The sequence below is a fragment of the Nostoc sp. T09 genome (genome assembly GCF_002154695.1).
In the GTDB taxonomy this organism is placed as follows: domain Bacteria; phylum Cyanobacteriota; class Cyanobacteriia; order Cyanobacteriales; family Nostocaceae; genus Aulosira.
Genome location: NZ_MTAV01000070.1, coordinates 1 through 57671, shown reverse-complemented (window position 1 = coordinate 57671; position 57671 = coordinate 1). Strand labels below are relative to the sequence as shown.

The following is a 57671-nucleotide window of genomic DNA, read 5'->3' as shown; positions in this document are numbered from 1 at the left end:
GCTCGTGCCAATTTAGACTACGATACCCTAAAAACCTTGCGCGACAACGGTCTGCGCTTGCTGCTTGTCGGTTTTGAATCTGGTAACCAAGATATTCTCAACCGAATTAAGAAAGGCATCAAGCTAGAAGTGGCGCGGGAATTTATGAAAAACTGCCACAAACTCGGCATTACCGTTCACGGAACTTTCATTATTGGTCTACCAGTTGAAACTAAAGAAACTGTAGAAGAGACAATTCGCTTCGCCTGCGAACTCAGTCCCCATACAATTCAAGTCTCAATTGCTGCGCCTTATCCCGGTACAGAATTGTACGAACAAGCCAAGGAAAACGGCTGGTTTACCAACCAGTCTTTAGTAGCTAACTCCGGTATTCAAACCTCAACACTGCAATATCCCACACTTTCTAGTGAAGAAATAGAGGATGCAGTTGAGCGCATGTACCGTAAATTCTACTTCCGTCCTAAGGCGATCATACCGATTGTGCGGGAAATGCTCACAGACAGGCAGATGATGGTACGCCGTCTGCGCGAAGGCGGGGAGTTTTTCTCCTACCTGAAAGAACGCCGCACTCAGCAGACTGCTGCACACGCACAATCTAGCCAAACGGCTGTTATTTCATAGAACTGGAAAGGACGAAAAAGCAGGGGAGCAGAGCAGCAGAGGAGAGTGTGGGGAGAGAGGGGAGTGTGGGGAGAAACGAACCACACTTTCTTTCGAGCGCTCCCCCCCATCTTCGCCATCCTCCCACACTTCCCACACTCCTTGTTTGCTCCATGCCCAATGACCAATGACAAATGACCAATGACAAATAACAAATCCCGTCGCTTCGCCATCATTAATGGTGATGACTTTGGCTTTTCTGTTGGCGTCAATCAAGCAATTATCCAAGCTTACGAACAGGGTGTGCTAACTAGTACCAGTTTGATGGTAACGGGAGATGCTGCCGAAGAAGCGATCGCCTGGGCACGTACTCACCCAAATTTGGCAGTTGGTCTGCATTTAGTACTGGTGTGCGGTCGATCTGTTTTGCCTCCTTCTCAAATTCCCCATTTGGTTGACTCCAAGGGTAACTTTTCAGATAGCCCTCTGGTGGCTGGATTACGCTATCAATTCCATCCTGCTGCTCGTGAGGAACTGCGGCAAGAAATCCGCGCCCAGTTAGAAAAATTCCGCGCCTCTGGGCTGTCCCTTTCTCATGTAGATGGACATTTACATTTACATGCCCATCCCGTAGTATTACGGTTACTAGTGGAATTGGCGCAGGAATTTGACATCCGAGTCATCCGTTTACCATCTGAAGAATTGGAAAAAACCCTAAAGCTTGACCGTCGGAATCTAATAACTAAATTAGTCTGGTCAGGAGTATTTGGGGGACTGCGCCGTTATGGTGAAGGTTTGCTGGCCTCTCAAGATATTAAGTTCGCAGAGCGGGTATATGGATTGCTACAAACTGGCTCCATGACTGAGCAATACTTACTTGGTCTCATACCCCAAATTCAGGCAGATCTGGTAGAAATATATTCCCATCCAGCAGTTATTACCCTTGGGGAACCTTTAAATGGACCATCAGGCTCAGGTGCAGCAGAACTCTCTGCGCTTTTGAGTAACAAAGTTAGAGATACGATTATTCAAAGTGGTTTTGAGCTAACGAATTACAATAAAGTCAGGTGGTTAAAAGAACATATACAAGCTGATTACCACCCTTAAAAAATGAAAATCGGTTCTGAATTTCACAAAGAGTTATTCTGCCGTAGCTTTATTGATAGCTATATTCAATATCAGCCAGAGCAACTACCTTGGCCAAAGCTAGAAGCAGTTGCTCTCGACCGTCTACGAAAAATTCCTTTTTGGGAAGAAGCCCTCAATACAGAATTGGCGGCTGGAGCTAAGATTAATGCCTACCTACCAATGATTAGCGATCCACTTCTGTATGAAGCTGTTGCTTTACAGGGAGAGGAAGAAGCCCGTCATGGTCGGCTGTTTCAATTCCTGATTCAACACTACGGTATAGAAACCTCTGGACAGGCTCCAGCTCAACTATCTGGTAATCCTGAGCAAGCTTTCATTGATTTTGGCTATGGTGAGTGTCTAGACTCATTTCTCGGCTTTGGGCTGTTTAAGATTGCCCGTCAATCAGACTTTTTACCAGAGCCACTGTTTAAAATATTTGATCTACTACTACAGGAAGAAGCCCGTCACATTGTCTTTTTTGTGAATTGGATTGCTTATGTACAGGTGAGTCGGGGACGAGGCGCTAAAGTTCTGCGGGGGTTATCTTCAGTTTGGAATTATGGTAGAGCAGCGCAAAGAATGATGGGTGTAGTTGGTAACAGTGCCCAGAGTAATAGCCAAGATTTTGCAGCAACTGAAGCAAGTGTATTTCTGGATAACTTTAGCTTGGAACTGCTGATCTCAGAGTGTTTAATGGAAAACGCACGACGCATGAGTGAATTTGACTCTAGATTACTCCAGCCTCAACTACTACCTGTGCTAGCTAAGAGCGCTCTGCGGCTTGTTACAGCCTTTTCTCAACACAATTCACGCTCAAATGAGAAAATAGCTTCTTAAACTCTTCCATGTGCAGAATCGTTTAGGAGCGAGAGAAAGCATGTTTTTGCAAATCCTCTAAATTACAGGCTTCCAAAGCTCTAGCATGGGTAGCTGAAAGGACGACTGGGGGAGCCACGCCAGCTTCTAGAGCTTCTTGCCAACGAGCCGCACATAAACACCAGCGATCGCCTGGTTTCAATCCCGGAAAATTAAATTCAGGAACAGGTGTGCTCAGGTCGTTTCCTTGCAATTTGGTAAATTCTAGAAATTCGGCTGTTACTTGGGCACAAACAACGTGCATCCCAAAATCCTGTCCACCTGTATTGCACAACCCATCGCGGTAATAACCAGTCATGGGAGAAGTGCAGCAAATCTCCAGATTTGTGCCTAGTACGTTTTTAGCTTCCGCCATAAATACCTCACCTTAAGTTCGCCAGTCTTGTTCTAGAGCTAAGCAATGAAATTAGTTTAGCCAATGAGTCAGAAGTTTATCATCTTTCCCTGACTGGAGGGGGCAGTATACACCACCTGATACGGTGTTGAAAATTGGACAAAAGAGGTAAATTTCTCCCTATAAAAAGCCAAAGTTTTCCATAGTCAGGATTTCATCTGCCAATAAATCGCTAATTCTGTACTTATCAATTCCGTATTTTCACAGTAGCAATAGGCTGTAACATCCGTTTAATCTGTAGCGAATATCTTTTGATGCCCTAAGACGTTGTGAAATCGATTCTTCAGACCTACTTAGAACAAGAAATCTGGATACTAATCAGAGATAAGTGGTATTTCGCCACAGTGATCGGAGTTTGGGATGATTTGTTGTGGTTTAAACATAGAACTTACAACAAAGACACAGAGGAAGATACTCTGTGGGAAATGATTGTCAAAATCAGTGAAGTAATTGCTATTGATAAAGTTAAGTCTGTTATGAGTAGAAAGCCAGACGTATTTATTTCACGACTACTCGAAACTGAGACAGGCACAGGAAATCATCCAGAGCATGAAAATTAACTAGCTGAATCAAAATACTTGCTGCTCTTTTGAGTAAATGACAAAACCTCAGGCAAGATAACGTATAACCATGTGATAATTAGCCTTGATCGAGTGGTTAATTATTACGGTTCCCTTCAGCAGGGAACGGGGAACAGGCTATAGGCAACGGTTTCCTGTTCCCTTGAATATAGAAATTATCTTTAATCCCAATCTACGTATGACAGCACACCCAGAAATTGTTTAGAATTTCTGGGTGTGCTTTGTGATGTGGATAGGTCAAGCGATACATCACATTTGAGCATTTATTGAGCATTATGGTTAACTCACCAAAATCACCTACAGGCAAGGCTAGAAAAGGTCAGTCATAAGAAAAGGCTTATATTACTAATTGGCAATGAAATAATAAATAGAGGATTATGTGGTTTTATCTCGCTTCTCTGAGATAGCTCATAGTCACTAATCAAAATCCCCACTAAATTGAAGTTAATCAAAGTATTAAGTGGGGCAAGAAAGTATGATTAGCCAACAAACAATAAATATTATTAAATCTACCGCACCTATCTTAAAGAAGAACGGTCAACAAATTACAACTCGGATGTATGAAATTATGTTCCATAACCATCCAGATATCAAAAAACAATTTGATATGTCTGCTCAAGCGAATGGTTCACAGCCGATGAAATTAGCTACAGCAATTTACGGTTATGCCAGCCAAATTGATAATCTTTCAGCTTTAGCATCAATGGTAGAAAATATTGCCCAACGTCATGTACAAACAGATGTTCTACCAGAACAATATCCGATTGTAGGAGAGAGTTTACTGCAAGCCATGAGTGAGGTATTAGGAGCAGCAGCTACAGAAGAGGTGATGGCAGCTTGGACAGAAGCTTATCAAGTTTTATCTGAAGTCTTTATTAATAGAGAACATGACATATATGTGGAGAAATTAGCCAACCAAATACCCCATTTAGCTTAGAAATTGCTTTTATATCTGGCAACCAAAAAGTTATAAGATTAGCAATAATCTGTGATAACTTGACCAACCGCACTGGCGATATAGGTAAATAACTTGCTCAAAGAACAACACGCGGTTACTCGGATAGTAGATGTGCATATTTACAGGTTGCGCTCGAAGTTAGAAAACGACCCCGACAATCCAGAATTTATTTTGACAGCCACAGGTAATGGATAACTTTTTCACAAGCTTTCTCAATCAGAGATTGAATGATGAAATTGTAGAAATCTTACAAATCGAAATTGATGAAATGCTTTGCATGTCTCGGCAGCGCACCCAATTGTTAGGGAGCAGCACGAAAGATGCATTAAGTAAATCGATAGGGGGATTGAGCTAAGTTTCGTTAGTTTGATGGATGTCTGATAGTGCTTAATTAAGTAAGATTGTTTATCTGAAAGTTGCCAATTAAAAACTTGTAGAGCAGACATAACACAAATGCCAATCATTCGCCAGATCTTATCAGAGCCGGATACCGGATTGCTGCCCTATCTTAATGGGCAACTGCAAACACCGAGCTTTTCAAATTTTAAAGCCCAGTTTGGCTTTCATGTAGACGAGTATTCTACTCAAGTTACGTCTAGTGATGATTCTTTAGAAATACAAACAAGACTTTTATTGACTCTCAATTTATCAATTGTTGTAGATAGCCAAACTCCTTTAGAGGAGGCGACGCTACACGCTCTTGAATTTCAAGAATTGCTAGATGCACAAATTATCCTTTGGAGCCAAAAAAACTCGCAATTGCTCGAACCCATTTCTGCCATTAAAGGCACACTTAGCCAGTTGTCAGAAATACCGTACCACGGTGGCTATCTTCCTGGTTTTGAAATTAGGAGCCAGTTGACGCTAACCTACAGTGCTGGTTCTGTACAACCAAAGCACGCAAATGATCGTAAACAACATCCATCCTCTTTGTATAGTCCAGGCGATCGCACTCCCGTTAGCGGGCAGTACGAACTAATCAATCCTGATGGGGAAGGTACAGGGCTAGAGGTAACATCAACCGCAGGACATCCGTTTCCACCAACACGTGAAGTTGATCAATCATATAAATTAGTTAACCCCACAAAGCATAAAGCGTAATAACTCGACTTCGCTTTTGAGTCAAGTACGGGCGAAGTTTCGGTTTTTGGGAAGTCACGCCATAACCGCGCTATTACTGCTTATATTAATATCTTGTTTTTATTGTGCTTGCATGATCTAGAAAAAGCACCAGTGGCTTGTATCGAATGGACACGTTAAACAATAAGCAAAGTTGATAGTCTCAAGATGACTAGTTATATTTCACTTATCATTCACCAATAGGGTAGAGAAACACAAAATCTCTGCTCTATTTTTTGAGCATCTTTAAACTATGACTACTGTGTGTTAAAGAATATTCAAAATACATCATTCACCACTGAGTAAAGTCACTTTGAGAATTATTTGAGCATCTAAGGTATAGTAAAAACCGAAACAGTTGATTTTGCGTTACCTTGAAGAATTGTTTAGAATTTCTGGGTGTGCTTGGTAAGCTTTCAGACTTCCTGCGCTATTTTGTAATTTCCTGTTCGTTGGCAAAACTGATTGAATTGAAAATTAAGCATTTTAACAATAAGGAGGAGTGAAATGGGACTGAGTGAAGAACTCTTGAACTCAAATAAAAAGGAGCTGATTGTAGATGACTGTTGCACAGTGATAGAAGCACAACTCGCTTCCAAATCTGGCATCAGTGGCATAGCTTTAAAAACTGCCTTCGCTGCATTGAAGGGGGTTAAGCCTGGATATATTCCTTACGTTGTCGAGCAGCTTCTGCCACAGTGCTTCGTAGCACTCGATCCTATCTGGGATGAAGGCGTGCAGAAGGGCGATCCCGTAGAGCACTTGGTTGCGAGTCGCGATCGCACTGCTGACGCATTACTCAGCGTCACCGATGAGAGGGTAAAACAAGCCAAACGCCCAATTGTGCGTGGAACATACGAAAAATTTCGTGGTTCAGCCAAGCAACATGTCGAGGAAGCAGTGCCAGACTTAGCAAAGGTAATAGGTAAGTATACCCAAGAATGATTAAACGCGTAGAAGCTCTGCTTCTTGTCGGCAGACATCGCCTGGTCGTGCTGCCAAAGTAGTTGGAAAAAGTAAGTCTATCTTAACCATCGAAAAGCCCCAACGCTTCATTTCCAAGAGCTTGGAGTTATAAAGATAGGTAAAAAATAAAACACCCCTATGCCAGAAATCTCGCACTAGCGGGGTCAAGGCAAAGGGGTTAACAGAATTTCCTACAATATCGATTAGGTAAAAAGTTATCTAAGTCCAATATAAAATCTCAGCATTTGGAAAGCGCCGTTGAATCTCATCCTCAAAAAACCGCTTCATTGTCTTCATTGTGTTAGCGTCGTAGACATATTTTATGCCGCCAAACTTATTGCGTTTAACATTGCGTTTTGCTTCATCCATGTCTAATTTTGATTGCGGATACCATGTCTGCAACACCTCTTTTGACCCTGGTGTAAAGCGGTGCGAAATTAACTCAAAAGTCAGGTCACAGTTCATATCTAGCGCTTCGCTAATCAAGTCAAACAATCGACCATAGTGCATCTGCCAATCATCTACAGGCATAATTGGCGCGATTACCAGTCCTACTGGATACCCACCCCCGCCGCGCTCTTGGGGTAAAGCCAATCGCCGCAAAGCTTGTAACCTTGATGCTACCGACGCCGTACCACCTTCAAACCTAGCGGAAATGGGTATAGCATTAACGCTCATCCGGCAGCGAGTATGACCGTTGTGAGGTAAGTTGAGTAAGCTATCTACCGCGTCAAATTTTGACACCCAACGTAAATGTGCATCACTACGGCTGCCAAAGTAACGGATACACTCAGCAAGGCTACCTGTAAGATGCTCAATACCTAAAGGGTCAGTATAGCAGCTAACTTCATAAGTTGTGGCTTGTCCTGGGCGCTCGTAAGCTGCCAAGTTTTCTAATATCTGTGGCAAGTTAGCAAAGGCGCGGATAACTGGCGGACCAGATAAACTACCAGCCAAATAACAGTATTGGCAATGTGCGGGACAACCCTCAGCCAGATGAAATTGCCAATCAGCAGACGGTGGGATAGGACTCAGCTTGAAGTGGCTAGGCGGTGCATTCACAACTGCAAGAGTACGCTTGGCAATATTATAAGTCTCACGCTCGTCTTCACCTCGCAAACCTGTCAGGCGATTGCGTGATAACTCTTCTATTGGCAGGTTAAGTGACTGCACACGCGCCAGAATTTGCTTTCCCCAAGGCTCATCTAGAGCGGCTGGTGTAAACATTACTCGTTCAGGCATCCACAACTTTGATGGTCGTGTTTTTGTCTCTGATACCGAAACCTGCTCTGTAACTGTATTCAGCAATGTTGTTCTCCGTTATTGATGAGAGTTTGCCGTTGAGGGAATAGGTAATAGTCTCCTATTCCCCATGAAAACTGCTGAGCTTGCTGATATCTGCAATTAATTTTCTATAACTTGCCGAATTCGTCGTTCCAGCAAATCCAAATCTAAACTACCTTCATCACGACTAATTCGCCGTACAGTTGAGTTAACGTTGCCTAAGTCTGCTAATAAATCCTGAAGAATTTCTTGCTGCTGACGTGCCTGGGTAACTTCTCGCGGCTCTTGGACTAAATCCCGCACTATAGTATCTTCAGCTCTTGAGGCAATAATTGGGTTACTTTGTCCTTCAAGGTGAACCAAGGTGCGCCGCCCTGGTCCTCGCTCTTCTTCAATAGGTACAAGTGCTGTTACCTGATCCGAGCGAACATACTTACCAAATCCTAAATGGACTAGCACTGATGACTGTATTTTCATTATAAAAATATCTTTGTGACTTATCTCTATTTTAAAATTTTTTCTAAAAACTTTTTAGCTCTAACTAGAGCGGATTATGCCCATTTATAAGTAGTATTCCCCTATTGTAATATTCATATTTTTTGTCTAGGTTTGGCAGTGCCAGCCTGGGGCTAAATAAAATGCAAAAATATTATGATAAATATAAAAAATTGAGCTACTTCTATGTGCGTACTTAAAGTATTTTTACAAATGATAGCAGATTGATTATTCAATATCTTGTATCAAGTCCGGTTGAATACAAGTCAATTGCGACCGTAGGGAAGCAATCCCAACAACCTTGCGATTGCGTCGTTTCACTCCGTTCCACTCGCAATGACATATTAAGGGTGATTGACAGGACATCATATTAGCTGGAGAAAACGACTAATTCCAGCACTCAAATTGACGAGTTCGGATTTTGATCTAGATTGAGAATGCAGATAGATCAAGATTAGAAGCATTGCTGTTTTGATTGACAAGCATATATACTTGTTGTTAACAAACACTACAGTAAATATCCCTCACAATCAAGTCAAAAATGCTTTTATCAAAGATAGATGGGTGATTAATGATGACTAAGCTACCCTGGAATCTAAAAGCTTGCGTTTATATGTAAATGTGTTAGACAAATATCGCATCTATTCCATTATCTCTCTATCAATTATCTAAGCCCTAATCTCTACTTTCTAACTCCTCCTTTTGCTCTTCAATCACCTCAGATCTATCTGTTAATGGCTTGACTACCCGCGCGATCGCTTCCTGCACAAAAGCCTTAATAAATTCATCCCGGCGATTAATTTGAAACTGTCGCTGTACAACTTCTGTCATCCCACCATCGCCCCAATCTTGATCATGGCGAAAATATTCAATAAAACTTTTACCCGCAATCCGCGTTAAATAAGCCGCTGTCACGCCTTGAATTGCCCGACCAACAATAAAAGTGGCAGGATTAGTTTGCAAAGCTGTAGAAAGTAATTGAATTGCTCCTTTGACAATTCCCAAACTAGCAAGGGTTTTCGCTAAAGATAGGGCTAACTCTCGCCCCCGTTCCATGTTCAGTTCACAGCCGTAGATTCTGCCAATTTCTACTACCATTTGGGCATTTACAGCAGCTGTTGCCAGTAAATCTACGACTGGTAAAGGCATGACTGATACCACACCAGCGCCAATCCACTGAAATCGCTCGACTATCTTATCTGCTTGGCGGCGACGTTGAGCGTCGATGAGTTTGCGAGCTTCTTCTCCCAAGCGCAGAGATTGTAACAGAATATTATCTGCCACTAAATCTTCACCCTCAGCTCTTAAAATTGCCGCCATCCGCCGCAGTAAGGGCACAATATCCGGTTCTGGCTGAAAAATTTCGCCAGTTTCCAGTTGGGCAGTTTGGGGGTTAGCGGCGATCGCCACAACATCATTAGGCGCAATAAATCCCCGCACCCGTTGACGCAACCTTGCCAGGATCGATTCCTTATTTTCGTCTGTGTATAAATCAGTCTTATTGAGAATCAACAGCGATCGCTTACCAATTTCTGCCAAACCCCGCAGTGGCTCATATTCCGATCGCCGTAAATCATTATCTACCACAAACAACAGTAAATCTGCTTCCGTTGCTAGCGCCCGCGCCAGTTGTTCCCGTTCTGTTCCCGCCACCCCTGCTTCTAAAATCCCTGGTGTATCGGTAATTAAAATTTTGCGTTCTAATCCCTTCAACCGCAGACAATAAGTTTCTCCTACTTGAGTTGTGCCCATCGGTGCGTCAACTTGTCCCACCATGCGCCCCATCACAGCATTTACTAGGGATGTTTTACCAGCACTCCCCGTGCCAAACACGACGACTTGAATTTCACCCCGTGCTAAATTGACTTCAATCTCCCGCGATCGGCTGAGTAAAGCTTGCTTAGCTACTTCATCTTGAATTTGTGCAACCTGCTGCCGCACAGCTTGTAACGTTGAAGAAGCCGCATCAGATTTGACAGCCGGAATTTGTGCTGGCGTTACACGCGGACGCTTGCGTCGGGAACGTTGCTCGCCTGCTTGCAGCACCATCACATAATAAACAAAGGCTGCAACCAAGCCGCCGATCAGCACAACCAACAGCAGCAACAGCAAATTGCCCAGCAGCGGGGAATAGGACAACTGCCAGTAGAGGCGTGAAAGGGAGTCAATCAGCCACAGGCTTAGCCCCAAAATAACTATCAGACCAACAATCAGCGTGACTATGCGTGACAGAGGCATGGCGGGTATTTAGTAGGCGGATGCTTCTAATCTTAATAGTTTCAGTGTTTTTCACCAGGGTAGACAAAAGCAACCTTTGATAAACTGAAAACGCATTTGGTATCAAATTTACAGAAAAAGGCACAGAAGTTACTGCCATAGCAGCAAGTAAAAACTTACCAAATAGCTATCAGGGTTGGGTTTCAGGTTTATCAACAGCAAAAGAATTGTGTCTGACTTTTGGAAAAGGCGACCATGACAGAAATATCTGTACAAAAATCCTCTAACTGGCTTAAACAATTATTCTATCGATTAAGTATTCGGCAAAAAATCGTCTTTGGGTATGGTCTGGCTTTGGGAATTGGGGTTGTAGGAATAACCATAGGATTGGTCATAGGCGATCGCTACTTCCAAAAAGCTAGATATCAGATGATGTTGGCGGATGAGGAGGGAGGTTTGTTAAGTACTTTACAAGGAAAAATGTTAGGAATACAGACCCACCAGCCAGAAATACTAACTCTGTTGCAGCAGTCGCAAGCAGTGCAACAGCAAACATCTGATCTTCTAATGGATATAACGGAAGCTGAAACTGTAATTTCTCAGTTGCAGGAATTGAGCCAAACCAGTTCGGAAGCGAATTTGCAAGCTTTACTGAAGAAGTATGATACTACTACAGTAGTATATTTATCCCAACTCAAGGCGCTGTGCCAACAAATTTCGTCACTCAATTCAAAGCCAGAGCAATTGGCGAAAGCGCAGCAATTAATTTTAGAATTTAGCACCAGTCAGACTGCAAAGAAATTTTATCAATTTGCCCATGAGTTAACCGAATTTGCCAAAACAGTACGAGAACGCCAAGAAGCAGCCGATACCGCCCAAAATCAGGCTGCGGTGATCCAAGCTCAGATTATTGTCGGTAGTATCCTGCTGTCAGTGGCGATCGCTGCTATCCTCGCTTTGTCTATCAGCCGCATTATCGCTCGTCCGATTAATGCAGTCACAAATGTAGCGCAGAAAGTTACTCAAGAAGCCAATTTTGACCTGCAAGCACCTGTAACGACAACAGACGAAATAGGTGCATTAGCTAGTTCTCTTAACCAACTCATCCAACAGGTAAAGCACCTTTTAGAAGCACAACAAGCTGAAGCCCAAGCACGACTAATTCAAAGTGAAAAAATGTCCAGTTTGGGACGGATGTTAACTGGCGTTGCCCATGAAATTAATAATCCAGTAAACTTTATTTCTGGCAATCTTGTACACGCAAAAACTTATATTGATGATTTGTTAGCCCTACTACAAACATACCAAGCTGAAGTTCCCAATCCTCCCGATGCAGTACAATATTTAGCAAAAGAGATTGATTTAGAATTTCTGGAAGCTGATTTGCCAAAACTCTTCAATTCTATGGAAGTTGGGGTTGATCGCACCCGCGAAATTGTCCGAAGTTTGAAAGATTTCTCTCGTTTAGATGAGGGTGACGCGCAGTTGGTAGAAATACATCCTTGTATCGATAGTACATTGTTGATTTTGAACAATCGCTTGAAAAAAGGTATCAGCGTTATTCGCAACTATGGGGAGATTCCCGCAATTCCAGGTTATACAGGTTTACTTTATCAGGTATTTATGAATATCCTGAGTAATGCGATCGATGCTGTAGAGGAAAAATGGGCTGAAAATTCCTTATTTAAACCTGAAATTACCATCATCACTGAACGCTGGGAAGATAATTTTGTAGTTGTGCGAATTGCAGATAATGGGCCTGGGATTGCACCAGACACGCAACAAAAAATATTTGAAACATTTTTCACAACTAAACCACGAGGTATTGGTACAGGCTTGGGTTTAGCAATTAGCTATCAGATTGTAGTAGAAAAACATCAAGGTAAAATTACCTGCCAATCTGAATTAAATCAAGGTACAGAGTTTGCGATCGCTTTGCCCACCGGAGGTATCGCTCTCCCCATCTCTCATGCTTAATAGAATACACATAGCAGCAAAGAAGCAGCTTTTCCCTTAATTAAGCATTCATATTTATTTACAATAATTGATAAAACCTCTAAGCTTCACCGCGCAAACTTCTGCGCCCGTTTAAAAACATTTAGGACTCTATTTCATACATCGTAAATTAGAATCAAAGACCGATAACACGTGAATCTTATCGAACAGGAAAAGACTGCTAGCAAAAATCCGAATTAAGATAAATAAGTAACCACAGATAAATATCTGTGTGCATTTGTGGATAGCGATATCAGCTGAACACCTGAGTAAATTTAATAAAAATTTAACAAAATTTAAATCAAACATGAGTATTACCATTGCTGGTTATAATCTCATCGAAGTTCTGTATGACGGCACTACTACCTGTGTTTATCGTGCCTTACGAGAGCCAGAGCAAACATCGGTAATTATTAAAACTCTGAAAACTGAGTATCCCACCATACAACAGCTGACTCAATTAAGACATGAATATCAAATACTCCAACCTTTAGAAATAGAAGGAATTGTTAAACCCCTGGCTTTGGAAAATTATCAAAATGGTTTAGCACTAATTCTGACAGATTTTGCAGGAGAACCTCTAAAAAATTTTATTACTACCCAAAATTTTGACTTAAGCATTTTTTTGAACATTGCTATTCAATTAGCTAATATTCTTTCACAATTACATCAAAATAATATTATTCATAAAGATATTAAGCCGCAAAATATTTTAATTAATTCGCAAACAGACCAAGTTAAAATTATTGACTTTAGTATTTCATCATGTTTATCCAAAGAAAGTCAGAATCCCAGCGATCCTAATTTGTTAGAAGGCACCCTCGCCTATATGTCCCCAGAACAAACAGGCAGGATGAATCGTTCAATTGATTATCGTACTGATTTTTACTCTTTAGGTGCCACTTTCTATGAAATGTTAACGGGGCAGCTACCTTTTCAAGCCCATGACTCTTTAGAATTAGTTCATTGCCACATTGCTAAAACACCAGTACCTCCTAAAGAAATTAACTCAAAAATTCCTGCGGTAGTTTCTGATATTGTGATGAAATTATTAGCCAAAACTGCTGAAGATAGATATCAAAATGCTTTGGGACTCAAAGCAGACTTAGAAGAATGCTTACAACAACTACAAGCTACTGAAAAAATTGCGGATTTCTGCATCGGACAGCTTGATTTATATAGCCAATTTCTCATTCCCCAAAAACTTTATGGCCGCGAGAAAGAAGTTGCCATTCTCATGAATGCCTTTGAGCGAGTTAGTCTTGGGGCAACTGAGATGATGTTAGTAAGTGGGTACTCTGGTATAGGAAAATCCTGCTTAGTCAATGAAGTTCATAAACCCATAGTCCGGCAAAGAGGCTATTTTATTTCAGGTAAGTTTGACCAATTTAAACGTAATATCCCTTATGCTTCTTTAATTCAAGCTTTTCAAGAATTAATCAGGCAGTTATTAACAGAAAGTAGCAAGCAAATAGCAATTTGGCAAGCAAAGATTTTGGCTGCTCTGGGTAACAATGCTCAAGTTATTATTGATGTTATTCCTGAACTAGAAAGAATTATTGGGACTCAACCAGAAGTTCCGCAATTAGGCCCTGCTGAATCGCAAAACCGATTTAATCGACTGTTTCAACAATTTATTCATGTATTTTGTAAACCCGAACATCCGTTGGTAGTGTTCTTGGATGACTTACAATGGGCAGATTCAGCTTCATTAAAGTTGATTCAGTTGCTTGCCACTGACCCAGATAGTCAATATGTATTAATGATTGGTGCGTATCGAGATAACGAAGTCAATGTAACTCATCCTTTGATATTGACTTTAGAAGAAATTCAAAAATCTGGTGCAGTTGTCAACAATATTGTACTTCAGACTTTGCGGATTTCTCATGTCAACCAATTAGTCAGTGATACTCTCCACACTCACTCAGAAAATTCAGAATCATTAGCTGATTTAGTTTACAACAAAACTCAAGGTAATCCTTTTTTCTTAACTCAGCTACTTAAATCTCTCTATCAAGAGAACTTATTATCATTTAATTTCAGTGAAGGTTGTTGGCAGTGGAACATCCATCGTCTACAAAATATTGATATCACTGATAATGTGATTGAATTAATGGTCAGCCAGATTCAAAAGCTGTTGCCGACTACACAAAATGTTTTAAAGTTAGCTGCTTGTATTGGTGACAAGTTTACTTTAGATATTCTGAGTATTGTTAATGAAAAAACTTTATCAGAAACCGCTAAAGATTTATGGGAGTCTTTACAGGCAGGATTAGTTCTTCCCTTAAACCAGTCTTACAAAATTCCTCTGGTATTTGAGTCAGACAACATAACGACTGTGCCGGAAACTGCCCAGTCAACAATTACCTACAAATTCCTGCATGACCGAGTGCAGCAAGCCGCTTATTCTCTGATTCTCCCAGAGGATAAAAAACAAACTCACCTGAAAATTGGTGAACTGTTACTTAAGCATACTTCGGAAGCAGAAATCGAAGAAAATATCTTTGAAATTGTCAACCAGTTAAATATTGGTGCTGAATTAATTACCGAGAAATCTGAAAAAGATAAACTCGCACAACTTAATTTAATTGCCGGCAAGAAAGCCAAAGCCGCAACAGCTTATGAAACTGCCGTTCGGTATTTATCGAAGGGACTGGAACTTCTGCCTGATGATAGCTGGCATCATCAATATAATTTGACATTAGATTTGTATGTAGAGGCAACAGGAGCCGAGTATCTAAATCTCAATGCCGAACGAGCCACAAGTCTGGCAGAAGTAGTTCTCAAACAGGCGAAAAGTCTGCTTGATAAAGTCAAAATTTATGAACTACAAATGCTGTTTTATATCCAGAGAAATCAAATGAAAGCCGCGTTAGAAACTGGGCTAAAAGTTCTGGATATGATGGGTGTAACTCTAGCAACTGTTCCGCCTGAAAAGATGGATGTGGAAGAGTTGGCGAACCGACCAGAAATGACTGATGCAGAGCATTTAGCAATCATGCGAATTTTAGTCAGCTGTGCGGCTCCTGCTTATGCGACGACTCCAGAGGTATTTCCCAGCATTGCTTTTACACTTGTCAACCAAAGTGTTGAACATGGTAATACATCACTATCTGCATTTGGATATGCTCTTTATGGCTTAATTCTCTGCGCTATTTTAGGAGATATTGAAACAGGATATCGCTATGGCAAACTCGGTTTAAAGCTGTTAGAGCAATTTAATGCTAAACAATTAAAAGCCGCTGTTCATAATATAGTTCACGGTCATATTATCCATTGGAAAGAACACGCCAGAGAATGTATTGCTCCTTTGTTGGACGGAGTGCAAACGGGGTTAGAATTTGGAGATTTGGAATGGTCTGGCTATGATTTTTTCTATGCTTGTGACCAGATGTTTTTTATTGGTCAACCGCTGGAAGTAGTTGCACAAAAGCAAACGCAGCATCTTGATTCTTTAATCAAACTCAAACTCGATTTTCATAGTTCTTACCTCAAGAGTTGGCGAATTGCAGTATTAAAATTACTGGATGCGCCAGAGGAAGAATACCATTGTCATGGGGAAATTCTCGATGCTAATGCCCTGTTACCAAAGTTAATCAAAGCCGATAACAATATGTTGTTGTTTGCGGCTTACTTTTCCAGGGCGATCCTCTATTATTTTGCTAAAGATTACCCGCGATCGCTTCACTACACAACTTTAGCAGAAAAACATCTAGGGGGCGTAAACGGTCTGAGTTTGAATGGTACTTATAGGTTATATTATTCTCTCGCTCTGTTGGCTCAATATCCTCATGTTTTAAAGGAAGAACAACCACAAATTCTCGAAAAAGTTACCCAAAATCAACAGAAAATGCAAGAATGGGCTGTTCATGCTCCGATGAACTTTCAGCACAAATACGATTTGGTGGAAGCAGAGAAAGCGCGAGTTTTGGGACAACATTTAGTAGCAATGGATCTGTACGATCGCGCCATCTCTAACGCCAAAGAACAGGGATTTCTCCATGAAGAAGCAGTAGCCTCAGAATTAGCAGCTGAGTTTTATTTTGAGCGTGGTAGGGAAAACTTGGCTAGAGATTATTTAACTCAATCTTACTATGCTTATGCTCAATGGGGAGCCACAGTTAAAATTAAAGACTTTGAAGCAAAATATCCGCATATTTTCTCCCAAGGTCTGAAGCGAAAAACCAAAAGTCTAGAGGTAAATCAGACAATTAGCTCTACAACTATAGGTAGTTCTGGGGGTTTAGATTTAGCCGCAGTTATGAAAGCTTCGCAAGCACTTTCTGGGGAAATTTTTCTAGATAAGTTGCTAACTAATTTGATGCAAATTTTAATTGAAAATGCGGGTGCCGAAAAGGGATTTTTAATTTTAGAAACAGCAGGAAAGTTACAGATAGCAGCTTCAGGAGGTATAGATAAAGATGAAATAAATGTCCAGCAATCAATACCTGTAGAAAGTAGTCAGCAACTACCAATATCCATCATCAACTACGTGCAGAGAACACAGAAAAACGTGGTTTTGAATGATGCTACCAGTGAAGCTGTATTTAACCTGGATAACTATATCATCACCCAAAAACCAAAATCTATTTTATGTACGCCAATTGTGAATCAAGGAAAACTAATTGGCATTCTTTACTTAGAAAATAATTTAACCACTGGGGCATTTACACCACAGCGCTTGGAAATATTACAAATTTTATCATCCCAAGCAGCAATTTCAATTGAAAATGCGCGTCTTTATCAGGATTTAGAAGAATATAATCGCACGCTAGAATTTAGGGTAAAAGAGCGAACTCTGGAATTACAAGCTAAAAATTTACAACTGCAACAGGAAATCCGCGTTAGCGAAGCTGCCCGAAGGGATCGCCAACGTGCTGAAGAAGCAGCGGAAACCGCCAACCGCGCCAAAAGCCAATTCCTCGCTAGCATGAGCCATGAACTGCGCACACCCCTCAATGGGATTTTGGGGTATGCTCAAATTTTGAATAAAAATAACACTTTCACTGCTGAACAAAAGAATGGTATAAACATCATTCATCAATGTGGCGAACATTTACTAACACTGATTAACGATATTTTAGATCTTTCTAAAATTGAAGCAGGAAAATTAGAACTTTATCCTACAGAATTTTCTTTTCCAGAATTTCTTGAAAGTATTGTGCAAATCTGCCAGATTCGGAGCGAACAAAAAGGAATTGCTTTAGTTTATAATCAGATATCACCTGTACCTAAAGTTGTGCGAGCAGATGTAAAACGGTTACGGCAAGTTTTAATTAATTTACTGAGTAATGCTGTCAAATTTACCGAAAAAGGTAGTGTAAAATTTCAGGTAGGCTATCAGGAAGGAAAAATACGGTTTCAAGTAGAAGATACAGGTATAGGTATAGCCGAGGAGCAATTAGAAGAAATATTTTTGCCCTTTAAGCAGGTAGGAGAAGATAGCCGCAAGACAGAAGGTACAGGTTTAGGATTGGCAATTAGCCGTCAATTAGTTGAGATGATGGGCGGTGAACTCAAGGTCAAAAGTACTTTAGGTAAAGGCAGCGTTTTCTGGCTAGATTTGGATTTAGCTGAGGTTGCTTATCCAATGAATCTTAAGAAAGTTGTTGAACGTAACATTATTGGTTTTGCTGGTGATCAAAAGAAGATTTTAGTAGTAGATGATAAATGGTCAAATCGTTCTGTTTTAGTCAATATACTACAGCCATTAGGTTTTGAAGTTTTAGAAGCAACAGATGGCTTAGACTGTCTTGACAAAGCAGCAGTATTTAAGCCAGATTTAATTTTTATGGACTTGGTAATGACTGTGATGGATGGTTTTGAAGCCACCCATCGCTTGAGGATGTTACCAAACTTCAAAGAAGTAGTAGTAATTGCTATATCAGCTAGCGTTTTTGATTTTGAGCAAAAGCAGAGTCTAGAATTAGGCTGTAATGACTTTCTGCCTAAACCATTCCGGTTAACAGAACTTTTAGAAAAATTAAGAATTCACTTAGGCTTGGAATGGATTTATGAAGAGACAGACAACGATCCAAAAGAACAAAAAGATGTTAATCTAAAATCAAAAATTCAAAATTTACAGTTGATTCCTCCACCAGCAGAGGAAATTGCAATTTTGCTAGATTTAGCAATGAAAGGAGACCTCAGGAGTATTGCCCAAAAAGCAACACAATTAGAGGAGATGGATGAACAATTGTTACCGTTTACTACTCATTTGCGCAAACTTGCTAAAGAGTTTAAAGGAAGACAAATCGTAGATTTTATTAAACAATATTCACAGTTTGCAGAAAATAAGTAAGTAGTTCGGCGTAGTTAAATCTCATTGGTGGGGCTTGTCATTTGTAATTGCCATTTGACTTTTGAGTTTTAACTTCCGCACAACGGTAATAGGGATGTAGATTAACATAGTTGCTGACCTCTGCCTGATTTAAAAATGAGGTTTTATGAATATTAATTTAAGTCATAAAGGTGTCATCTTAATTGTTGATGACACCCCGACAAATTTAGAAATGTTGTTTGATTTTTTAGCCGATACAGGATTTACTGTTTTAGTTGCGGAAGATGGCGAAAGTGCGATCGCCAGAGCTGAGTATGCCCCACCTGATATGATGCTGTTGGACGTACTCATGCCAGAAATAGACGGTTTTGAAACCTGTCGCCGTTTAAAAGCGAATGCACGCACAAAAGATATTCCCATCATTTTCATGACCGCACTCACAGAAACAGTGGATAAGGTCAAAGGCTTGAGTTTGGGAGCAGTGGATTACGTTACTAAACCGCTACAGCACGAAGAAGTTTTAGCCCGGATTGAACTTCATCTCCAGCTGCGTAACTTAACTAAGACACTCCAAGAGCAAAATCAACGTTTGGAGAGGGAAATTTCTGAGCGCCAGCAAGCAGAACAAAAAATTCATGAACAAGCTGCTTTGCTAGATATCGCTACAGATGCAATTATTGTTAACGATTGGGATAATCAAATCAGTTTTTGGAACCAAGGGGCTGAAAATTTATACGGATGGCAAGCAACAGAAGTAATTGGCAAAAATATCAATCAGCTTCTCTATTCAGCAGATATCTTACCTCAACTACAAACTATCCGCACAAGTTTATTGGAATATGGCTGCTGGCAAGGTGAATTACAGCAAGTTACTAAACAAAATCAAACAATTATTGTTGCCAGTCGTTGGACTTTAATGCGGGATCAAGATGGACAACCTAAATCGATTTTGACAGTTAACACCGACATTACAGAAAAAAAACAACTGGAAAGCCAATTTCTTCGCACGCAACGCTTAGAGAGTTTGGGTACACTTGCTGGCGGCATTGCTCATGACCTCAACAATATACTCACACCCATTTTGTCAGCATCACAACTGCTACAGCTAAAACGCTCTCATTCTGAGGAATGGAGTCAGCAAATGTATCGAACAATTGAAACTAACTCTAAACGCGGAGCTGCTTTAGTTAAGCAAGTGTTACAGTTTGCACGCGGGGTTGAAGGTAAACGTTCAATTGTGCTAATTGACCGCCTATTCTCAGAAATTGAGCAGATTGTTCATGGCACATTTCCCAAATCAATTGAATTTTCGATAAATATTAACTCCGAACTTTGGGCTGTGATTGGAGATGCCACACACTTACATCAAGTACTGATGAACCTCACAGTCAATGCTCGTGATGCCATGCCCAACGGTGGTAAGCTGACTATTTCTGCCAAAAATTTGTTAGTTGATGAACAATATGCCCGGATGAATCTGGATGCTCATGTTGGCCCCTATATTGTCATTACTGTTGCGGATACAGGAATGGGGATGCCACCAGAAATCTTAGATAGAATATTTGAGCCATTTTTTACTACTAAAGAGGTTGGTAAAGGTACAGGTTTAGGTCTTTCAACCGTGAGAGGAATCATCAAAAGTCACGGTGGTTTTATTAATGTGCATAGCCAAATCGGTAAAGGAACTGAATTTAAATTATTCTTACCAGCAGTAGAGACTATGGCAACATCTCAAGCCGAAAATCTCGAACTGCCACATGGCAATGGAGAATTAATTTTAGTAATAGATGACGAAGCTCAAATTCTCGAAACTACTAAAATTTCCTTAGAAAGTTATAACTACAAGGTTATGACTGCTAGCAATGGTATTGAAGCGATCGCACTTTATGCCCGCTACCATAATGAAATTAGTCTGGTTTTGGTAGATATGATGATGCCATTGATGGATGGTGCAACTACCATTCGCACATTGCAAACAATGAATCCGCTGGTGAAGATTGTTGCTGTTAGCGGTCTGGTAGCCTGCAATAAAATTGCCAAAAATACGACTGTCAACAAATTTATCTCTAAACCTTACACAACTCAGGAATTATTGCAAACTGTATCCGAGGTTCTTTACCAAGGAGCAACCAACCCAGAAAATGGAAATAAAACCAGTCAATTGAACAGAGCAATTTCCTTTTAAATTCAGCGGTTAGCAATTACTCGATCAAAGGCAAAAGGTCAAACTCTTGGCGAATATCTAAGAGTGATCGCTCTAGCAGTGGTTCAAAATTCAAGAAGGGAACATAAGACTTTCTCTGGCGACTTTTGAACCACATCTGCGTTAATTCTGGTACTAATTGTGGCAAAGTTAAGAAAATCGAACTATATAACCACAAAACTCCATGCTGTTTGATCAAGTCGTCATACATGATACGAATTGCCGGACTGATAGTTGGATCTTTCAGCGTTTGTAAGTGGTCACGAAATTTGTAATCGCTTGTCCACCAAATCAGCGGCAACAACTTTAGTTCATCATACATCCCCGTATCACAGCCGTAGATAACATGACTGGCATCATGCGCCAGCAAAATTCTGGCAAATTCTGGTAGCAGTTCTTGAGGATTGGTGACATTCGGATTCACCGCGTAATATTCATTGAGTCCTTGCTGAAGAGTCTGGGTGCTGTGTTTATCTTTATAAAGTGGGCGATGATACTTGCTCATAAGACGATCTCATTTCTTTACGAAACCGTTTCGTAAATTATAATATCACTCATGACGGATAGCAATAAAAAATCGTTAGGAAGACCCCGAAGTACCCAAGCTCATCAAGCAATGTTGCAAGCAGCCTTAGAATTGTTGGCAGAAGTTGGTTTTGATGCCATGAGTATTGATGCGATCGCAGCCCGTGCTGGAGTTGGCAAACCGACTATTTACCGACGCTACGCTTCTAAAGAAGAACTAGTTGCTGATGCGATTGAGAGTGTGAGGCAAGATGTTGTAATTCCCAACACAGGTAAATTCTGGGACGATATTGATGAATTGATTAAGAATGCTGCACAAATCACCCTCAGTCCTTTAGGGCGAAAAACTGTTGCCATGATTATCAACAGTGCATCAAATAATTCTCAGTTTGCTCAAATTTACTGGACAAAATATTTACAACCTAGAAGACAAGCCTTTGCTGTTGTGCTTGAACGAGCAAAAGCCAGAAATGAGATTCAGGCAGATTTAGATCCAGGACTAGTCTTCGATACTATGAGTGCAATTATGCTTTATGCACTAATCTTTCAACCTATACCCGAATCATGGGAAGCATACGTTCGTCGTGCCTTGCATCTTTTCCTTAAAGTTCAGGCTAATTGAGATGAGCGACAGCTAGTAATCTTTTCTAGGATACTGTACAACTTGATTCTACTGATTGCGACGTTGAGCATGGCGTTCGTAATCTTCAAAACGCAGCTTGGCGATCGCACTCCTAGAATTAGTTCTAGCAACAATACCTTCGCCTCGACCATTTGCACCTTCATCCAACGCTACATTGGTTTTCGGTAAAATTGACTTAAGAAACTCGTGGGCTTCTTGGATACTAGTTGGTAAAGCTGCAACTGTTGCAAGTCGCGGTGTTAGCTCAAATCCATAATCTTCGGCAGTTTTGCTTAGTTGCGCTTCATCCAAAAACATTTGACCACCATTATCCCGCCAAGCTGATAGTTGCTTGGTAGACTTGTCGAACAGCGTTTCGATATCTGTAAGAACTGCAACATCAAACAATCGCCAACCGACTCTCTGCTCAGAGGTATATTGTTTACTAGCAGAAGTAATCTTGCCACCGTACAACTCAAGATACGCAACAGTGATGCAGCCTTGAGACTGAGGTAAGCAACTTGCAACACCTTTAAGAGAATCCACAATCCCCAGCGCGGGATTACCAATCAAGTCACCTTTTGCAAATAAAAGCTCTTCTCTACTACCCAGAACAAAGTTGCCATCAGGCAGTAGAATGATGCGAGAATTTGTGCCATCTACTTTTTCGGTAAGAATTACTTCGCCATCAAAAATGACTGTTTCTTCCAGTAATGCGCCTCTATCTCCTAAGGCGTGATAAGTAGGAATACTGGGATATTTGGTCATGGAGTTGAGTTTATTCAGGTCACAACTCCGCAATACAAAATCGTAGCTCATGCATTTGCTAATAATGTAGTTTAAATACTACAATTGTAATGACAAAGCTTTGAATGTCAATCTTTAACTCGCAAATTAAAATATTTAACATTTAGAGTTAGTAGGCGATCGCAATGTTACGTTGCTTACGCTGAAGCGATTTCATCAGTATCAAAAATTTCACTCTTAGCTCCTGTACTACCTCCTTTCTTTCCCATTCCCTGTTTCCTACCTCTACGAGTAAGTTAAGAAATCAAATCGGATTAGTATGTAATCACATTAACTATGATTTTTAAAGTTTAAACATGTTTTCAAAACTTCTTCATTCATAAAATAGTGATCGTGAGATTTCCCAGTAAGTTGATTTAATAGCGAAAATGGAATTTTAATTTTTTTGTATATAAATTTCATAGAATTGCAACCTTCAGGAATAGGTGTTTTTGTACATAGCCAATCTTGATTGGAATAAAAGTCAATCCATGTTTCTATTTGTTGATTGTTGAAACATTTTTTAATTTCTTCCTCAATCTGTTTAGATTTAGAAGAAAAAACTTTCAAAGAGCTTCCCATAGAAATATAGCGAACTTGAAATTTTTGCTGATAGTCTGCAAGCACATCAGTAGCTATAACATTTCCAAAACTATGACCTAATACAGTTATCCTGTCATAAAGTCCAGACTCTATGACAGCATTTAATGTTTCTGCAACTTTTTTACGAATTTTTGCTTTTAAAATCTTTCCTTCAGGATTTTCTTCTAAATATCGTGTAGAAAAGTCTGCAATGTCAGCGATCATATTAATCGGTACAAAACTGAATAAACCACTCACAATCAACCAAGCAGACCAATTTGTCATCTGTTTTCCAAAAGCGCTGATTTGTTTTGACCAATCCTCAGAAATCGAAAAACCTAACAAATTTGGTTCCTGTCCTAAAGCTACAAGCGCAAGTGCAATAACTCCATAAAACCAAAAAATCCATAGCAGTAAAGATATACCTAAACCGATAAGTAAAGGAGGAGAGTTTTTTAAAGCAAATAAATCCCTTGTAATCAGCCAATAAAATAACATGTATATGCCACGAAACACTTGATTCTTTAAGTTACTACTACTTAACGGTTGACTTATGAGATCGTTCCAATAGGCATCATAAACATCAACTTCTTTGATATTTTCTAAGTCTAGGTATACTTTAAATTTTTTGCCAGCATATCCAGCAATTTTTGCTTCACCTACTTCTTCAACTCTTGGAGTTTCTAATACTTCTGTAAAACCAGTAGATAAACTATCAATAAAATAATTTCTATCTCTACCTAGATAAAATCCGTGAATGAAAATAATCGCTTCTCGTTGGGATGCCATTAGATATGCTAACTATAGCTAACTAAAACTTGATGAGTATAGCACCTTGTATACCACAATTTCCTGTAGGCAATGTCACTAGCGATCGCTCAAAGGTTATGTCAAAAATATGACAAACGCCAAGGGCTTACCGTTTGTCCTGTCCATCGATGATATATAGGCGATCGCCAAGGATTTGAACCTATGAATCAAATTTTGGCAACCAAGGCAGAACACATAGATCGCACCATGACTAATCTATTGAATGCACAAGTCTAACTTGAATCTTCAAATAGAAATGATGAAAGATTTGAGGATGCATTAATTTTAATCAATAGATAAATATTAATTAATCACCAATCTTTGTATAATTTGGCACAAGTAATAAATAAAAATAAGTAATCGAAACTTAAAAGTCTAAACCTTTTTGGGAATACTGAGGTTACAGATAATTATCACAAATCTAGTTACCTCTACCATTATGTTAGCTTTTTTTAATTATCCTTCTTACTCAAACAGTTTTATCCCGCACGGACATTGTTATCTCTGGAAAACGGGGCTGGTGTGGCTCCACATTATTTCTGATGCCACGATTGCCCTGGCCTATTATTCTATTCCTTTTCTACTGATCTACTTTATTTCCAAGCGTAAAGACGTTCCTTTCAATGGGGTATTTCTGTTATTTGGTGCTTTTATCATTGCTTGTGGTACTGGGCACTTGATGGAAATTTGGACGCTTTGGCATCCCAATTACTGGATAGCAGGCGGTTTGAAAGCTTTCACTGCCATTATTTCGATATATACGGCATTTGCATTAATTTATCTCATGCCTCAAGCTTTGACACTACCCAGCCCTGCCCAATTAGAAGCTATCAACCGAGTACTCACAAGTGAAATTGTCGAGCGTAAACGCATTGAGAAAGAGCTACGCCTTGCTGAGGAAGTGGCGAAGAACTCTAGCCAAGCCAAGAGTGAATTTCTCGCCAATATGAGTCATGAGCTACGCACACCTCTCAACGGCATCCTTGGCTATACACAAATCCTTCAACGCACAGAAGCTTTAAGTGAAAAAGGTAGCAAAGGAATTGGCATTATTTACCAATGTGGTTCTCATTTATTAACTTTGATTAATGATGTCTTGGATCTCTCCAAAATTGAAGCCCGAAAGTTGGAATTAAATCCGATTGATTTTTACTTGCCTGCATTTCTAGACAGTGTAAGTGAAATTTGTCGCATCCGTGCCGAACAAAAGGTAATCGAATTTCATCTGCAACTTGACCCCGATTTACCAACAGGGATTCGTGCTGATGAAAAACGCTTGCGGCAAGTACTGATCAACTTGCTTGGGAATGCAATCAAATTTACTAATCAAGGCAGCGTTACCTTCAAGGTTAAAGTCATTAATCAAGCATCAAATGGCAATAAACAAATTACATATAAAATTCGCTTTGAAGTAATAGATACTGGCACGGGTATCACCCCTGAGCAAGCTGAGAAAATCTTTTTACCTTTTGAGCAAGTAGGAAATCAGAAACGACAAACTGAAGGTACAGGTTTAGGATTAGCAATCAGCCAAAAAATTATTTCGTTGATGGGTAGTCAAATTCAAGTAGAAAGTGAGTTTGGCACAGGTAGCACTTTTTGGTTTGAAGTGGACTTGCCAGAATCTAAAGACTGGGCAAGGGTTTCCAGAGTAGTTGAGAAGGGAAGCATTATTGGTTATCAAGGGCAAAGGCGCACCATTTTGATTGTGGATGACAAATGGGAAAATCGCTCGGTAATCGTTAATTTACTGGAGCCAGTGGGGTTTACTGTTGTAGAAGCTAGTCAGGGTCAAGAAGGATGGGAACAGGTAAAAGCCCATAAACCAGACTTGATTATTACTGACTTGGTTATGCCTGTGATGGATGGATTTGAGTTCATTAAAAGTTTGCGTCAGTCTGGTCAATTTAAAGAGATGGCTGTCATCGCTTCGTCAGCCAGTGTGTTTGCAATTGACCAATATAAGAGTATTGATGTTGGTGCAGATGCGTTTCTCCCCAAGCCGATAGAAGCTGAAACGCTGCTGGAACTACTGCGACAATTTTTGCGACTGGAATGGTTATATGAGAACAAGACAAACACAATCAACAAAACCAATACAAATAATTTAAATCCTCCAGTTGATATGGTTCCTCCTCCCAAGGAGGTTCTACAAAAATTACTGGAACTAGTACAAGACGGCGATATTCAAAAAATTTCAGAAATGGCTCAACAACTTTCTGCATCCGATGAGCAATTTAGCCTTTTTAGCAGACAACTCTTTCAGTTAGCTAGCAACTTCCAACTCAAACGTTTAGAAACTTTTATTCAACAACACATTAATTAATTCGGGGTAAATTTAATTTTTATATGCATTATGACCAAGATTTCAAATAACGGATTTATTTTGATTGTTGATGATAATCCCACCAATTTGTCTGTCCTGTCCGAAGCGCTGGCTAGTGAGGGGTTGCGTTTCCGTGTTGCAGTCGACGGCGAAAGTGCGATCGCCCAAGCCGAACGCAATCAACCAGATTTAATTTTGCTGGATGTACAAATGCCAGGTCTTAACGGCTTTGAAACCTGTCGTCGCCTCAAAGCCAATCCTGTTACCCAGAAGATTCCGATTATTTTTACCACTGCTTTAGCGGATATGGATAGTAAAACTAAGGGATTTTCTCTGGGTGCGGTAGACTACATACCCAAACCATTTGCTCAGGAGGAAGTTATTGCCAGAGTCCGCGTGCATTTACGGCTTAAACAACTTAATGAATTTTTAGAACAACAAGTGCGCGATCGCACTGCTGCTTTGCAACAAGCCCAAGTCAAACTGGTGCAACAAGAGAAATTATCAACACTGGGAGAGTTAATCGCTGGTATTGGCCATGAAATGAACAACCCCATCAACTTTATCACCAGCAATATCCCACCTTTGGAGGAATATATTGGCGGAGTAACCGAAATTCTCCAACTGTATCAACAAGAATATCCAAACCCGACAGCTAAAATTACCACTGCTCTGGAAGACTGGGATCTAGAATTCATTCTTCAAGATATGGTCAAAATTTTGGACTCATTCAAACTGGGAACTGAACGAATTCGTCAAGTTTCTACTTCACTTCGTACCTTTTGCCGTTCGGATAGTGATACCAAAGTACCTGCGGATTTGCACCAAGGGCTAGATAGTACATTAATGATTTTACAACACCGCCTCAAGGGTAATGGCGATCTTCCTGGTATTGAAGTAATTAAGAAATATGGAACATTGCCAGAGGTAAACTGCTATTTAGGCCAGATGAATCAAGTATTTATCAACATTATTGCTAACGCAATTGATGCCCTTGATGAAGCCATAAACAAAGGCAAAATGAGCAATAAAATTCCTCAAATTCAAATTACAACAGAAATAAATTCTCAACATTGGGTTGTAATTCGGATTGCTGACAATGGGATTGGTATTCCTGAGCGACTCAAACAACGGCTGTTTGAGCCTTTGTTTACCACGAAACCCGTTGGCAAGGGTACTGGGCTTGGCTTGTCGATAGCTCATCAAATTGTTGTGGAAAAACACAAAGGCACAATGGAAGTAAATTCTCAGCCGGGTATAGGAACCGAGTTTAAGATTGCAATTCCAAGTGTGAGTACTACAGTCTAGATTAGCTTGCTGATAACTATATGCCAGTATCACCAAGTTTTTATAAGGAGTTCAAGCTCATGTTAATGCTGTCAGAATTTGAGCAACACAAAATGCGGAATATATATCTTCATCAACCTTGATTAAACGGTGCATTAGTAACATCAAAAGAGCAAAATATAACCAATAGTATTACATACAAAAAAAAATTAAGTGCTGAAATACTAATTAGACATTCAGGGTATACCATGAGCCAAAATTCTCTTATAAATAATGATTTCCAACGAGATGATCTCTACTGTGCGTTTTTGGAAAACCTACCAATTGCGGCTGCAATTGTAGACCGCGAAATGAAGTATTTGCTGACCAGCCAACGATGGTTGAGTGAGTTAGGGCTGGAGGGACAAGAGATTATTGGGCGATCGCACAAAGAGTTATTTCGGCAGTTTTATGAACCATTGGCAGAAGCATACCAGTACTGTTTGGTGGCAGCGGTTGAATTGTGTGTAGAGGAGCGATTTCAGCAGGCTGACGGTAAAAAAGGCTGGCGTCAGTGGACGCTTCGCCCGTGGTGCAGCAGTGCGGGGGTTGTGAACGGAGTGATGCTTGTGGCTGAAGATGTCACAGATCGCAAACAGGCAGAACTCGCATTACGCCATAGTGAAGAACGCTACCGCTTCCTGATGACAGCCACATCTGAAATTATTTGGGATACCAAAGCTGAAGGTGAGTTTGTCAGCAAGCAGCCTGGTTGGAGTGCCTATACCGGACAAACATTCGAGGAACTAAAGGGCTGGGGCTGGCTGAATGCGGTTCACCCAGACGATCAATCGCACACAGCAGAAGTTTGGGCACAAGCAGTTGCAAGCCAAACCTTGTACAAGGTGGAACATCGTTTGCGCCGCTATGACGGTGAGTATCGTTACATGATTGTTAAGTCTATGCCGATATTGAATGCTGATGGCAGTATTCGCGAATGGATTGGAGTTCATAGAGACATTACAGAACACAAACAAGCCCAAGAAGCTATGTTTCGCCTAGCGGCAATTGTCGAATCTTCAGAAGATGCCATTATGAGCAAAACCTTGGATAGCGTAATTGCCAGCTGGAATTTTGGGGCAGAAAGGCTGTTTGGCTACACAGCACAAGAAGCGATTGGTCAACCTGTAACAATCCTCATTCCTGGCGATCGCATCAATGAGGAAGCCCAAATTATTGAGAAACTCAAGCGTGGAGAACGAGTTGATCACTTTGAGACATTACGTCAGCACAAGGATGGAAAGCTGATTGAGATTTCGTTGACCATTTCTCCAGTTAAAGATGCCAGTGGCAAAATCATCGGTGCTTCCACAATTGCTCGCGAAATTGGTGCGCGTAAACAAGCCGAAGAAGCTTTTTTTCGCTTAGCAGCAATTGTCGAGTCTTCAGAGGATGCCATTATCAGCAAAACCTTGAATGGAGTAATTGTCAGCTGGAATTTTGGGGCAGAAAGACTATTTGGCTACACCGCACAAGAAGCGATCGGTCAACCTATGACAATGCTTGTTCCTGCGGACCACATCAATGAGGAACCCCAAATTCTGGAGAAACTCAGGCGCGGAGAACGAGTCGATCACTTTGAGACGGTGCGTCAACGCAAGGATGGGACGTTGATTGATATTTCGCTGACTATTTCTCCAGTGAAAGATTCCACAGGCAAAATCATCGGTGCTTCTAAAATTGCTCGCGATATCAGTGCGCGTAAACAAGCCGAAGCCGCTTTGCAAGAATCAGAAGCCCAGTTGCGGCAGAAAGCAACTGATCTGGAAACTACCTTACTTGAACTGAAGCGAACGCAGACTCAGCTAGTGCAGAATGAGAAAATGTCTAGTTTAGGGCAATTAGTGGCTGGGGTAGCTCATGAAATCAATAACCCAGTGAACTTTATTTATGCCAACTTAAATCCTGCAAATCAGTATATTCACGATCTCCTTGAACTACTGCAATTATATCAACAGCATTATCCCAGCCCAGCGTCAGAAATCCAGGTCAAAAGCGAGGAGATCGACCTAGAATTCCTAGTAGAAGATTTGCCCAAGTTGCTCTGTTCAATGGAAGTTGGTGCCGACCGAATTAAAAAGATTGTGCTCTCTTTACGCAACTTCTCCCGTATGGACGAAGCCGAGATGAAATCGGTGAATATCCATGAGGGCATTGATAGTACGCTGATGATCTTACAGAATCGGCTGAAAGCCAAGCAAGATCATCCGGCAATTGAAGTGGTTAAGAACTATGGCAACCTGCCGTTAGTTGAGTGCTACGCCGGACAACTCAACCAGGTGTTTATGAACATCATTAGCAACGCCATCGATGCCCTCGAAGAACCACACCAATTATGCAGGTTTCAGGAGATTGGGCAAAAGACCAGTGAAATTCAGATTTATACACAGATGGTAGGTTCAGACCACGTACAGATTCGGTTTGTGGATAACGGCCCTGGTATCCCAGAAGCTGTTCAAAAGCGATTGTGTGACCCATTCTTTACCACTAAGCCAGTTGGCAAAGGGACAGGATTGGGAATGTCGATCAGCTACCAGATTGTGACCGAGAAGCATGGTGGCTCATTGCAGTGCCATTCTATACCTGGTCAGGGAGCCGAGTTTGTAATTCAGATTCCGATTCGACAGTCTCAACAGACAGCCAGTAAACACAGTTACCTTCATATTTTTGATCGGCATTACTTTGAACCAGAAGACTGAGCCTGAAAAGTTTTTCAGCTTTTTGGGGTAGTGTGAAGGTAGCTGCAACCTGGGAATCTAGCTAAATAGTCGCTGCCATGTGAGTTTTTTTGTCGTTTCATCCAAATGCCAGCGCAATAAATTGGCCGATTGATTAGGAGAAATTCCTGGTAAATTAATTGCCTGTCTGGGTGCATCTGTGGCTAGGGCGATCGCTCTTTCCACATCACAAATCCCCGACTGCACCAAATTCTGTACACCTACTAATAAAGGTAAAGTCGTCCCTGATAAAGTACCATCGGGTAGTCGTGCCGTGCCGTTGTTTACTTCTATGTGCCGACTGTCCCAAGGATACACCCCTTCAGGTAAGCCTAGAGGTGCCAGAGCATCGCTGACAAGAAATAGCCCTTCGGTAGCACGGATGAGAATTTGCAGCATCGTTGATACAACATGCTGTCCATCGGCAATAAAACCACACATCACATCAGGATTAGTAATTGCTGCCCCTAATAACCCTGGTTCGCGGTGATGTAATGTTGGCATGGCGTTGAAAGCGTGAGTTACCATTGTGGCACCAAGTTCAAAAGCGCGTTGCGCTTGGGCGGTTGTGGCTTGAGAATGCCCTAAACTGACGATAATACCCAAGGAACGCAAATATGGGATGACTTCATCAGTAGGATCTAACTCTGGTGCTAGGGTGATGATTTTCACAACTCCAGCATAATCACCCAAAACCCTTTTTACTTGATCAATTGTTAGGGGTAACAGATATTCTGCGGGATGTGCGCCGCGTTTTTGAGAATTTAAAAATGGCCCCTCTAAATGTACGCCGAGAATCTGGGCACCTGCTTTCTGAGTTTGAATAAAATTAGCGATGACAGCTAGCGATCGCTGGATATTTTCTAATGAAGTTGTCACCAATGTAGGTAAATATCCATCTACTCCTACATCCCATAAAAATTGGGAGATTTTTGGCAGTAAGTGAGCATTTTCAGTTTTTAAATCAGGAAATGCTAAACCCAACGCGCCGTTAATCTGCAAATCGACGCCACCCAAAGAAATCCAATCACCTGCAACATCTAACACTTGCAGATCTGGCCCAGGAACTCGTTTAAACACAGTACCCATTGGTAAGATTTGCTCAATCATGCCTTCTTGATTAATCAAGAGCATCTGCAAGTCTTTGTAACCTGGTACTCGTGCATTGATAATATCTACATTTGCGGCGATCGCGCTTGGTGTTGCTTTATTCATCACATTGGCGGGAAAATAGCTAAGTCTCACCCGATTTTAGATAGAACAGTCAGCAATAATCCCAAATCAAAAATCTAAAATTCTATGGCTCCCCTTGTCGGTATTATCATGGGCAGTGATTCAGATTTGCCCACTATGAAAGACGCGATCGCAGTTTGTGACGAATTTGGCATTGAACGCGAAGTGGCGATCGTTTCTGCTCATCGTACTCCAGAACGCATGGTGCAATACGCCCAGCAAGCACACCAACGCGGCATTAAGGTAATTATCGCTGGTGCTGGTGGTGCTGCCCATCTTCCGGGAATGGTAGCTTCTTTAACCCCACTTCCTGTAATCGGTGTTCCTGTAGCTACACGTAACTTGCATGGCGTTGATTCTTTGTATTCAATTGTACAGATGCCTGCTGGTATTCCTGTAGCAACGGTAGCTATAGGTAATGCCAAAAATGCTGGTCTGTTAGCAGTGCAAATTCTCGCTATCCACCAACCTGAATTGCTAGAAAAAGTACAACAATATCGTCAAACGCTATCTGAATCAGTCATGGCAAAGCAAGCCAAACTAGAACAACTCGGCTATGAAGAATATTTAAAAATTGAATTGTAATATCTTCACAAAAACAGGCGAGATTTTATTAGCATTCACCAGTGTTATTGTAGTAACAATTTAACTCGTAAAAATACTGTATTTCTTTTTATCCGTAATTATGCAATGTAAACATTACAATATTTTTTACCTGTCAAGGCGTGATTAATCTTTTGTATAAAAATTTAATATTTTTTTGGTTGTTTGATTGTAATCTCGGTAAATGCTTACAATGTAGAGATTTCAGTTTGTTCAACTAAAGTATTAAAGGTTAATAGAAAAGGCCAAACAAACAAACCGTAACTTCTGATACAGAATTATGAATTTGGTAACATAGACAATCAATCAAATTTATTAGTGAGTTCATCAAAAGTTTCTCTACGGGGATAACTTTATATGATTTCTGTGAAGAAGCTTTTAAGAGTTCAAAACACAATTTTTGTATAATTCAAAATTGTGTTATAAAGATGTATCTTAGTTTCTACGATGTTTTTCACTTTGTAACAGGAATTGAAGTTAAAAATTAAAGATTCAGTGAACAAGGCTTGACTGACTGTTTCCTAAGCGACATAATAATTGTTTATTTAAGGTCATCCCAAAATTTGCAAACTTATTTACAAAAGTACCAATAGTTTCTTAAACTTCTATTTAGGTTGTTTGATTTTCTGGTTGGCAAAAAAATTGCCAAATTGCTCAAATGATTAAGTCCCTGTTGTATTTTTTATGGGCTGGTTTATTTGAAATAGGAGGTGGTTACTCAATTTGGTTGTGGTTGCGGGAAGGTAAATCTATTTGGTGGGGGATATTGGGTGGAATTACTTTAGCTACCTATGGAGTAATAGCTACCCGCCAACCAGCAAACTTTGGCAGAGTCTATGCTGCTTATGGTGGTGTTTTTATCACAATGGCTATGCTTTGGGGATGGAAAGTAGACGGTGTGACTCCAGACCACTACGACTTCATAGGAGCCTGTTTAGCCTTGTTGAGTGTTTTCATTATTATGTACGCACCCAGAATATAGCACCTCTATTTGATTTATGAACTTAGTTGTAGAGGCTCTTAATAAGCAACAGTAAAGAAGGTAGCTAAAGGGAATATACTGGATTACTTAAACTTAATGGATTAGAGCTTTACAGAAAATAGAAATAAGATTCGTTACATGAATGTACAACTTGACTGATAAAACTGGTAAAAATTTGGTCAAACTTACTAATTACCACAAAGATGTTTTTCTGCCATAATTTGTACTTAAAAACATCATGATTTTGTAGCACTTAAACAAAATGCTATTACACGAATCTAACAAATCTAATTATTGCATCTTTATGGAATCATTCAACATTTGGTATCTGCTATTAGTATTATATTTTTATAAACCTTTCTAAACAACTAAGGTTGATTAATTGCTCGAACAAAATAGAGTATAAAAAAATACTCTATTGTTTTGAATAAACACAACAATTTTGGTGCTCGGGGACAAAAAAAGTGTTGAAGAAAGTTGTAATTATTGGGGCTATGACCCTATTGCTGCTGGGAGGACCGCTGATGGGCAATGCGTTAGCCCAAGCAGCTGCCACACCTCCACCAACTGCTGATACTGGAGATACAGCATTTATGCTGATTTCAGCAGCGCTAGTTCTGCTAATGACACCAGGATTGGCGTTCTTCTATGGTGGATTTGTGCGATCGCGCAACGTCCTCAACACATTGATGATGAGCTTTGTGCTGATGGCGATCGTCGGAGTTACCTGGATTCTTTGGGGCTATAGCCTTTCCTTTGCACCTGGAACGTCCTTCATCGGTGGATTGCAGTGGCTAGGTTTAAATGGCGTTGGGCTAGATGTCACTGGTTATCTCCAAGGTTATAACCCACCCGAGGTTGTTTCCTATGCCGGGACAATTCCCCACCAGGCATTCATGATTTATCAAGCCATGTTTGCCATCATCACCCCAGCCTTAATTTCCGGAGCGATCGCAGAACGGATGAGCTTTAAAGCTTATGCTTTATTTGTACTGTTGTGGTCAACCTTTGTTTACACGCCTCTGGCTCACATGGTATGGGCAAAAGGTGGATTTTTGGGATTGTATGGTGGTTTGGGTGCCCTTGACTTTGCTGGTGGTACAGTAGTTCACATCAGTTCAGGTGTTTCTGCCCTCGTCGCCGCGATCGTTCTTGGCCCCCGCAAAAGCCATCCCGATCGTCTCAGCCCTCCGCACAACGTTCCCTTCATTTTGCTAGGTGCTGGCTTACTCTGGTTTGGCTGGTTCGGCTTTAATGCTGGAAGTGCCTTGTCTGCTGCTGGTGGAACTTCGGGAAACTTAGTAACAAATGTAGCAACAACAGCCTTTGTAGCAACTAATACAGCAGCAGCAGCAGCAGCTTTAATGTGGCTGATTTTGGAAGCAGCTTTACGCGGTAAACCCACCGCAGTGGGAGCAGCTACAGGAGCCGTTGCTGGTCTAGTAGGCATTACCCCAGCCGCTGGGTTTGTCACTCCCCTATCAGCAATTTTTATTGGCTTTATCACCGCTTTCGTTTGTTTCTATGCGGTGAGTTTTAAGCACAAATTACGAGTTGACGATGCCTTAGATACTTACCCTGTGCATGGTGTTGGTGGTACAGTTGGCGCTATTCTGACAGCAATCTTTGCGACCGTAGAAGTAAACTCAGGTGGTAAAAACGGTGTACTAAAAGGTAATTTTGGCGAACTAGGAGTAGAACTACTAGCCATTGTTATTGCCTATATCATTGCTGCGGTTGGGACTTTCATCATTTTGAAGATTATTGATGCTACAGTCGGTCTGCGCGTCAAGGAGGAAGCTGAATACCAAGGTCTGGATATTAACGAACACGGAGAAGAAGGTTACAACTCCGAATTTAGCGATCGCATTAACGTTCCCTAGAAATTAGAGAATTTTGCCATCAATCTCTCCTCAAGTCCTGTGGACTATGAAGCGTGAGAAATGGTATCTCAACAACTTTACGCCCTCTGAGTGCTTGCCTTACATTCCAGGCAATCTTCAGAGGGCAGTTGCGTTTTTGCAATCTATATATAATGCGATCACCTAAACGCAACTCTGTAAAAACTATTTACTTTCTCAGTGCCTTAGCTATTGCTATATCTCATCCTCGCATAGAGAGATAGCAACATAGTCGCCTGTAAAAATGTTTGCTGCTATTGCATGGATGTTAACATTTCTTGCTGAATCTTGCTCTTGGCAGCTTTGAACTCAGTAGCCATTTGCTCTTTTTGGATATCGCTGCAATTTCTGTCGATCGCTGCGAACATAGTACTTTCTTCTTGACGAATGTGATCGCCAACTGTATCCATCAGCTGTTTAATTTTTGATCTGAACTCATCAGCTGAAGCAGGATCAATAGACTTAATTTCATCCAGCATCCGCTTCATTTGGGCTTGCTCATCGTAAAGTTCCTGAGTATTGTCATCGCCATAAAATGAGCGAACTTGCGGGTATACGACTTCTTCTTCAGCTTGAGCATGTGCTAATAAATCTTTGTAGATCTGCCCAAAATACTCTTGGAGCTTTTGAGGATCTTTAGTTGCGCCAATTTCAGTGAAAATTGTATTTACTTTGCTGTGAATCTAAGCGGATGAGGGTTTGGATGTTCATATCCTGTTTATCAGTGTTTTGGGTAATTACACTGCCACCTACACCCGATAATGCCGCGATCGCATCTTGTACCCGTCCCCAAAGTCCCTGGTCTGCATCTTTGCCAGTCATTTCTCGCACACCCACCTGTTCGAGTATCCCCTTAAGCTGTTCTTGGTGAGCGCGACCCTCAAAGTTAACAGTATTCAAAGGCGTAATCGCTACTTCAATATCAGCCCCCACTACCTGAGCAGCTTTGTGAATAACGATTCCACTCATAGCCTGACCGTGCTTCATCAGTTCGTGGTGAATGAGTTTCTGGTAGAACGTAAACTCATTACCTGACATCATCTGCTCAAACTGCGGAATGAATATCTTAGTCGCTGCACTGGGTTCAGATTGAATGCCGTATTGAACAATCACAGTGTCGATAATGCCCAAGTTTTTCTGGTCATCTTCGAGCATATTTTGCAGGCGATCGCGAACATCTTGATAAGGGCAGATATCTATTAGTTTTTGATCGTTAGAAAGAATTAAATTTTGAAATGCTCTCAGGTCTGCTAATCTTTCAGCGATTGCCAGCCGTTTATGATCGTCTAGTTTTGTCACCATATTTAGTTCTCCTAAAGGAAAAATTTGATTGCTACTTAAATCGCTGGCAAGGTAATATGCCTCAACAAGACTGCCCTAAATGTTTTTCATAGCAACAGGTGTTGTTCAGATCTCGATTTGACAACCTGAGCCAATAAAATTACCGTCTGATGCAAATCCTGCTTGGCAACAAAATCTGACAGAGTTATAAGGCGCAACAAGTAAAGGCCAATTGAGTATGAATTTAAACCAAGCTTGAGTACTTTAGTTTTACAGATGAGGCAGTTCTCTTCCACCTAACCTTGGTTAGATGTTTCGGTTTAGCCGATAAAAAGCTAGTAGTAAAGCCGAGATCTCTAAACAGTGGTCTTGACAAAAGACTAATCAAGCGCAGAATGCGCTAAGTATGAATCCATAAAACTACGTCCAGAGTTAGTGGTACGTATCAAACTGATTACTAAAAATGGTAAAGAATCTATATTTTTAGCTGTTGGAGAAAGAATTTTCAACTCAACGGCAACCTTTAAACGGATTGATATAAAGTTGTTTTTGGCATTCTACACCCACTTCAAACTTACAATCTGAGCGCGGATAGGCAATGCACAGTAAAACATAACCCATCTTTTCTTGGGCAGGTTTGAGTGCGATCGCCTGAGATTGATCAACTTTGCCTTCAATCAAACGTGCAGCACAGCTAATGCAAGCACCGTATCGACAACCCACAGGCAAGCGCAATCCCGCTGCTTCTGCTGCATTTAAGATATATTGATTTTCCGATACTTCAACACAAAAATGAATACGATTTACGAGTTCAATTTTGTAAGTTTTATTCATCATCTAGTTGTGACACACTCACTGTTAGTAAATCGCAAAGTTTTTTCCAGGTGATATCTGAGAGCGCGCCCACATAAACTTTGATTTAAGATTTTGGTTATGTTTTCAATACTATCTCCACTACTCGCTGTTTTAATTAAGATTTTAAATAAAGTTTTTTGGTTACAAGCTCCCTGAGTTGCAATAGAAATATTTTCAGTCAAGCAATTCAGAACCTCATCAAAGGTATTTGAATCAGTGAGGGCTAATTATTTTGATGAAGTCAAATTTCATTTTTTTACTGCTTTCTATTTCATATAATTTTTAATTATATTTACAGGAGCTTTTATTACTTAAATATTTGTAGATTGGGCATTGCCCAACCTACGTATTGTTTAAAAATCAATTATTAATTCTATATAAATTATAATTATATTAATAGGAGCTTTTATTACTTAAGTGTACGCAGGGCAAAGTTAGCGATCGCTTCATTTGAATTGGTAACGGATCAATGACCCCTATAGCACTACTACACCTTTTATATAGTCGGGTTCTAGATGATCGCTAGTAAAGGCTTGAGGCACAGATTCCAGGGATTGGTAACAATGGGTAATCCACGAAGTTACCTCGATCTGCTTGGCTGCCAGCAAGCCAAGTGCTCTATCGTAGGTACATGGGCGTCCGTCGCTGCGGAACCCTCCTGACGCGCCAATGGCAGCAACCAGCGTTGGTTCCATGAATTGTAAGTTATTCAGTACGCTCAAATCTACACCTGCATGACCTAACCCGTAGAGTAGAACTGTAGCCTGTCTGCGGATTAAAGCAGGAATATCTTTGAAGACCGAACCAGCACCGCAAGCATCAATTAAATACTCTACTCGCCGTCCACCAGTTTTGTCCTGCACAACATCGACTAAATCAACTACTTGAGGGTCAATTACCTCTGCACCAAAGCAAGAGGCTAATTCCCGCTTTCGCTGATTTGGTTCGCTGACTAGAATCAAGCCATCATAGTTTAGGACTTTGTACAGATATTGAATAAATAATAGCCCCGCTGGGCCAGCACCAAAAATCAGAATTGACCGCACGCGTTGATTGATATCTTCAGCATTAATTACATAACGGGTGCGGGAGCGTGTTCCCCTATCTAAGGCATGGCTGATACAACCAAGGGGTTCTGTGAGAACAGCGGCGATAGTTTCCAAGTCAGAATTAATGGGTATGGCATTTACAGCAGGAACCGCTATATATTCAGCGAGTCCTCCCGGTAAGCCAGTGATGCCATGTTCGGAGAAAAACTGACATTGATGAGAGTCGCCACTGACACAGTATTCGCACTTCGGTTGTCGCCGTCGGCTAAGGCAGTTCAACCCCTGATCGATAACGACGCGATCGCCTATATGCAAATCTTTAACTAGGCTTCCTACTTCTTCAACGATACCAACAAGTTCGTGACCTAGAATCTGCGGCTGTTCTACCAGTGGAATAACCTTTCCTCGCTGATTAATGTTGTAGTTGGCTTGCCCAGAAAAGATGTGAAAGTCTGTGCCACACAATCCTACTGCTAACACACGTATCAAAACCTCATATTGCTGCACCACAGGGCGCGGTACTTCACGCAACTCTAGTTTAGCGATGTCGCTTAATACCATCGCTTTCATACTTGAGGTTTTCGATGTCAAATGGTTCATGTTAAATCCTAAAATGTAAACTTATGAACACTGTGTGTGACTTGTAGTGATGGCTGTATGAAGTCTCACTCACCTTTTCATAAAGGGCGGGGAAACCCCGACCCTACGAATACATTTGTGGCATTCTTCGACAAATATTCGGTATGGATACCCCCATGCCTGATAGTCAATTACACCCAAATATCAGAGGTGCAATCACCGCCAGGATAGCGCATCTCATGAGCACGAGAGGGACCAGCGGGTTCTTTACCAAAGTCAACGTAGAAATTTTCGTTGATTTTCAGACCACCGTTTTCCGTGTCGCAGTCAATCTGCAATAAATATGAGCCGTTCTTAGCTAAGTCAGGATAAAACTGATTATCCCAAGTGCTGAATAAAGAATTGGTCACGTAAAGCCGCTTACCATCCAGACTCAGCTGTAACATCTGGGGACCACCAGCTAATTTATGCCCTTGAATTTCGCCACTTTTTCCTAGCAAACCACCGCACCAAACCTGTCCGGTAAGTTTGGGATGGGAAGGATCGCTAATATCATATTGGCGAATATCTCCATGCAGCCAGTTGGAGAAGTAAACATAGCGATCATCTATTGATATCAAGATATCAGTAATTAAGGATGGCACGGGTATAGGCCAGCCTTCTACTTCCACTGATGGAATATCAATGACTTTTTCTACTTGCCAATGACCGTTAGGCTTATACCAATGCCAAACATTACTGCTGAGTGCAGCTGCGACGAATCCATGAGTGCTATCAGGGTGATGGTGAAAGCGCACTTCTAAAGGAATTAACCCTTCTTGTCCCAAATCAAAACTTTGAATAATCTCGCGTTTTGACCAATCCCAAAAATGTATGTGCTGACCATAATTACCAGCTGTGACATCGTTGAGATCAAAACCAGGATAATAGGTTTTGGGTGCGCCCCATTCGCTACTCACCATGATGTTATGACGCGGCTGATACCAGAAGTCATAGTTAAAGTTCATGCCATTGGCATTGTGTTCCCAACGCCCAGCAATGTCAAAATTTTCATCTAGTAATAAAAAGCCACCGGGGCCATTTCCCTGGCTATCACCCAGCATGGAAATCATCACATGACCATCTGCTAGGCAGTGTACTGTGTGGGGAGCTGTTAAGTTAGTTTTTTGTTTAATTTCTTCAGGTTCAATGACTTTGTGCAGTTTTGGGGCTTTGGTGTCTGCTGTATCAACAATATAAATCCTGCTAGAGCGTTGTCCTGGGATAATAGTAAATCGCCGGGATTTACTAATGTCGCCGTGACAAGAGCTACACGCATTCCAGCCAAAATGATGTAACTCATCCCCAATGTAAGGCATAGATAAGCGATGAATCACTTGGGAATAAGTAGGGGATGTTGGATCAACATCTACGGTGGCGAGATAATCAGGCTCTTCTATTCCCGTACCAGTATAAAGAGCGATCGCATAAAGCACTTTTTCCGATTCTGCCTTGATGGCTGCTTCTGGAGAAGCATAACCAGGTCCACAGCAAGCATGAGTCATAGTTGAATACCTCTAAAAGCTATGAATAATTTACACATCCTATTTTTTATGTAGCAGTTCTGAATGACAGCCTTTACGAAAAATCTCACAACTTAATAGAAGTTTTGTATCGTTTTACAACCAAATTTGTAAACCTAGTTGTTTTAGATACCTCAAGCCAAAAATAATTTGTTGTGAACTGCCCCAAATTTCCAAATCAAACCTCCCATCATTTTCAGTATCCTTATCCAACTCAGCCTTGGCAATGTTCACCGTTAAACCATAGCAAGCAACCAGCCCGGCAATTACCGGAGAAGAACGGTAATTTTTGGGAATGCAGACTTGAAACTTTGCGCGATTTTTTTTACTAGTTAAATTAACTTCTGGTGTATTGCTTTGTATCTGCTGATTTGACTGCACCTGCCTACAAACATTGGTGTTGGCACATAAGAGTTTGAGCTTTTCTTTATCTTCTGCTACTAGAGTTTTAGTATTTAGGTGCTCAATATCTATATTTAGTGATTGTAGATAAGCAAGTCCTGCTTCTATTTTTTGAAAACTACCTTGAATCTCCAAATTAAACCAACCGTTGTCTTGAGTATTTCCTTCTAAAAAAGCTGCGGCAATATTAACTGTTAAGCCATAGCGAGAAATTAATTGTGAAATAACAGGTTGGGGATGACATTGCAGCGGAATGCGAATGCAGATATAGCTCACCATCGAATCAACAATTGTAGATAAAGCCATGACCTTAATTCCTCAAATTATGAGAATTTCACTCTCTATCTGATACAACGCAAAGATACCTATAAATTCCAGCGCCACCTTGAAATTTTTTACTAAAAATTACATGATTGATGGTGGCATATCTAAATAATTGATAAACTCATCGGTTTACCGTAGTTTATCATAAATTAGCTTTGCTTCCTCGCCTAAATTTCACCCTGAGGTTTGCAATCGCCTCTGAAGAACATCAGAGCACACACTACTAAAATGATAAAAGTTAATTTTTATACATTTTATAAATACCATACATGCACATTGCTGTAATTGATCATCCTGCCAACCCAGTTTGCAGTAAAATTAGTCCTTTAGATAGAGGAGGGTAAGACCAGTGACTCGTGTCATCATTGTACGCCACGGTCAAAGCAGCTATAACACTGAAAAGCGCATCCAAGGGCGCACTGACGTGTCAAGATTAACAGAAAAAGGTCGGAACGATGCCACTAAAGTAGGCAAGGCCCTCAGCAATATTCTATTTAACGCAATTTACAGCAGCCCCTTACAGCGAGCGAAGCAAACAGCAGAGATTATTCACAGTGAGTTGACAACTCAGACTGGAACCTCTGCCGTTCCCCAAACTTTCGATAAGCTGCTGGAAATAGACCTGCCTTTGTGGGCAGAAATGTTGACTGCTGATGTCAAGCAGAAGTTTGCCGAAGACTACCGCACTTGGAAAGAAAGCCCCCACGAGCTGCGGATGCTGCTTAATGATGCAGAGGGGAGCAGAGAACATTTTCCTGTTCTGGCTTTGTATGAGCAGGCGCGGCAGTTTTGGGAGGAAATTTTGCCTCATCATCAAGGTGAAACTATTCTGATAGTTGGGCATAACGGTATTAATCGCGCCCTGATCAGCACGGCGCTAGGCATTCCCCCAAGCCGCTACCATTCCATACAACAATCTAACTGTGGCATCACCGTTTTAAATTTTGTTGGGGGTTTGGGAGATCCAGTTCAACTAGAGTCGTTGAATCAGACCCAACATGCAGGAGAAACTCTCCCTACATTGCGACCAGAACATCAAGGAGTACGATTGTTGCTGGTACGTCATGGAGAAACAGAATGGAATCGCCAAACCAGGTTTCAGGGGCAAATTGACGTTCCGCTCAACGACAACGGTAGAAAACAGGCGCAAAAAGCTGGAGAATTTCTCCAAGATGTCGCCATTGACTTTGCCATTAGCAGCTCAATGCTTCGTCCCAAAGAAACAGCAGAGATTATTTTGCAGCACCATCCTAGTGTAAAGTTGGAATTGCAAGATGGTTTAAGGGAAATCAGTCACGGACTTTGGGAAGGAAAATTAGAAACAGAAATAGAGCAAGAGTTTCCAGGAGAGTTGGAACGCTGGCGAATAACACCAGCAGAAGTACAAATGCCCGAAGGGGAAAATTTACAGCAAGTGTGGGAACGTAGCGTTGCAGCTTGGCAATCAATTGTGCAAGCAGCATCAAAAAGTCAACTTAAAACTGGATTAGTAGTGGCTCACGACGCTACTAACAAAACTTTGCTATGCCATATTCTGGGTTTACCATCAGAAAATTTCTGGAATTTTCGCCAGGGTAATGGCGCAGTCAGCGTCATTGATTACCCATCTGGTCCTGATGGTTTACCAGTGCTGCAAGCAATGAACATCACAACTCACTTAGGTGAAGGCGTATTAGATAAAACGGCAGCTGGGGCATTGTAGAGGTCAGTGTTAAGCTGTCGGTCAACAGATAAATCACAATAGACAAACAGTTGAAGCACTGATAGGTAATAGCTGATAGCTCACATGACAACTGAATTGCTACAACAAGTACGGGTGATTGACCCGGTTTCTGGAACCGACCAACTAGCTGATGTGCTAATTGCTGATGGTCATATTCAAGCGCTCGCCGCGCACATTACCGACATCAATTCCGAAACTCAAATCAGAGATTGTCGGGGATTAGTTCTAGGACCGGGATTGGTGGATTTGTACAGCCACTCTGGCGAACCAGGGTTTGAAGAGCGAGAAACTCTCTTATCTTTGTTACAAGCGGCTGCGGCTGGCGGTTTTACCAGAGTCAGCATCTTACCCAGCACATCTCCAGCCATCGATAACCCGGCGCTTGTGGCACAGTTGCAGAAGAACAGAAGAGGACAAGAGGAGGCAAAGGCAAGGGGATGCGGAGAGGTTATTAATAGTTTCTCCGCGTCTTCCCTTCTCCCTCGTCTTCATATCTGGGGTGCTATCACCTTGGATCTAGCGGGAAAGCAATTAACAGAATTAGCAGATTTAGCAGCAGCTGGAGTAGTTGGCTTTACTGATGGTCAACCGAGGGAAAATTTGGGGTTGGTGAGGCGGGTATTAGAATATCTCTTACCTTTGGGTAAACCAGTAGCTTTTTGGCCTTGTGACCAGCAATTAGCCGCCAATGGGGTAATGCGAGAAGGGTCAGATGCGATTCGTCTGGGATTACCACCGATACCCCAAAGCGCAGAAACATCTGCGATCGCAGCTTTATTGGAATTGGTAGCCGCCACAGGCAATTCTCATGTACATATTATGCGTGTCTCCACAGCCCGCAGTGTGGAATTAATTGCTTCAGCTAAAGCTGCTGGTTTACCGATCACCGCCAGCACCACTTGGATGCATTTGTTACTAGATACCAAAGCAGTTAAAAGTTATAACACCAGCTTGCATTTAGAGCCACCGTTAGGTAATCCCAGCGATGTGGTAGCTTTACGTGAGGGTGTACGTAGAGGAATTATAGATGCGATCGCCATTGACCACGCACCCTACACCTACGAAGAAAAAGTCCAAGCCTTTGCTGAAGCACCACCAGGAGCAATTGGTTTAGAGTTGGCATTACCTTTGTTATGGCAGCATCTTGTAGAAACTGGGGAATTTACAGCTTTAGAATTATGGGGTGCTTTGAGTACTCGACCAGCAGAGTGTTTGACACAAAAAGTGAGTGCGCTGGAACCAAATCAAAAAGCAGAATTGGTGTTATTTGACCCTCAACAAAACTGGAAAGTCGAGAGAAAAAATCTTCATACCCTTTCTAGTAATACACCTTGGCTAGGGCAACAGTTACAAGGTCGTGTTGTCCAGATTTGGTGTTGAACAGCATCATTTAAAGTGAGTGACGCGATCGCGTCACTCACCATTACTACCAAATTTTTTAGTAATCTAAGGTATCTGTGGCAAACATTTTTTGAAGCGGTATCACCTACCATTAGCAATTTTTCTTTCTATAAGAGAAATCCGCTCTTGGGTTCCTGGGTGATCGCTCAAAAATGACGGTTGAGAAGATTGCCGAAGTAATTTCTTGAGAAATGCAGGCATAGCTTTTGGGTTATACCCAGCGCGTTTCATATACTGCAATCCCTTGTCATCAGCATTATATTCTGCTTCGCGGCTATTAGGTAAATCTACAGCTAGCTTATAAGCTATGGCGGTTACAGCACTTTGGTCTAAACCAGCAAGCGAGGCTGCACCTTGAGCAAGTTGCGTTTGTTTCAACTTCTTGATAAGGTCGTTGTTGCAAATATGACCAATTTCATGTCCCATAACAGATGCCAATTGGTCTTCATTATCTACAGCTTTTAATAGTCCAGTATTGACATATACATAACCACCTGTGGTTGCAAAGGCATTAATACTAGAGTCTCGAACTACATAAAAGTGAAAAGGAATTTGAGAGCAGTTACTTGCTCTTGCCAACCGTTGACCAACACGGTTAACGTAAGTATTGGTTTGAGAACTGGAATCAAGTCTGTAATTTTGTTTTACTTGCTGGTGAATATTTTGTCCTAGGGCGACTGTTTGCTGCGGTGAAACATTTGAAAGTTGCAACAACTGAACACCATTAAATATTAGCTGACCCCAAGGAATTGCATTGGCTGGTGCAAGCGATGTTAATCCTACACCTACAGCAGTTCCCATACCAAGTACTACAGAAAACCCTTTACGCATTCTCGAAATCATAGCTAAAAATAACAAATTTCAAAGTGATAAAAAGGAAAATTTATATTTTATACTTCTGCCTAAAGCTTAGATGTTTTTATTAGTAAACACTTAAAATCTAGCTAATAAAATTATGGTAATAACAGGCTACTAGCTGCCAAGTAATCTACTTGCTTACTCATGCACATATAATATTTTAACTAAAAAAATGGTAAATAAAGCCAGCACAAAGGAGGAATTTAACTGAGAAATCAATAGTCGCAGTATCAGTCGTCAGCAAGTTGCTAACGAGAATAAGTTTAAAATCTTAATTAACGCGGGCTAGTAATTACTTTAATAAATAAGCGATCGCACCTACAGCAGTCTCATCACTTTGCTAGGATAAAGTGTTTTTTACTACATGAAGACATATAGCCTTTGTCGGTTGAGCGAATACGGTACAAGGGGAATGTAGAAAGCGATCAAATGGCGCGGTCTGGTTGACGCCAACGTAAGTTTAATCATGCGATTGAAAAATGGCTCAACGTGAGTTAAATAAGCAACAAAAACTTTTTGTCCAAAATTCCGAAACCTTGCAACTTGGATTTGAAGCTTAGAATAATCAAACCTTTAGTAACTTGATGGTTCAAAGCAGGATTCTTGCAGAATCTGCTTACTTACAAGCTTAATTTTTATCCAAGGAAATTTATTTTATGATTTATCACATTTCTATTGCTGCTCAAAACCCCCTACGTGTTGCCCAAGTCATCGCGGAAGTTCTGAAAGGACAGGCTTTTCCTTTTTTTCCTCATCCGGGTAGCTATATGGTGTTTGCTATGGACGAACAAGGCACAGCAATTGAAGTTTATCCGTTAGAAACTAAGCTAATACCGGGAGAAGGCGATGGTCCGTGTCAGTTTGTACAGACTAATACCGCTAATGGTATGACAGCTACTCATGCAGCCATCTCTGTTCCTAGCAGTCAGGAAGAAATTGAGGAAATTGGCAAACGCGAAGGTTGGCGAGTTTTACGTTGTAACCGTGATTCTTTCTTTGACGTGATTGAGTTTTGGTTAGAAAACAAAGTTATGTTAGAACTGCTCACACCAGATATGGCGGCTCAATATATGGCGGTGACGAATCCAGAAAATATCAAGAGAATTTTTATGGCGAACCCCATGTTAGCTAGTGTTTAAAAATTTAATATCAACGGCGATCGCTAACATATACAAAGCCAGCCATTTTCGCGTAAAATTGCGGCAGCGATTACTTCATAAATAATAGTAGAGATAAAAATCTATATAATACCTTGGCATTTTTTCAAAATAGGTTCACCCAACAGAATGAAAAACAATTCAACCATGTGGATGACCTTAGTGTAGGAGGGTGAAATCTTTTAAAAAGAGGATTCTAGTACTAGAGAACATTGATTGCACTGAACTCTAGTGCGGAGAAATTTATGAAACTTAGAGCTTTGACAGCTTCTGCGCTTGCTGTTTCTTCTATTGTCCTCTCCGCTGGAATTGCTGCTGCTCAACCAGCAGGTACTGACAGCAACTATATTGGTGTTGGTATTGCTGCTGGTGCAACCAGTGGTGGACAAGGAAATGATGATGCTCAATTTGGCGGTAATGTCCAAGCACGGGTTACTGCGCCGAGAACACCTGTTTCACTTCGGGGTTCGGTTCTGTTTGGTGGTGATGCCACTGCAATTATGCCGATAGTGACTTATGATGCGCCCATTGCCAAAAATACTAACGTCTACTTCGGTGGCGGTTACTCGTTTGTCACTGATGAAGGTAAAAACACCCCCTTGGGTAATCAAAGTTCACCTGTAGTAACTTTGGGTGCTGAATCACAGGTAGCGAACAACGTCATTGTTTATGGCGATGCTAAATGGGGTATTGACGCTTACAGAAATAGTGATGCTGATGCTGTCAGTTTCCAAACGGGATTAGGTTATCGTTTCTAGTTAACTCATATCTCCTGCGCAGCGGCTTCTAGCCGCTGCTACATAGATAAATCTTGATGAAGAAGAATTCAGAAGTCAGAATTCAGAATAAATCAGTGGTGGGTCTGAATCCCCCACTGATTTAAGACCACTAAATTGAAAATTTGGTAGGGGTTTTATACCCGTTTATTCATCCGCCACTCGTACAGAATTCGTACTGAATTCTGACTCCTGACGGATGTATTCTGTTTAGATAAATAAAGTCCCTGAGTTGGCTGCTGATGATGAGTTACAAAAGAAGCACGCTCAGGGACAAATTTTGAGTTTAATTTTATTTATGCAGCCTGGAATCTCACGACAATGCATCAATAAACTGTTGTACCTTTTCCACAAGTGGTTGATATTGGATTTGCGTGGCTAATTCTTGGGCATTGCGGTAGCATGATAGCGCCAATTTTTTGCGTCTTCTTTTGGCGTAAAGACTGCCCATATTCAAGAAAGTTGAACTTTCTCCCACGTGATCGCCTAAATCTTTATAAATTGCCACAGCTTGCTTGTATAATTTCAGTGCTTGCCAGTGATTTGCCAGACTATTGTAAGTAAAACCGAGGTTGTTCAACGTAGTTGCTTCGCCGGCACGATCTTTTAGCACCCGCCGAGTTAATAGCACTTGATGGTAGAGTAATAGTGCTTGTTTAGGTTGTCCTAAATCACTATAGATAGAGGCAATATTATTCAAGGTAGTGGCTTCGCCAACTAAACTTTTAACAGCCCGTTGAATTGGCAATGCTGCTTGAAAATATTCTAGAGCTTGCTCAAATTGTCCCAAAGCACTATAGGCATACCCAATACCATTGAACGTAGTTGCTTCACCAGAAAAGTCTCCTAGCAATCGCCGCATGGTCAAAATTTGGTTTTGCAGCAGCAGTGCTCGTTTTGGTTCACCCAACCTGGTATAAATCAGTGCCACATCATTAAGAGTGGAAACTTCGCCTTGAGCGTCCTCTAATTTACGGAAAATTTGAAGTGCTTTGTCCAAATACTCTAGCGCTTGCGAAAACTTTCCTAGGCGGCTGTAGGTAGAACCTAAATTGCTCAGTGCAGTTGCCTCTGCTCGTACATTACCAAATTCTTGAGCAACCGCAAGTGCCTGATAAAAACAGTCTAATGCTCTTTGAGGTTGCCAGCAACCGAGGTGAGCTAAACCAATGTCGTTCAATGCATAACCTTCTCTGGCTCGGTCTGGGATGACTCTAGCCAACTTTAAATTTTCGGTTGCCAGTGCGAGATATTCTTGAAATTCTCCCCGCTTGTAGTAGCGGGTTGCCTCATCACGACGTTGTTCCCACTCGGTGACTTGATTTAAAGATTGCGTCATCTGACCTCGGTTGCACTAAAGAGTAGATAGGCTGATTTTCTTGGGCGGAGACATTTGGGAAATAACCCCTCTCAGGTAATAATTCCCAAATTAGAGTTAACCATTATTCTCTACCTTTAGATATAAGACGTAAATAGAGTCCTTATAGTATAATCGCATACTTATTGTTGAGTTGCCTAACAATCCCCTAGTCAAACAGCTGAGGTCGTGACGCGGTATGGTTTAGGGTTATGCAAACTAGTATTTAAGGCAAAGTTATTTACAACTAGTAAAATACAAGCGTTTTATCCTAAATATCGCTGTTGCTTAGCGATCGCTTCCAAATACTGCCTCTGTAGTGCAGCTTGGGATACAGAGGATATACAGGGTATAGGGTAGCAAATTTAACATAAAAACTAAAATTTTGTGTTGGCAAGCGAGGCAGGAACTTTGATGAGTTTGTTAAATTCTCATAACTTAAGAATTCAATCGAGTTATATGCGCTTACCTATCTTTATAACTACAGGATTATTGCTAACTCTCAGTTTAAATGCACCGGTCATATCCCAAACTCCCAGCCCAGCGGCACAATCCCCGGCGATCGCTAAGTCACAGTTGAACCAATTAACTATTAATCGCCAGTTATGGAAAAAGCAAAATATCCGTAACTATCGCTATCAACTTAGCCGGAGTTGCTTCTGTGCACCCAAAGCTAGCGGACCAATAGTCGTTAAAGTCCGTAAAGGGAAAAAGACTTCTATTACGGATGCGGCTGGTCAATCAGTAGATCAAGAAATATTTAAACAATATGATACGATTCCCAAGCTGTTCAATGTAATTGAGGATGCGATCGCCAAGAAAGCATCCAACCTGACTGTGCAGTACGATCCTAAACTTGGCTACCCAACCCAAATTAATATCGATTACAACAGTCAGATGGCTGATGAAGAAATCTATCTCACAATTGAGAAGTTCCAAAAAATTAAATAACTCATTGAAGCTCATACCCAGATAGGGTTAGTTAGCTCGCTATTTTCGCCCCGTTACACTAGTGCAGCGGGGCGAAAATCATATGGAATAGTGGCGCACAAAGACTACCACTCACAAGCTTCTAAATCAGTTTGACATGCTAAGTCGGGATTAGCTCTGGCTTGAAAATAAACGCGGGAAATGGGATTTTCATGCGTGCTGGGGACATACCGCTATGGGGAAACAAGCGTCACCCAAGAGTATACGCAGTTGATGACGACTGTGGTTGACATTTTCTTGTCATTCTTACCTATCACAATAAAGATAACAGGAGCTAATCAGTATATGATTCATCTCATACAGAGTTAATGACTCCCTTAAAGAGAAAGCAAACAAATTCTTGGTTCAATGCGGTAGTAGTGGCTGTCCTAGCTTCACTACCTACTGCTTGCGCTTTACAACCAACTCGTTTAAATAATATTGTTGAATCTTTATCAAAAGCTGAGGCGCAAGAGAGCGATCGCACTAATGCAACTTATGCCGATGTGCAAGCTTTGGTAAATCTGGGTCCGCGAGTAGCTGGTACACCAGTGATGGAAAAGGCCAGCGCTTATTTAATTGATAAGTACCGTCAAGCTGGTTATGTTGCCGAAGTTCAGACTTTTAATTATCAAAAGTTTGTAGATTTAGGTTCAAACCTCACGATCAATGGTGCGATTGTTGAGGGTAGGGCACTCAATGGCACAATTCCAGGAAAGCTGAATGCACCACTGATAGTAGTTCCCAATTTTGGACGAACCGACGACTTTGCAAAAGTGAATGTCAAAGGTGCGATCGCCATTGTCCGGCGTGGTGAAATCCGTTTTTCCCAAAAAGCTAGCAATGCTGAGACTGCGGGAGCAAGTGGTTTAGTAATTGTTAACAACGAACCAGGCAATTTAAACGGTGCTGCATTAGGCGAGTCAGTAAAAATCCCAGTCTTGGCACTTTCGGGCGATCGCGGTAATTCCTTGCTTCAGCAAGCACAAACTGCACCAGTTAATGTCAGCCTCAATGTTAATGCTCAACGGCAGACAGTGACCGGACGTAATGTTATTGCTCATCTACCAGGGGTAACTCAGCCACGCCTGATACTTGGTGGACACTACGACTCTGTGCCAGGTTCCCCAGGGGCAAACGATAACGCTTCTGGAACAGCAGTTGTACTGGGGATTGCTCGTAACTTATCGAACACAGATCTGGCTCGTCAAGCCTGGTTCGTCGCCTTTGATGGCGAGGAAGACGGTTTGCATGGTTCACGGGCTTTTGTTGATGCTGCTAAACCAGAGTTCCTCTCAGGGTTGAAAGGAATGCTGAATTTTGACATGGTTGGCGTTAACAACGAGCTTTTAATTGGTGGTACATCGTCATTAACCGCGATCGCCAAAGCTGTTGACTCAGATATAAAAACTTTGGGTTCCTATGGCTATGGTGGTAGCGATCATGCACCGTTTGCTAACAAAGACGTGCCCATCCTATTTTTCTACCGGGGTCAGGAACCGAATTATCACAGCCAGAACGATAAAACGGTAGATCCAAAACTACTGAATGAAGCCACTCAAGTAGGGGTAGGTATCGTTAAGCAGTTAGTGCAAGCTAAATCATAGTGCTGAGTTGGAAGTTACCGACAAAACTAACTCTAAAAGGTAATTTCTAATACTCAGAACTCTTTTGTGAGGAAAACGGAGTCTCGTCTTTTGCTGATTGTGTTAAAACCCATTCTTTAACTTAGAAATCTGCAATGTCTGCTAATTTTTCCTTGAAAAAATCTCTAGTTAATGTATCTTTAGTGTCTGTAGGGGCTGTGTCAGCTCTTATTGGAGCGCACTTGATGCCTACAAATCCAGTGCTATCTCAACAAATCACTGCGCAGTTGCCTTCTACTTCATCGGTAGATACAAATAATAACTTTATTGCTGATGCGGTAGCAAAAACTGGTTCAGCCGTAGTTCGCATTGACTCCACTCGCACAACTCCTAGTCGATATACACAATCTGGTACGCGCGTGGCACGGGGAACTGGTTCAGGGTTTATCATTAAGTCAAATGGTGTGATTTTGACTAACGCTCACGTAGTTTCAGGTGCAGACAGAGTAACAGTAACCTTGAAAGACGGCCGTCGCTTCACAGGTCAAGTATTGGGGGCAGATAGCGCCACAGATGTGGCAGTTATTCAAATTCAAGCCAACAATTTACCGACAGTCAGCCTTGGTAATTCCGATCAGTTAAAACCTGGGGAATGGGCGATCGCAATTGGTAATCCTCTCGGTTTAGACAACACCGTAACAGTCGGGATTATCAGTGGTACACAACGTTCTAGTCGAGCGATTGGCTCACGCAGCAGGGAAGTGAGTTTTATTCAGACAGATGCAGCTATTAACCCTGGTAACTCCGGTGGACCGCTGTTAAATCAAAGCGGACAGGTCATCGGCATTAATACTGCCATTATTCAAGGTGCCCAAGGATTAGGATTTGCCATTCCGATCAACCAAGCACAGCAGATTGCTACTCAATTGATTGCCCAGGCTGGTTAAAACTGTTCTAATTTCTGGCTTGCTGACAAATGACGTTAGCATTAGCGAATAACGAGCGCCACCAGAAGAGTCATATAATATCCAGCAAATCACCCTTAATATGTCATTGCGATTGAAACGACGCAATCGCCGGATTTTTGGGATTACTTCCCAAAGGTAGTAATGACGGTCACATGATATCAGTGGTCAATAGACCTCTTGCAAAAACCACTTTTGCAAGAGGTGGGAAAAGGGAAAAGGTTAAAGGGGAAAGGGAAAATATCAAACCTTTCCCCCTTTCCCCTTCCCCTTTTCCCGACTTTTGCAAGAAGTCTAATGCAAAAACAACTGATATCATGTCCGCCTAATTAGTGATAATTCCCACATTTGTGCAAAAACCGGAAAATGCTCTTTCCGCCTGTGGTCTTAATAATAAGTATTTCACCGAACATGATATGAAGGGATCATTTTCGCGCAGATTCAGGAAATTATTAGGGTTCCAGCGATCGCGTCTTGTAAATGCTGGTTTATTATCATTTTATCCCTCGGTATTTTCCCTTAATTTATATATGGTTTCGACATTACAGACAAATCTAGAAAAAATTGGCGTGGCGGTTATTGGTACAGGTTTTGGTCAGAAAGTCCATATTCCAGGATTGCAAGCACATCCTCAAACTGAGGTGGTAGCTGTTTATCATCGAGATATTAATAAAGCCAAAGCGATCGCTCAATCTCAGCAGATTCCCCATGCTTACGATACAATTGCAGACATTGTGAAGTTGCCAACAGTGCAAGCAGTCACTATCGCTACACCACCATTTTTGCACTATGAAATGGCAAAAATAGTGCTGCAAGCAGGAAAGCATTTGTTACTGGAAAAACCGACAGCCTTAAACGCAGCCGAGGCTAAAGAACTTTATCAATTAGCTCAACAAAAAGGCATCACTGCTACTGTAGATTTTGAATTTCGCTTTGTGCCAGGATGGCAGAGGTTTTCACAACTATTATCAGCAGGCTATGTGGGTAACAAGCGTCTGATTAGAATTGATTGGTTAGGTTCTTCACGTGCAGATGCTTCCCGCCCTTGGAACTGGTATTCTTCCCAAGACAAGGGAGGCGGTGCATTGGGGTCTTTAGGTTCCCACGCCTTCGATTATATTTACTGGCTATTTGGTCCAGTACGCAGATTAAGCGCCCACTTGAGTACTGCTATTCCCACACGCATTGACCCGGCTAGCGGTGAAAGCAAACCAGTGAATACAGATGACACCTGCTTGCTGACCTTGGAATTAGCAGATGGTACACCTTGCCAACTTACGATCAGTGCAGTTGTTCATGCACCGAGAACGCACTGGGTAGAAGTATATGGCGATCGCGGTACTTTAGTTTTAGGTAGTGAAAATCAAAAAGATTACATTCACGGTTTTCGTGTTTGGGGTTCCCAACCGGGTAAAGCCTTAACTGAAATCGAAATCCCAGCACACCTGATGTTTTCTCAAAATCATGCTGATGGACGCATTTCTGCATTTATGCGTGTACTAGACCAATGGGTGCAAGGAATTAATCACCAGCAACAAATAGTTCCATCACTGCGCGAAGGAGTTTATTCTCAGTTATTGATGGATTTATCCCATGAATCTCATAAAACAGCAAGCTGGGTGGATGTACCCAGCTTGGAAAGTTTTATTGATAACTAAAAATATGAGTATTTGTGCTACAAAAAATGCTTTTCTAAAAAAATCTCATAACGCCAACTAAATATCAAGCGACCAGCAATTTGTCTCCAGGCGGAACAGTGGCTGTAACCGTGAGTTTGTTAGCTTGCTGATAAGCTGTAACAGCTTTTTTAGTACCTGTCCCAAAAATCCCATCTGGTACTCCTGGATCGAAGCCAAGTTTTTTCAAATTTTGTTGCAACTTCTTCACCTTAGGACCGATACGGCCTTGCACAAGCGCAACTGCCTTAACAGTTTCTGCTTGGAGACGATCTAAAGTACCATTAAATCTATTGCGGTCTACATCTCCTGGGATACCAGGAAAACCAGTTTGATCGCCTATGTATTGATGGAAAGTGTGTATTTCCCAGCCGCCTGGAATACTAGGAGTACTGGTTTGGTAATGTGCAATCCACAAGTCATAGTCAGCAAAGCGTTTGGTGTTTCCCATCGTGTCCCGCCAAAAACTGGGACCAGTATAGATGATTGGTTTGTAGCCTGTAGCCAGTTCTACAGCGTTTAATACCTCAGCCACACGCTCCAGTCTTTGGGTCAAACTCAAATCATACCAACTGTTAGCTGTCTCAATGTCTACAACTGGGGGAAGGTCACCTGGTTCTATTTCTAGATTTTGAACGAAAATTTTCACCTGCGCGTCGATGTCCTGGGTGGGACGAAAGAAAAAATATGCCCCTCGGATAATACCAGCTTTCTTCATAGCGGGCCAGTAAGAAGAAAATAGAGTATCTGTATGGATGGTGCCATCATTGACTCTCGCAAAAGCAAAGCGAATGCCTTGACTTCTAACTTTTTCCCAATTGATATTTCCGCTAAATTCCGCAATGTCAATACCTTCGATTGCCATAGGTAGTTGTCCTTGAATTTAATCAGACTGCACTAACTACCAATAAATATCAGATGGTTACGGAAATTGCTTCAGCTGGTAAGTAAAATATTTGCAAAGGGTAATGCTACTTAGCGGTGACGAAATTCTACTTCTTTTTCTAAAATCTTGATATCGTAGTTGTCAAAGAAATCGTGACCGAGTAGACCGATAGAAGCTTTTGGAGCGATCGCTACCTCAATATTGTTAGCTACAGCTGAGCCAACAGTAATGTATTTTACTTGGCTCGTTACGAATTGAACTTCAGTACCATCTGCAATTTGAGCGTTTACCTTACCTATAGGCTGAAGTTTTAGCGCATTTGCCATTTTGAGTGTAATCAGGGTGCTGCTAGCACCTGTATCTAAAATCATCTCAAAAGTTTGTTGCTGATTAAAGGTAACATCAAGGACAGGAGTTTTACCAACACGACGTTTAATGGGAACCCGAAAAACTCTGCTGTCTATAGGTGTTACACCGCAAAGCTTTCCTAAACTGATAGTTCTCCCAGAGGAAGTTACCATAAAACAGCTTCCTGGATCGTCAGCTGTTGCTTGATGCAAGAATGCTAAAAATATCAGCGTTGGCATTACTGCCATGACAGCTATGTTGATCGTCAGCATCCAACGTCTTTTAGCATCCTTCATGTGATTTTGTGCTCCACATTTGCTAATACCCTTTATTATTTAGATTACCCAAATTAGATCCAAAATTTACTATCAAAAAACAGCAATATCTACCCACAGTTAAGCACCTGTAAAAAGTGCGATCGCTGAAATTTAATTCACTTTTTATATTAAGTAAATTTATGTAGGCTAATCTAAAAAACCTAACAAAAATATTTAGGATCTAAGTCAGTATACACAGAAAAAATATTGTTAAATAACCATGATTCTGGCGTTACTCAGTTATGCGATCGCTAGCAAGTATTAGACATTGAGTTAGAGATCTTGCTGACCCAAAATCTCACAAAAAAAAGCTTTACCGATATGGGTAAAGCTTTTCATTTCCTGAGAACCTTTGTGTAATCTACCTTTAACAAGCAGCAGTTAGATGATTGTGCGATCGCGATTAGTCTAAATTTCAGTTTTAGGCAAACTGACTACATTTTTACTAATTTAAGGATAGATACCTGGCTTTCTGAGAATTTGTTTCTGAGATGCAGTCAAATCAGGATAATCATCAGCATTATATGAGTCTGTTGACCAGGCTGAAGGACGGGGAGAATACTTATAAAATAGGGTACGGCGCTCATGTGTTCCCCACCAAGGAAGAGTACCGTGAGTTAAAGCCTCAGTAAAAATGATGGCGCTACCCGCCTTAAGAGTAAAAGCTTGTACGCAAGCACTAGGAAATTGCAGATTTCGCCATTCCTCTGGTAAAGGTAAATTACTTTTATGACTCCCAGGGATGCAAGCAAATCCGCCTTCGCCAAGATGCACATCATTTAGCTCGTAAGCAACAACAGTCAACCCGTTGTAGATTCTACCATTGTTGAAAATATAATACTGGCAAGGATCGTAGGGAGTTCCACCCCCATGTAAGTGGCAACCAATGGGGCCAAGACCTTGACGGATGATGTGAACATAATCATGATCTAAGCGAAACTGCTTTCCTAGTAACTCAGATAGATAGGGAGCGATCGCCGGATTATCAATCAGTTCGCGAAAAGGTTGGCCCCAAGGTAACAAACCATCAAAACGCAAGAATGCTGCTTCTGGGTTATTTTGGCGTGCGATTTGCCGATCTAAAAGTGCTTGAAGAGCTGCAATCTGGTCACTGTTGAGCGCATTCTCAATAATCAAGAATCCTTGTAAGTCAAATAGATAGCGTTCCAAATCGGTCATGGAAATTGTTATTAACTGAGAAGTTACACAATAAAACATTTTATTGATTAAACTTCAAAGTAGAGACCGAATTGATACATCCTTTGGTAGAGTTTATATCTTTTACCTATCTAATCTTCCGCTAGAGAATTTATACTTAGGTGATTGTTAAGAGACATCGTTTGCTTTTTAATATATGTTTTTGAAGCGACAGTAGCAATAATTTTTCTTAACATTTTATACTTATCTCCTACGGTAGAAGGCAATCTAGCCAGGAATAAATAAACTAGTTGTTAAGTTTTTAACAGAGTATTATGAATCTTCTGGCTTGGATAATTTTAGGTATTATTGCTGGAGCTATAGCTAAAGCTATTTACCCTGGTCGTCAGGGTGGCGGAATTATTGCAACAATGGTTTTAGGTATTATTGGTGCTTTAATTGGGGGAAGTTTAGTTTCTCTTTTGGGTAAAGGTGGAGCAACATTTGCTGCTGGAACTCTCAGCATTCCTAGCTTAATTATTGCTGTAATTGGTGCCATAATTGCTATTTTCTTATGGGGCTTAGTGACTGGTCGTAGCAGTTATTAAGTAAATATTGTCAGATTCCTGGTTAGATTCAAAGCTAGCCTTTTATCCTAGTAATAAAACTAAAAGAACTCCACCTCTATCAAGAAGTGGAGTTATAAATTTGAGAAATTGCACCCAAATATTTGGACGGGAGAACTAATCTAAAGCTTTTTTGAGTTCATGTTTAATATTTTCGGTAGTGTGGGTAATTTGGGCTTCAGCTTGCTTGGCTTTACCTTCAGCCTTATCTCCAGGATTACCAGTTATTTCACCGATGAATTCTTGAACCTTACCTTCAATATTTTGGCTCTACCGTACTTGTTATGCTAAATTCATAGTCTTTAAGAGGGAACAGGTGAAGCAG

The 57671-nt window shown here is 41.2% G+C and carries 45 protein-coding genes and 1 pseudogene (1 of these 46 running past the window's edge); 27 read left to right on the top strand and 19 right to left on the bottom strand.

The window, feature by feature from the left end; genetic code table 11:
* The 3 genes from hpnJ to BV372_RS15445 form a co-directional block, all read left to right on the top strand.
* On the top strand, nucleotides 1-621 hold the end of the coding sequence (gene hpnJ / locus BV372_RS15455; protein ID WP_086687386.1) for a hopanoid biosynthesis associated radical SAM protein HpnJ. The gene continues 846 nt to the left of window position 1, outside the view; only the last 621 of its 1467 coding nucleotides appear in the window; the start codon falls outside the window, past its left edge; its stop codon occupies nucleotides 619-621.
* Nucleotides 622-801: 180 nt separating this feature from the next.
* A complete protein-coding gene (gene hpnK, locus BV372_RS15450) occupies nucleotides 802-1707 on the top strand; it encodes a hopanoid biosynthesis-associated protein HpnK (protein ID WP_086687385.1) in 906 nt (301 codons plus the stop codon).
* A gap of 3 nt (nucleotides 1708-1710) precedes the next feature.
* A complete protein-coding gene (locus tag BV372_RS15445) occupies nucleotides 1711-2568 on the top strand; it encodes a ferritin-like domain-containing protein (protein WP_086687384.1) in 858 nt (285 codons plus the stop codon).
* A gap of 22 nt (nucleotides 2569-2590) precedes the next feature.
* Here the strand turns inward: BV372_RS15445 and BV372_RS15440 are convergent, their stop codons facing one another.
* The gene (locus BV372_RS15440) at nucleotides 2591-2962 is read right to left on the bottom strand and encodes a DUF2237 family protein (protein WP_086687383.1); all 372 of its coding nucleotides are present in this window, start codon (nucleotides 2960-2962) and stop codon (nucleotides 2591-2593) included.
* 308 nt (nucleotides 2963-3270) lie between these two features.
* Here BV372_RS15440 and BV372_RS15435 point away from each other — a divergent pair, with 308 nt between their 5' ends.
* The 5 genes from BV372_RS15435 (at nucleotide 3271) to BV372_RS15415 (ending at nucleotide 6604) form a co-directional block, all read left to right on the top strand.
* Nucleotides 3271-3561 carry a hypothetical protein gene (locus BV372_RS15435; RefSeq protein ID WP_086687382.1) on the top strand — a complete coding sequence of 97 codons (291 nt, stop codon included), beginning with the start codon at nucleotides 3271-3273 and terminating at the stop codon, nucleotides 3559-3561.
* A 496-nt stretch (nucleotides 3562-4057) separates the two neighbouring features.
* A complete protein-coding gene (locus tag BV372_RS15430) occupies nucleotides 4058-4519 on the top strand; it encodes a globin domain-containing protein (RefSeq protein WP_086687381.1) in 462 nt (153 codons plus the stop codon).
* Between the two features lie 93 nt (nucleotides 4520-4612).
* Entirely contained in the window at nucleotides 4613-4735 is a 123-nt protein-coding gene (locus BV372_RS15425) for a winged helix-turn-helix domain-containing protein (protein WP_086687380.1), read from the top strand.
* A gap of 258 nt (nucleotides 4736-4993) precedes the next feature.
* Nucleotides 4994-5641 (top strand): hypothetical protein, encoded by a 648-nt coding sequence (locus BV372_RS15420; RefSeq protein WP_086687379.1) that lies wholly within the window; start codon nucleotides 4994-4996, stop codon nucleotides 5639-5641.
* Nucleotides 5642-6166: 525 nt separating this feature from the next.
* The gene (locus BV372_RS15415) at nucleotides 6167-6604 is read left to right on the top strand and encodes a hypothetical protein (protein WP_086687378.1); all 438 of its coding nucleotides are present in this window, start codon (nucleotides 6167-6169) and stop codon (nucleotides 6602-6604) included.
* 240 nt (nucleotides 6605-6844) lie between these two features.
* On the opposite strand, the gene BV372_RS15410 is transcribed toward BV372_RS15415, so the two are convergent.
* The 3 genes from BV372_RS15410 to BV372_RS15400 all read right to left on the bottom strand — a co-directional run bounded on the left by BV372_RS15410 (nucleotide 6845) and on the right by BV372_RS15400 (nucleotide 10642).
* Nucleotides 6845-7867 (bottom strand): spore photoproduct lyase family protein, encoded by a 1023-nt coding sequence (locus BV372_RS15410; protein ID WP_143845135.1) that lies wholly within the window; start codon nucleotides 7865-7867, stop codon nucleotides 6845-6847.
* A 162-nt stretch (nucleotides 7868-8029) separates the two neighbouring features.
* A complete protein-coding gene (locus tag BV372_RS15405) occupies nucleotides 8030-8386 on the bottom strand; it encodes a hypothetical protein (protein WP_086687376.1) in 357 nt (118 codons plus the stop codon).
* Between the two features lie 693 nt (nucleotides 8387-9079).
* Entirely contained in the window at nucleotides 9080-10642 is a 1563-nt protein-coding gene (locus BV372_RS15400) for a YcjF family protein (RefSeq protein WP_086687375.1), read from the bottom strand.
* A gap of 234 nt (nucleotides 10643-10876) precedes the next feature.
* Between BV372_RS15400 and BV372_RS15395 the strand changes: the two genes are divergently transcribed.
* From BV372_RS15395 to BV372_RS15385, 3 genes are all read left to right on the top strand, one after another.
* Nucleotides 10877-12598 carry an ATP-binding protein gene (locus BV372_RS15395; RefSeq protein ID WP_086687374.1) on the top strand — a complete coding sequence of 574 codons (1722 nt, stop codon included), beginning with the start codon at nucleotides 10877-10879 and terminating at the stop codon, nucleotides 12596-12598.
* 325 nt (nucleotides 12599-12923) lie between these two features.
* A complete protein-coding gene (locus tag BV372_RS15390; RefSeq protein ID WP_086687373.1) occupies nucleotides 12924-18917 on the top strand; it encodes a hybrid sensor histidine kinase/response regulator in 5994 nt (1997 codons plus the stop codon).
* 145 nt (nucleotides 18918-19062) lie between these two features.
* Nucleotides 19063-21081: a response regulator gene (locus BV372_RS15385; protein ID WP_086687372.1), complete on the top strand. Its 2019-nt coding sequence runs from the start codon at nucleotides 19063-19065 to the stop codon at nucleotides 21079-21081.
* A 16-nt stretch (nucleotides 21082-21097) separates the two neighbouring features.
* On the opposite strand, the gene BV372_RS15380 is transcribed toward BV372_RS15385, so the two are convergent.
* Entirely contained in the window at nucleotides 21098-21604 is a 507-nt protein-coding gene (locus BV372_RS15380; RefSeq protein WP_086687371.1) for a hypothetical protein, read from the bottom strand.
* Between the two features lie 51 nt (nucleotides 21605-21655).
* Here BV372_RS15380 and BV372_RS15375 point away from each other — a divergent pair, with 51 nt between their 5' ends.
* Entirely contained in the window at nucleotides 21656-22246 is a 591-nt protein-coding gene (locus BV372_RS15375) for a TetR/AcrR family transcriptional regulator (RefSeq protein ID WP_086687370.1), read from the top strand.
* A 48-nt stretch (nucleotides 22247-22294) separates the two neighbouring features.
* On the opposite strand, the gene BV372_RS15370 is transcribed toward BV372_RS15375, so the two are convergent.
* Nucleotides 22295-23065: an RNA ligase family protein gene (locus BV372_RS15370; protein ID WP_086687369.1), complete on the bottom strand. Its 771-nt coding sequence runs from the start codon at nucleotides 23063-23065 to the stop codon at nucleotides 22295-22297.
* A 258-nt stretch (nucleotides 23066-23323) separates the two neighbouring features.
* Nucleotides 23324-24403, bottom strand: coding sequence for a hypothetical protein (locus BV372_RS15365; RefSeq protein WP_086687368.1), 1080 nt, complete (start codon nucleotides 24401-24403; stop codon nucleotides 23324-23326).
* Between the two features lie 460 nt (nucleotides 24404-24863).
* Here BV372_RS15365 and BV372_RS15360 point away from each other — a divergent pair, with 460 nt between their 5' ends.
* The 3 genes from BV372_RS15360 (at nucleotide 24864) to BV372_RS15350 (ending at nucleotide 30775) form a co-directional block, all read left to right on the top strand.
* Complete coding sequence (locus BV372_RS15360) at nucleotides 24864-26750, top strand: ATP-binding protein (RefSeq protein ID WP_086687367.1); 1887 nt, start codon at nucleotides 24864-24866, stop codon at nucleotides 26748-26750.
* Nucleotides 26751-26780: 30 nt separating this feature from the next.
* Nucleotides 26781-28058 (top strand): sensor histidine kinase, encoded by a 1278-nt coding sequence (locus tag BV372_RS15355; RefSeq protein WP_086687366.1) that lies wholly within the window; start codon nucleotides 26781-26783, stop codon nucleotides 28056-28058.
* 227 nt (nucleotides 28059-28285) lie between these two features.
* Nucleotides 28286-30775: a PAS domain S-box protein gene (locus BV372_RS15350; protein ID WP_086687365.1), complete on the top strand. Its 2490-nt coding sequence runs from the start codon at nucleotides 28286-28288 to the stop codon at nucleotides 30773-30775.
* A 57-nt stretch (nucleotides 30776-30832) separates the two neighbouring features.
* Here the strand turns inward: BV372_RS15350 and nagA are convergent, their stop codons facing one another.
* Nucleotides 30833-32008, bottom strand: coding sequence for an N-acetylglucosamine-6-phosphate deacetylase (gene nagA / locus BV372_RS15345; RefSeq protein WP_086687364.1), 1176 nt, complete (start codon nucleotides 32006-32008; stop codon nucleotides 30833-30835).
* Nucleotides 32009-32092: 84 nt separating this feature from the next.
* Here nagA and purE point away from each other — a divergent pair, with 84 nt between their 5' ends.
* The 3 genes from purE to BV372_RS15330 all read left to right on the top strand — a co-directional run bounded on the left by purE (nucleotide 32093) and on the right by BV372_RS15330 (nucleotide 35494).
* Complete coding sequence (gene purE, locus BV372_RS15340) at nucleotides 32093-32611, top strand: 5-(carboxyamino)imidazole ribonucleotide mutase (protein WP_086687363.1); 519 nt, start codon at nucleotides 32093-32095, stop codon at nucleotides 32609-32611.
* A gap of 676 nt (nucleotides 32612-33287) precedes the next feature.
* Entirely contained in the window at nucleotides 33288-33611 is a 324-nt protein-coding gene (locus BV372_RS15335) for a YnfA family protein (protein ID WP_086687362.1), read from the top strand.
* A 494-nt stretch (nucleotides 33612-34105) separates the two neighbouring features.
* Nucleotides 34106-35494 carry an ammonium transporter gene (locus BV372_RS15330; protein WP_373270772.1) on the top strand — a complete coding sequence of 463 codons (1389 nt, stop codon included), beginning with the start codon at nucleotides 34106-34108 and terminating at the stop codon, nucleotides 35492-35494.
* 272 nt (nucleotides 35495-35766) lie between these two features.
* Here BV372_RS15330 and BV372_RS15325 read toward each other — a convergent pair.
* The 5 genes and pseudogenes from BV372_RS15325 to BV372_RS15300 form a co-directional block, all read right to left on the bottom strand.
* Nucleotides 35767-36814, bottom strand: a pseudogene (locus BV372_RS15325) (hemerythrin domain-containing protein).
* Nucleotides 36815-37303: 489 nt separating this feature from the next.
* Nucleotides 37304-37627, bottom strand: coding sequence for a 2Fe-2S iron-sulfur cluster-binding protein (locus tag BV372_RS15320; protein ID WP_086687360.1), 324 nt, complete (start codon nucleotides 37625-37627; stop codon nucleotides 37304-37306).
* A gap of 497 nt (nucleotides 37628-38124) precedes the next feature.
* Nucleotides 38125-39297, bottom strand: a complete 1173-nt coding sequence (locus BV372_RS15310; RefSeq protein ID WP_086687358.1) for a zinc-binding dehydrogenase — start codon at nucleotides 39295-39297, stop codon at nucleotides 38125-38127.
* Nucleotides 39298-39467: 170 nt separating this feature from the next.
* Nucleotides 39468-40820, bottom strand: a complete 1353-nt coding sequence (locus BV372_RS15305; RefSeq protein ID WP_086687357.1) for a selenium-binding family protein — start codon at nucleotides 40818-40820, stop codon at nucleotides 39468-39470.
* A gap of 114 nt (nucleotides 40821-40934) precedes the next feature.
* Complete coding sequence (locus BV372_RS15300) at nucleotides 40935-41546, bottom strand: NIL domain-containing protein (RefSeq protein ID WP_086687356.1); 612 nt, start codon at nucleotides 41544-41546, stop codon at nucleotides 40935-40937.
* A 367-nt stretch (nucleotides 41547-41913) separates the two neighbouring features.
* Between BV372_RS15300 and BV372_RS15295 the strand changes: the two genes are divergently transcribed.
* Together BV372_RS15295 and BV372_RS15290 are read left to right on the top strand one after the other, a co-directional pair.
* Entirely contained in the window at nucleotides 41914-43266 is a 1353-nt protein-coding gene (locus BV372_RS15295; protein WP_086687355.1) for a histidine phosphatase family protein, read from the top strand.
* Nucleotides 43267-43350: 84 nt separating this feature from the next.
* Nucleotides 43351-44667 carry a dihydroorotase gene (locus BV372_RS15290; protein ID WP_086687354.1) on the top strand — a complete coding sequence of 439 codons (1317 nt, stop codon included), beginning with the start codon at nucleotides 43351-43353 and terminating at the stop codon, nucleotides 44665-44667.
* A 102-nt stretch (nucleotides 44668-44769) separates the two neighbouring features.
* Here the strand turns inward: BV372_RS15290 and BV372_RS15285 are convergent, their stop codons facing one another.
* Complete coding sequence (locus tag BV372_RS15285) at nucleotides 44770-45519, bottom strand: M48 family metallopeptidase (RefSeq protein WP_306298977.1); 750 nt, start codon at nucleotides 45517-45519, stop codon at nucleotides 44770-44772.
* Between the two features lie 683 nt (nucleotides 45520-46202).
* Between BV372_RS15285 and BV372_RS15280 the strand changes: the two genes are divergently transcribed.
* Together BV372_RS15280 and BV372_RS15275 are read left to right on the top strand one after the other, a co-directional pair.
* Nucleotides 46203-46685, top strand: a complete 483-nt coding sequence (locus BV372_RS15280) for a hypothetical protein (protein ID WP_086687352.1) — start codon at nucleotides 46203-46205, stop codon at nucleotides 46683-46685.
* Nucleotides 46686-46948: 263 nt separating this feature from the next.
* A complete protein-coding gene (locus BV372_RS15275; protein ID WP_086687351.1) occupies nucleotides 46949-47461 on the top strand; it encodes an outer membrane beta-barrel protein in 513 nt (170 codons plus the stop codon).
* Between the two features lie 331 nt (nucleotides 47462-47792).
* On the opposite strand, the gene BV372_RS15270 is transcribed toward BV372_RS15275, so the two are convergent.
* On the bottom strand, nucleotides 47793-48818 hold the full coding sequence (locus BV372_RS15270; protein WP_086687350.1) for a tetratricopeptide repeat protein: 1026 nt from the start codon (nucleotides 48816-48818) through the stop codon (nucleotides 47793-47795).
* Nucleotides 48819-49223: 405 nt separating this feature from the next.
* Between BV372_RS15270 and BV372_RS15265 the strand changes: the two genes are divergently transcribed.
* The 4 genes from BV372_RS15265 to BV372_RS15250 all read left to right on the top strand — a co-directional run bounded on the left by BV372_RS15265 (nucleotide 49224) and on the right by BV372_RS15250 (nucleotide 54014).
* Nucleotides 49224-49787, top strand: coding sequence for a DUF6174 domain-containing protein (locus tag BV372_RS15265; RefSeq protein WP_306298976.1), 564 nt, complete (start codon nucleotides 49224-49226; stop codon nucleotides 49785-49787).
* 347 nt (nucleotides 49788-50134) lie between these two features.
* Nucleotides 50135-51412 (top strand): M28 family peptidase, encoded by a 1278-nt coding sequence (locus tag BV372_RS15260; RefSeq protein WP_086687349.1) that lies wholly within the window; start codon nucleotides 50135-50137, stop codon nucleotides 51410-51412.
* Between the two features lie 224 nt (nucleotides 51413-51636).
* Nucleotides 51637-52338 carry a trypsin-like peptidase domain-containing protein gene (locus BV372_RS15255; RefSeq protein WP_256973235.1) on the top strand — a complete coding sequence of 234 codons (702 nt, stop codon included), beginning with the start codon at nucleotides 51637-51639 and terminating at the stop codon, nucleotides 52336-52338.
* A 548-nt stretch (nucleotides 52339-52886) separates the two neighbouring features.
* Nucleotides 52887-54014, top strand: coding sequence for a Gfo/Idh/MocA family protein (locus BV372_RS15250; protein WP_086687347.1), 1128 nt, complete (start codon nucleotides 52887-52889; stop codon nucleotides 54012-54014).
* Nucleotides 54015-54078: 64 nt separating this feature from the next.
* Here the strand turns inward: BV372_RS15250 and BV372_RS37635 are convergent, their stop codons facing one another.
* The 3 genes from BV372_RS37635 to BV372_RS15235 form a co-directional block, all read right to left on the bottom strand.
* Entirely contained in the window at nucleotides 54079-54897 is an 819-nt protein-coding gene (locus tag BV372_RS37635; protein ID WP_086687346.1) for a GH25 family lysozyme, read from the bottom strand.
* A 110-nt stretch (nucleotides 54898-55007) separates the two neighbouring features.
* Complete coding sequence (locus BV372_RS15240) at nucleotides 55008-55562, bottom strand: TIGR02281 family clan AA aspartic protease (RefSeq protein ID WP_086687345.1); 555 nt, start codon at nucleotides 55560-55562, stop codon at nucleotides 55008-55010.
* Nucleotides 55563-56033: 471 nt separating this feature from the next.
* Nucleotides 56034-56762 carry a phytanoyl-CoA dioxygenase family protein gene (locus BV372_RS15235; RefSeq protein WP_086687344.1) on the bottom strand — a complete coding sequence of 243 codons (729 nt, stop codon included), beginning with the start codon at nucleotides 56760-56762 and terminating at the stop codon, nucleotides 56034-56036.
* A 293-nt stretch (nucleotides 56763-57055) separates the two neighbouring features.
* Between BV372_RS15235 and BV372_RS15230 the strand changes: the two genes are divergently transcribed.
* Nucleotides 57056-57328: a GlsB/YeaQ/YmgE family stress response membrane protein gene (locus tag BV372_RS15230; protein ID WP_086687343.1), complete on the top strand. Its 273-nt coding sequence runs from the start codon at nucleotides 57056-57058 to the stop codon at nucleotides 57326-57328.
* A 135-nt stretch (nucleotides 57329-57463) separates the two neighbouring features.
* Here the strand turns inward: BV372_RS15230 and BV372_RS15225 are convergent, their stop codons facing one another.
* Nucleotides 57464-57607 (bottom strand): CsbD family protein, encoded by a 144-nt coding sequence (locus BV372_RS15225; protein WP_086687388.1) that lies wholly within the window; start codon nucleotides 57605-57607, stop codon nucleotides 57464-57466.
* Nucleotides 57608-57671 lie beyond the last annotated feature (64 nt).

What these genes read in the sequence shown, in the direction of transcription:
- hpnK (WP_086687385.1), top strand. Translation starts at nt 802, where the DNA reads ATGACAAATAACAAATCCCGTCGCTTCGCCATCATTAATGGTGATGAC.
- BV372_RS15445 (WP_086687384.1), top strand. Translation starts at nt 1,711, where the DNA reads ATGAAAATCGGTTCTGAATTTCACAAAGAGTTATTCTGCCGTAGCTTT.
- BV372_RS15440 (WP_086687383.1), bottom strand. Translation starts at nt 2,962, where the DNA reads ATGGCGGAAGCTAAAAACGTACTAGGCACAAATCTGGAGATTTGCTGC.
- BV372_RS15430 (WP_086687381.1), top strand. Translation starts at nt 4,058, where the DNA reads ATGATTAGCCAACAAACAATAAATATTATTAAATCTACCGCACCTATC.
- BV372_RS15420 (WP_086687379.1), top strand. Translation starts at nt 4,994, where the DNA reads ATGCCAATCATTCGCCAGATCTTATCAGAGCCGGATACCGGATTGCTG.
- BV372_RS15415 (WP_086687378.1), top strand. Translation starts at nt 6,167, where the DNA reads ATGGGACTGAGTGAAGAACTCTTGAACTCAAATAAAAAGGAGCTGATT.
- BV372_RS15410 (WP_143845135.1), bottom strand. Translation starts at nt 7,867, where the DNA reads ATGCCTGAACGAGTAATGTTTACACCAGCCGCTCTAGATGAGCCTTGG.
- BV372_RS15405 (WP_086687376.1), bottom strand. Translation starts at nt 8,386, where the DNA reads ATGAAAATACAGTCATCAGTGCTAGTCCATTTAGGATTTGGTAAGTAT.
- BV372_RS15400 (WP_086687375.1), bottom strand. Translation starts at nt 10,642, where the DNA reads ATGCCTCTGTCACGCATAGTCACGCTGATTGTTGGTCTGATAGTTATT.
- BV372_RS15395 (WP_086687374.1), top strand. Translation starts at nt 10,877, where the DNA reads ATGACAGAAATATCTGTACAAAAATCCTCTAACTGGCTTAAACAATTA.
- BV372_RS15390 (WP_086687373.1), top strand. Translation starts at nt 12,924, where the DNA reads ATGAGTATTACCATTGCTGGTTATAATCTCATCGAAGTTCTGTATGAC.
- BV372_RS15385 (WP_086687372.1), top strand. Translation starts at nt 19,063, where the DNA reads ATGAATATTAATTTAAGTCATAAAGGTGTCATCTTAATTGTTGATGAC.
- BV372_RS15380 (WP_086687371.1), bottom strand. Translation starts at nt 21,604, where the DNA reads ATGAGCAAGTATCATCGCCCACTTTATAAAGATAAACACAGCACCCAG.
- BV372_RS15375 (WP_086687370.1), top strand. Translation starts at nt 21,656, where the DNA reads ATGACGGATAGCAATAAAAAATCGTTAGGAAGACCCCGAAGTACCCAA.
- BV372_RS15370 (WP_086687369.1), bottom strand. Translation starts at nt 23,065, where the DNA reads ATGAGCTACGATTTTGTATTGCGGAGTTGTGACCTGAATAAACTCAAC.
- BV372_RS15365 (WP_086687368.1), bottom strand. Translation starts at nt 24,403, where the DNA reads ATGGCATCCCAACGAGAAGCGATTATTTTCATTCACGGATTTTATCTA.
- BV372_RS15360 (WP_086687367.1), top strand. Translation starts at nt 24,864, where the DNA reads ATGTTAGCTTTTTTTAATTATCCTTCTTACTCAAACAGTTTTATCCCG.
- BV372_RS15355 (WP_086687366.1), top strand. Translation starts at nt 26,781, where the DNA reads ATGACCAAGATTTCAAATAACGGATTTATTTTGATTGTTGATGATAAT.
- BV372_RS15350 (WP_086687365.1), top strand. Translation starts at nt 28,286, where the DNA reads ATGAGCCAAAATTCTCTTATAAATAATGATTTCCAACGAGATGATCTC.
- nagA (WP_086687364.1), bottom strand. Translation starts at nt 32,008, where the DNA reads ATGAATAAAGCAACACCAAGCGCGATCGCCGCAAATGTAGATATTATC.
- purE (WP_086687363.1), top strand. Translation starts at nt 32,093, where the DNA reads ATGGCTCCCCTTGTCGGTATTATCATGGGCAGTGATTCAGATTTGCCC.
- BV372_RS15335 (WP_086687362.1), top strand. Translation starts at nt 33,288, where the DNA reads ATGATTAAGTCCCTGTTGTATTTTTTATGGGCTGGTTTATTTGAAATA.
- BV372_RS15330 (WP_373270772.1), top strand. Translation starts at nt 34,106, where the DNA reads ATGACCCTATTGCTGCTGGGAGGACCGCTGATGGGCAATGCGTTAGCC.
- BV372_RS15320 (WP_086687360.1), bottom strand. Translation starts at nt 37,627, where the DNA reads ATGAATAAAACTTACAAAATTGAACTCGTAAATCGTATTCATTTTTGT.
- BV372_RS15310 (WP_086687358.1), bottom strand. Translation starts at nt 39,297, where the DNA reads ATGAACCATTTGACATCGAAAACCTCAAGTATGAAAGCGATGGTATTA.
- BV372_RS15305 (WP_086687357.1), bottom strand. Translation starts at nt 40,820, where the DNA reads ATGACTCATGCTTGCTGTGGACCTGGTTATGCTTCTCCAGAAGCAGCC.
- BV372_RS15300 (WP_086687356.1), bottom strand. Translation starts at nt 41,546, where the DNA reads ATGGCTTTATCTACAATTGTTGATTCGATGGTGAGCTATATCTGCATT.
- BV372_RS15290 (WP_086687354.1), top strand. Translation starts at nt 43,351, where the DNA reads ATGACAACTGAATTGCTACAACAAGTACGGGTGATTGACCCGGTTTCT.
- BV372_RS15285 (WP_306298977.1), bottom strand. Translation starts at nt 45,519, where the DNA reads ATGCGTAAAGGGTTTTCTGTAGTACTTGGTATGGGAACTGCTGTAGGT.
- BV372_RS15280 (WP_086687352.1), top strand. Translation starts at nt 46,203, where the DNA reads ATGATTTATCACATTTCTATTGCTGCTCAAAACCCCCTACGTGTTGCC.
- BV372_RS15275 (WP_086687351.1), top strand. Translation starts at nt 46,949, where the DNA reads ATGAAACTTAGAGCTTTGACAGCTTCTGCGCTTGCTGTTTCTTCTATT.
- BV372_RS15270 (WP_086687350.1), bottom strand. Translation starts at nt 48,818, where the DNA reads ATGACGCAATCTTTAAATCAAGTCACCGAGTGGGAACAACGTCGTGAT.
- BV372_RS15260 (WP_086687349.1), top strand. Translation starts at nt 50,135, where the DNA reads ATGACTCCCTTAAAGAGAAAGCAAACAAATTCTTGGTTCAATGCGGTA.
- BV372_RS15255 (WP_256973235.1), top strand. Translation starts at nt 51,637, where the DNA reads ATGCCTACAAATCCAGTGCTATCTCAACAAATCACTGCGCAGTTGCCT.
- BV372_RS15250 (WP_086687347.1), top strand. Translation starts at nt 52,887, where the DNA reads ATGGTTTCGACATTACAGACAAATCTAGAAAAAATTGGCGTGGCGGTT.
- BV372_RS37635 (WP_086687346.1), bottom strand. Translation starts at nt 54,897, where the DNA reads ATGGCAATCGAAGGTATTGACATTGCGGAATTTAGCGGAAATATCAAT.
- BV372_RS15240 (WP_086687345.1), bottom strand. Translation starts at nt 55,562, where the DNA reads ATGAAGGATGCTAAAAGACGTTGGATGCTGACGATCAACATAGCTGTC.
- BV372_RS15235 (WP_086687344.1), bottom strand. Translation starts at nt 56,762, where the DNA reads ATGACCGATTTGGAACGCTATCTATTTGACTTACAAGGATTCTTGATT.
- BV372_RS15230 (WP_086687343.1), top strand. Translation starts at nt 57,056, where the DNA reads ATGAATCTTCTGGCTTGGATAATTTTAGGTATTATTGCTGGAGCTATA.